The sequence below is a fragment of the Echinicola arenosa genome (genome assembly GCF_014841125.1).
GTDB classification, from domain to species: Bacteria; Bacteroidota; Bacteroidia; order Cytophagales; family Cyclobacteriaceae; genus Echinicola; species Echinicola arenosa.
In genome coordinates this window covers 1-57,671 of record NZ_JACYTQ010000010.1, presented here as the reverse complement: position 1 = coordinate 57,671, position 57,671 = coordinate 1, and the positions used below count along the sequence as shown (strand labels likewise).

The 57,671-nt window shown below is 40.5% G+C and carries 54 protein-coding genes and 1 pseudogene (2 of these 55 only partly in view); 16 read left to right on the top strand and 39 right to left on the bottom strand.

Annotated elements, in window-relative coordinates; translation table 11 throughout:
* On the top strand, nucleotides 1–3 hold the 3' end of the coding sequence (locus IFO69_RS20015; protein ID WP_192011927.1) for a glycogen/starch synthase. Its footprint begins 813 nt before the window's first position; 3 of the gene's 816 nt are visible here — the last part of the coding sequence; the start codon falls outside the window, past its left edge; it ends in the stop codon at nucleotides 1–3.
* Nucleotides 1–1,351: the 3' portion of a DUF4270 family protein gene (locus IFO69_RS20010; protein ID WP_192011926.1), read on the top strand. The gene continues 38 nt to the left of window position 1, outside the view; 1,351 of the gene's 1,389 nt are visible here — the last part of the coding sequence; its start codon lies off the left edge, out of view; the stop codon is at nucleotides 1,349–1,351. The genes IFO69_RS20015 and IFO69_RS20010 overlap by 41 nt, the downstream gene beginning before the upstream one ends.
* 39 nt (nucleotides 1,352–1,390) lie before the next feature.
* The gene (glmS, locus tag IFO69_RS20005; protein WP_192011925.1) at nucleotides 1,391–3,232 is read left to right on the top strand and encodes a glutamine--fructose-6-phosphate transaminase (isomerizing); all 1,842 of its coding nucleotides are present in this window, start codon (nucleotides 1,391–1,393) and stop codon (nucleotides 3,230–3,232) included.
* A gap of 61 nt (nucleotides 3,233–3,293) precedes the next feature.
* On the opposite strand, the gene IFO69_RS20000 is transcribed toward glmS, so the two are convergent.
* On the bottom strand, nucleotides 3,294–5,534 hold the full coding sequence (locus tag IFO69_RS20000; protein ID WP_192011924.1) for a T9SS type A sorting domain-containing protein: 2,241 nt from the start codon (nucleotides 5,532–5,534) through the stop codon (nucleotides 3,294–3,296).
* Between the two features lie 126 nt (nucleotides 5,535–5,660).
* Between IFO69_RS20000 and IFO69_RS19995 the strand changes: the two genes are divergently transcribed.
* Genes IFO69_RS19995 through IFO69_RS19980 form a run of 4 tightly spaced genes read left to right on the top strand, consistent with a single transcriptional unit; the run spans nucleotide 5,661 to nucleotide 10,026 of the window.
* Nucleotides 5,661–6,848 (top strand): Lnb N-terminal periplasmic domain-containing protein, encoded by a 1,188-nt coding sequence (locus IFO69_RS19995; RefSeq protein WP_192011923.1) that lies wholly within the window; start codon nucleotides 5,661–5,663, stop codon nucleotides 6,846–6,848.
* A 50-nt stretch (nucleotides 6,849–6,898) separates the two neighbouring features.
* The gene (gene uvrB, locus IFO69_RS19990) at nucleotides 6,899–8,935 is read left to right on the top strand and encodes an excinuclease ABC subunit UvrB (RefSeq protein ID WP_192011922.1); all 2,037 of its coding nucleotides are present in this window, start codon (nucleotides 6,899–6,901) and stop codon (nucleotides 8,933–8,935) included.
* Nucleotides 8,935–9,372 (top strand): hypothetical protein, encoded by a 438-nt coding sequence (locus tag IFO69_RS19985; protein ID WP_192011921.1) that lies wholly within the window; start codon nucleotides 8,935–8,937, stop codon nucleotides 9,370–9,372. Before uvrB ends, IFO69_RS19985 begins: the two co-directional genes overlap by 1 nt.
* A 12-nt stretch (nucleotides 9,373–9,384) precedes the next feature.
* A complete protein-coding gene (locus tag IFO69_RS19980; protein WP_192011920.1) occupies nucleotides 9,385–10,026 on the top strand; it encodes an AlbA family DNA-binding domain-containing protein in 642 nt (213 codons plus the stop codon).
* Here IFO69_RS19980 and IFO69_RS19975 read toward each other — a convergent pair.
* Nucleotides 10,010–10,519, bottom strand: coding sequence for a regulatory protein RecX (locus tag IFO69_RS19975; RefSeq protein WP_192011919.1), 510 nt, complete (start codon nucleotides 10,517–10,519; stop codon nucleotides 10,010–10,012). The genes IFO69_RS19980 and IFO69_RS19975 overlap by 17 nt on opposite strands.
* A 97-nt stretch (nucleotides 10,520–10,616) precedes the next feature.
* Here IFO69_RS19975 and tpiA point away from each other — a divergent pair, with 97 nt between their 5' ends.
* Together tpiA and prmA are read left to right on the top strand one after the other, a co-directional pair.
* Nucleotides 10,617–11,375, top strand: a complete 759-nt coding sequence (gene tpiA / locus IFO69_RS19970) for a triose-phosphate isomerase (protein WP_192011918.1) — start codon at nucleotides 10,617–10,619, stop codon at nucleotides 11,373–11,375.
* Between the two features lie 79 nt (nucleotides 11,376–11,454).
* On the top strand, nucleotides 11,455–12,285 hold the full coding sequence (gene prmA, locus IFO69_RS19965) for a 50S ribosomal protein L11 methyltransferase (RefSeq protein ID WP_192011917.1): 831 nt from the start codon (nucleotides 11,455–11,457) through the stop codon (nucleotides 12,283–12,285).
* A gap of 52 nt (nucleotides 12,286–12,337) precedes the next feature.
* Here the strand turns inward: prmA and IFO69_RS19960 are convergent, their stop codons facing one another.
* Nucleotides 12,338–13,201 (bottom strand): hypothetical protein, encoded by an 864-nt coding sequence (locus tag IFO69_RS19960; RefSeq protein WP_192011916.1) that lies wholly within the window; start codon nucleotides 13,199–13,201, stop codon nucleotides 12,338–12,340.
* Nucleotides 13,202–13,340: 139 nt separating this feature from the next.
* Nucleotides 13,341–13,664, bottom strand: coding sequence for a Rieske (2Fe-2S) protein (locus IFO69_RS19955; protein WP_192011915.1), 324 nt, complete (start codon nucleotides 13,662–13,664; stop codon nucleotides 13,341–13,343).
* Nucleotides 13,665–13,790: 126 nt separating this feature from the next.
* On the opposite strand from IFO69_RS19955, the gene IFO69_RS19950 reads away from it, so the two are divergent.
* Nucleotides 13,791–14,552 carry a hypothetical protein gene (locus tag IFO69_RS19950; protein ID WP_192011914.1) on the top strand — a complete coding sequence of 254 codons (762 nt, stop codon included), beginning with the start codon at nucleotides 13,791–13,793 and terminating at the stop codon, nucleotides 14,550–14,552.
* Between the two features lie 267 nt (nucleotides 14,553–14,819).
* On the opposite strand, the gene IFO69_RS19945 is transcribed toward IFO69_RS19950, so the two are convergent.
* Nucleotides 14,820–15,572, bottom strand: coding sequence for a TerC family protein (locus IFO69_RS19945; protein WP_192011913.1), 753 nt, complete (start codon nucleotides 15,570–15,572; stop codon nucleotides 14,820–14,822).
* Nucleotides 15,573–15,704: 132 nt separating this feature from the next.
* On the opposite strand from IFO69_RS19945, the gene IFO69_RS19940 reads away from it, so the two are divergent.
* Complete coding sequence (locus IFO69_RS19940; protein WP_192011912.1) at nucleotides 15,705–16,220, top strand: FKBP-type peptidyl-prolyl cis-trans isomerase; 516 nt, start codon at nucleotides 15,705–15,707, stop codon at nucleotides 16,218–16,220.
* A gap of 166 nt (nucleotides 16,221–16,386) precedes the next feature.
* Here IFO69_RS19940 and IFO69_RS19935 read toward each other — a convergent pair whose 3' ends face one another.
* The 21 genes from IFO69_RS19935 to IFO69_RS19835 all read right to left on the bottom strand — a co-directional run bounded on the left by IFO69_RS19935 (nucleotide 16,387) and on the right by IFO69_RS19835 (nucleotide 42,999).
* Nucleotides 16,387–16,680 (bottom strand): hypothetical protein, encoded by a 294-nt coding sequence (locus IFO69_RS19935; protein ID WP_192011911.1) that lies wholly within the window; start codon nucleotides 16,678–16,680, stop codon nucleotides 16,387–16,389.
* Between the two features lie 149 nt (nucleotides 16,681–16,829).
* The gene (locus IFO69_RS19930; RefSeq protein WP_192011910.1) at nucleotides 16,830–17,504 is read right to left on the bottom strand and encodes a carboxypeptidase-like regulatory domain-containing protein; all 675 of its coding nucleotides are present in this window, start codon (nucleotides 17,502–17,504) and stop codon (nucleotides 16,830–16,832) included.
* Nucleotides 17,505–17,726: 222 nt separating this feature from the next.
* The gene (locus tag IFO69_RS19925; protein ID WP_192011909.1) at nucleotides 17,727–19,427 is read right to left on the bottom strand and encodes a GMC oxidoreductase; all 1,701 of its coding nucleotides are present in this window, start codon (nucleotides 19,425–19,427) and stop codon (nucleotides 17,727–17,729) included.
* Nucleotides 19,420–19,986 (bottom strand): gluconate 2-dehydrogenase subunit 3 family protein, encoded by a 567-nt coding sequence (locus tag IFO69_RS19920; RefSeq protein WP_192011908.1) that lies wholly within the window; start codon nucleotides 19,984–19,986, stop codon nucleotides 19,420–19,422. The genes IFO69_RS19925 and IFO69_RS19920 overlap by 8 nt, the downstream gene beginning before the upstream one ends.
* 143 nt (nucleotides 19,987–20,129) lie before the next feature.
* Nucleotides 20,130–21,692, bottom strand: coding sequence for a calcineurin-like phosphoesterase C-terminal domain-containing protein (locus tag IFO69_RS19915; RefSeq protein ID WP_192011907.1), 1,563 nt, complete (start codon nucleotides 21,690–21,692; stop codon nucleotides 20,130–20,132).
* Between the two features lie 191 nt (nucleotides 21,693–21,883).
* Nucleotides 21,884–23,320 (bottom strand): SusD/RagB family nutrient-binding outer membrane lipoprotein, encoded by a 1,437-nt coding sequence (locus tag IFO69_RS19910; protein WP_192011906.1) that lies wholly within the window; start codon nucleotides 23,318–23,320, stop codon nucleotides 21,884–21,886.
* A 21-nt stretch (nucleotides 23,321–23,341) separates the two neighbouring features.
* The gene (locus tag IFO69_RS19905; protein WP_192011905.1) at nucleotides 23,342–26,824 is read right to left on the bottom strand and encodes a SusC/RagA family TonB-linked outer membrane protein; all 3,483 of its coding nucleotides are present in this window, start codon (nucleotides 26,822–26,824) and stop codon (nucleotides 23,342–23,344) included.
* An 86-nt stretch (nucleotides 26,825–26,910) separates the two neighbouring features.
* Nucleotides 26,911–27,891 carry a FecR family protein gene (locus tag IFO69_RS19900; protein WP_192011904.1) on the bottom strand — a complete coding sequence of 327 codons (981 nt, stop codon included), beginning with the start codon at nucleotides 27,889–27,891 and terminating at the stop codon, nucleotides 26,911–26,913.
* A gap of 166 nt (nucleotides 27,892–28,057) precedes the next feature.
* Nucleotides 28,058–28,615: an RNA polymerase sigma factor gene (locus IFO69_RS19895; protein ID WP_317173490.1), complete on the bottom strand. Its 558-nt coding sequence runs from the start codon at nucleotides 28,613–28,615 to the stop codon at nucleotides 28,058–28,060.
* Nucleotides 28,616–28,719: 104 nt separating this feature from the next.
* Nucleotides 28,720–29,655: a hypothetical protein gene (locus IFO69_RS19890; protein WP_192011903.1), complete on the bottom strand. Its 936-nt coding sequence runs from the start codon at nucleotides 29,653–29,655 to the stop codon at nucleotides 28,720–28,722.
* Between the two features lie 7 nt (nucleotides 29,656–29,662).
* Nucleotides 29,663–31,072 (bottom strand): vWA domain-containing protein, encoded by a 1,410-nt coding sequence (locus IFO69_RS19885; RefSeq protein WP_192011902.1) that lies wholly within the window; start codon nucleotides 31,070–31,072, stop codon nucleotides 29,663–29,665.
* A 163-nt stretch (nucleotides 31,073–31,235) separates the two neighbouring features.
* Entirely contained in the window at nucleotides 31,236–31,889 is a 654-nt protein-coding gene (locus tag IFO69_RS19880) for a YdeI/OmpD-associated family protein (protein WP_192011901.1), read from the bottom strand.
* 93 nt (nucleotides 31,890–31,982) lie between these two features.
* Nucleotides 31,983–32,510 (bottom strand): DinB family protein, encoded by a 528-nt coding sequence (locus tag IFO69_RS19875; protein WP_192011900.1) that lies wholly within the window; start codon nucleotides 32,508–32,510, stop codon nucleotides 31,983–31,985.
* 37 nt (nucleotides 32,511–32,547) lie between these two features.
* Nucleotides 32,548–33,063 (bottom strand): hypothetical protein, encoded by a 516-nt coding sequence (locus IFO69_RS19870; protein ID WP_192011899.1) that lies wholly within the window; start codon nucleotides 33,061–33,063, stop codon nucleotides 32,548–32,550.
* 1,035 nt (nucleotides 33,064–34,098) lie between these two features.
* Nucleotides 34,099–34,557, bottom strand: a complete 459-nt coding sequence (locus IFO69_RS19865) for a type II toxin-antitoxin system VapC family toxin (RefSeq protein ID WP_192011898.1) — start codon at nucleotides 34,555–34,557, stop codon at nucleotides 34,099–34,101.
* A complete protein-coding gene (locus IFO69_RS19860; RefSeq protein WP_192011897.1) occupies nucleotides 34,554–35,495 on the bottom strand; it encodes a hypothetical protein in 942 nt (313 codons plus the stop codon). The genes IFO69_RS19865 and IFO69_RS19860 overlap by 4 nt, the downstream gene beginning before the upstream one ends.
* 190 nt (nucleotides 35,496–35,685) lie before the next feature.
* The gene (locus IFO69_RS19855; protein WP_192011896.1) at nucleotides 35,686–36,219 is read right to left on the bottom strand and encodes a hypothetical protein; all 534 of its coding nucleotides are present in this window, start codon (nucleotides 36,217–36,219) and stop codon (nucleotides 35,686–35,688) included.
* Nucleotides 36,220–36,415: 196 nt separating this feature from the next.
* Entirely contained in the window at nucleotides 36,416–38,476 is a 2,061-nt protein-coding gene (metG, locus tag IFO69_RS19850) for a methionine--tRNA ligase (RefSeq protein WP_192011895.1), read from the bottom strand.
* A 96-nt stretch (nucleotides 38,477–38,572) separates the two neighbouring features.
* Nucleotides 38,573–39,754 (bottom strand): MFS transporter, encoded by a 1,182-nt coding sequence (locus IFO69_RS19845; protein ID WP_192011894.1) that lies wholly within the window; start codon nucleotides 39,752–39,754, stop codon nucleotides 38,573–38,575.
* Nucleotides 39,755–39,999: 245 nt separating this feature from the next.
* Nucleotides 40,000–41,589, bottom strand: coding sequence for an ATP-dependent DNA helicase (locus IFO69_RS19840; protein WP_192011893.1), 1,590 nt, complete (start codon nucleotides 41,587–41,589; stop codon nucleotides 40,000–40,002).
* A gap of 51 nt (nucleotides 41,590–41,640) precedes the next feature.
* Complete coding sequence (locus IFO69_RS19835; protein ID WP_192011892.1) at nucleotides 41,641–42,999, bottom strand: MATE family efflux transporter; 1,359 nt, start codon at nucleotides 42,997–42,999, stop codon at nucleotides 41,641–41,643.
* 314 nt (nucleotides 43,000–43,313) lie between these two features.
* On the opposite strand from IFO69_RS19835, the gene IFO69_RS19830 reads away from it, so the two are divergent.
* The 3 genes from IFO69_RS19830 to IFO69_RS19820 all read left to right on the top strand — a co-directional run bounded on the left by IFO69_RS19830 (nucleotide 43,314) and on the right by IFO69_RS19820 (nucleotide 44,901).
* Nucleotides 43,314–43,667: a DUF3127 domain-containing protein gene (locus IFO69_RS19830; RefSeq protein ID WP_192011891.1), complete on the top strand. Its 354-nt coding sequence runs from the start codon at nucleotides 43,314–43,316 to the stop codon at nucleotides 43,665–43,667.
* Nucleotides 43,668–43,747: 80 nt separating this feature from the next.
* Nucleotides 43,748–44,206, top strand: coding sequence for a hypothetical protein (locus IFO69_RS19825; RefSeq protein WP_192011890.1), 459 nt, complete (start codon nucleotides 43,748–43,750; stop codon nucleotides 44,204–44,206).
* A 74-nt stretch (nucleotides 44,207–44,280) separates the two neighbouring features.
* Nucleotides 44,281–44,901, top strand: a complete 621-nt coding sequence (locus tag IFO69_RS19820; RefSeq protein ID WP_192011889.1) for a class I SAM-dependent methyltransferase — start codon at nucleotides 44,281–44,283, stop codon at nucleotides 44,899–44,901.
* 7 nt (nucleotides 44,902–44,908) lie between these two features.
* Here IFO69_RS19820 and IFO69_RS19815 read toward each other — a convergent pair whose 3' ends face one another.
* The 4 genes from IFO69_RS19815 to IFO69_RS19800 form a co-directional block, all read right to left on the bottom strand.
* Nucleotides 44,909–45,061, bottom strand: coding sequence for a hypothetical protein (locus IFO69_RS19815; protein WP_192012020.1), 153 nt, complete (start codon nucleotides 45,059–45,061; stop codon nucleotides 44,909–44,911).
* A 118-nt stretch (nucleotides 45,062–45,179) separates the two neighbouring features.
* Nucleotides 45,180–46,274 (bottom strand): hypothetical protein, encoded by a 1,095-nt coding sequence (locus tag IFO69_RS19810; protein WP_192011888.1) that lies wholly within the window; start codon nucleotides 46,272–46,274, stop codon nucleotides 45,180–45,182.
* Nucleotides 46,275–46,626: 352 nt separating this feature from the next.
* A complete protein-coding gene (locus IFO69_RS19805; RefSeq protein ID WP_192011887.1) occupies nucleotides 46,627–46,941 on the bottom strand; it encodes a nuclear transport factor 2 family protein in 315 nt (104 codons plus the stop codon).
* 22 nt (nucleotides 46,942–46,963) lie between these two features.
* A complete protein-coding gene (locus IFO69_RS19800; protein ID WP_192011886.1) occupies nucleotides 46,964–47,758 on the bottom strand; it encodes an SDR family oxidoreductase in 795 nt (264 codons plus the stop codon).
* Between the two features lie 125 nt (nucleotides 47,759–47,883).
* Here IFO69_RS19800 and IFO69_RS19795 point away from each other — a divergent pair, with 125 nt between their 5' ends.
* Nucleotides 47,884–48,252, top strand: coding sequence for a winged helix-turn-helix transcriptional regulator (locus IFO69_RS19795; RefSeq protein WP_192011885.1), 369 nt, complete (start codon nucleotides 47,884–47,886; stop codon nucleotides 48,250–48,252).
* A gap of 487 nt (nucleotides 48,253–48,739) precedes the next feature.
* On the opposite strand, the gene IFO69_RS19790 is transcribed toward IFO69_RS19795, so the two are convergent.
* The 7 genes from IFO69_RS19790 to IFO69_RS19760 all read right to left on the bottom strand — a co-directional run bounded on the left by IFO69_RS19790 (nucleotide 48,740) and on the right by IFO69_RS19760 (nucleotide 55,951).
* Complete coding sequence (locus tag IFO69_RS19790) at nucleotides 48,740–51,541, bottom strand: bifunctional aconitate hydratase 2/2-methylisocitrate dehydratase (RefSeq protein WP_192011884.1); 2,802 nt, start codon at nucleotides 51,539–51,541, stop codon at nucleotides 48,740–48,742.
* Between the two features lie 183 nt (nucleotides 51,542–51,724).
* A complete protein-coding gene (locus IFO69_RS19785) occupies nucleotides 51,725–51,901 on the bottom strand; it encodes a hypothetical protein (RefSeq protein ID WP_192011883.1) in 177 nt (58 codons plus the stop codon).
* Nucleotides 51,902–52,004: 103 nt separating this feature from the next.
* Nucleotides 52,005–53,051, bottom strand: a complete 1,047-nt coding sequence (locus IFO69_RS19780) for a serine hydrolase domain-containing protein (RefSeq protein ID WP_192011882.1) — start codon at nucleotides 53,049–53,051, stop codon at nucleotides 52,005–52,007.
* Nucleotides 53,052–53,426: 375 nt separating this feature from the next.
* Nucleotides 53,427–53,918 (bottom strand): hypothetical protein, encoded by a 492-nt coding sequence (locus IFO69_RS19775; protein WP_192011881.1) that lies wholly within the window; start codon nucleotides 53,916–53,918, stop codon nucleotides 53,427–53,429.
* A 233-nt stretch (nucleotides 53,919–54,151) separates the two neighbouring features.
* On the bottom strand, nucleotides 54,152–54,601 hold the full coding sequence (locus IFO69_RS19770; RefSeq protein WP_192011880.1) for a hypothetical protein: 450 nt from the start codon (nucleotides 54,599–54,601) through the stop codon (nucleotides 54,152–54,154).
* 195 nt (nucleotides 54,602–54,796) lie between these two features.
* Entirely contained in the window at nucleotides 54,797–55,276 is a 480-nt protein-coding gene (locus IFO69_RS19765; protein ID WP_192011879.1) for a lysozyme inhibitor LprI family protein, read from the bottom strand.
* 114 nt (nucleotides 55,277–55,390) lie between these two features.
* Nucleotides 55,391–55,951 (bottom strand): hypothetical protein, encoded by a 561-nt coding sequence (locus tag IFO69_RS19760; protein ID WP_192011878.1) that lies wholly within the window; start codon nucleotides 55,949–55,951, stop codon nucleotides 55,391–55,393.
* A gap of 341 nt (nucleotides 55,952–56,292) precedes the next feature.
* Here IFO69_RS19760 and IFO69_RS21885 point away from each other — a divergent pair.
* Nucleotides 56,293–56,457 (top strand): annotated as a pseudogene (locus IFO69_RS21885) (IS91 family transposase); the annotation flags it as partial.
* A gap of 248 nt (nucleotides 56,458–56,705) precedes the next feature.
* Here IFO69_RS21885 and IFO69_RS19750 read toward each other — a convergent pair.
* Together IFO69_RS19750 and IFO69_RS19745 are read right to left on the bottom strand one after the other, a co-directional pair.
* Nucleotides 56,706–57,011, bottom strand: coding sequence for a hypothetical protein (locus tag IFO69_RS19750; protein ID WP_192011876.1), 306 nt, complete (start codon nucleotides 57,009–57,011; stop codon nucleotides 56,706–56,708).
* The gene (locus IFO69_RS19745; protein ID WP_192011875.1) at nucleotides 57,008–57,412 is read right to left on the bottom strand and encodes a hypothetical protein; all 405 of its coding nucleotides are present in this window, start codon (nucleotides 57,410–57,412) and stop codon (nucleotides 57,008–57,010) included. The genes IFO69_RS19750 and IFO69_RS19745 overlap by 4 nt, the downstream gene beginning before the upstream one ends.
* Between the last annotated feature and the right edge of the window lie 259 nt (nucleotides 57,413–57,671).

The following is a 57,671-nucleotide window of genomic DNA, read 5'->3' as shown; positions in this document are numbered from 1 at the left end:
TAAGCTTGCCGGCATCTTATTAATTACTACATCATTCAATAGTTCTTGTACCGATCCATCTGATATCGGTTTGGTACTTGATCCAAATGCTAATCAGATAGGGGTTTTCTATGCAGAAATACCCCTTTCTGCTTCTTTGGTATCTGTAGATTCTCTTAGAACCACCAACCCATTGGTGTTGGTAGTGGGAGGGGACAACAGCGATTATTTTGGAAGAACTGAAGCCATTGGCTACAGCAGAATGGCTTTTAGCTCCACTGCCACTAAGCCTACTACAGATGCTATTTTAGACTCTGCAAGGTTTAGTATCAGCATTTCCTCTCTAACAGCTGAGGGGCTTGATCAAGCTAAAAACTTCTCTGCCCACAAGCTTACTGAGCCTATTTTGGATACGGCCTATTATAGTTTTGACCACCTATCCTATGAAGAAGCTCCGTTTGCCAGTGGTTCATTTATGCTGACCGAAAATTCTGACACCATCGTTGCCATGAATTTGGATGAAACGCTCGCTGCGGATCTTTTCAGCAAGTTGCAAAACGAGGATGCAATCTTTGACAATATTTTCAATTTCAGGGACTACTTCCCAGGCTTTGCCCTGAAAGGAAATCCTGACGAAGAAACTACTATCAATGTGTTGGTAGGAAACGACACTGGGATCAAGCTTTACTTTAGAGAAAGTGAAGAAGATACGGTTTCCAGCACCTATACCATTTTTACTGCTCAGTCAAGGCACTTCAACGGCGTCTTAAACGACCCAACAGGAACACCAACTGAAGTTATTGTAGAAAATGACGAAGCTTATGATGTAGGTAACCTAGCAGGTAGCAAATCCCTTTTGGGACTTGTCTTGAGACTGGATATGGAGCCTTTGTCCAATTTCTTGGACACTTTGGAAAATGCCACTTTTAACCAAGCTACTTTGGTAATGGGGCCAACAGAGAATTTTGCAGACAGCAAACTTCCTCCACAAAGTTTAATTCCTTATTTTACAGACGAAAGTAATCAAATTTTGACTAGAGAATCAGATGGAGCACTTTATTCAATTCAATCTGATGTAGCCACTCAGGTCGTAATTGATGAAGACGGAAATGTGCTTCCGGCTGTTTCCACTTCAGGAACGAATCCTTTACTGTTTGATTCCGAAAAATTCATCTACCAACAATCCCTAACAAGCTATGTAGATGCGCTTTTCAGAACAGATGTACAAAGGTATGACTTGTTATTGTACCCTAGAACACCATCTAGCGGCGGCACTCCTCCTTATTCGAACGACTTCGTTCGTTCATTGAGAGAGTATGTTGTAAATCAAAATTCTATCAAACTTAAAATTTACTATTCAAAAATGCGATAGCTAATAATATATCTCCGACCCTAATAAACAAAAATTTTTATGTGTGGAATTGTAGCTTATGTTGGCAAGCAGGAAGCCCTGCCTGTCATCATTAAGGGCCTAAAACGCCTCGAATATCGAGGCTACGACAGTGCTGGTGTGGCCTTATTGAACGAAGCCGGCCTGAATGTTTACAAAAAAAAAGGAAAAGTTTCCGAGCTGGAAAACTCCCTGATCGACAACCCCGACCTTCATTCCCATATCGGAATAGGTCATACCAGATGGGCAACGCATGGCGAACCCAATGATGTCAATGCCCACCCTCATTACTCCTCATCGGAAAACTTCGCCATGATCCATAATGGGATCATCGAAAACTACGATGTCCTTAAAACAGACCTCATCAATAAAGGGTACACTTTTCATAGTGAAACCGATTCTGAGGTATTTATCAACTTTATTGAAGACATTTATCAAAACAACAACTGCAGCCTGGAAGAAGCCGTAAGGTTAGCACTTCACAAGATTGTAGGGGCTTATGCTATTGTTTTGATGAACAAAGACGAGCCTGATACGCTAATAGCAGCCAGAAAAGGATCTCCATTGGTCATTGGTGTGGGAGAGGGAGAATACTTTCTTGCCTCTGATGCAACGCCTATCGTAGAATACACCAATCAGGTAGTTTACTTGGATGATTATGAAATCGCTGTAATCCGAGATGCCAAACTTCAAATCAAGACAATTGAAAATGTAGAAACCCATCCTTATATCAATCAGCTTGAAATGGAATTGGAGGCTATTGAAAAAGGAGGTTTTGAGCATTTCATGCTGAAAGAGATCAGCGAGCAACCCAGGTCTATAGCGGATTGTATGCGTGGTAGGTTGGATGCCAAAGGAGGTCGATTGGTCCTTGGAGGATTGAGGGACTATATGAACAAATTTCAAAATGCTGACAGGATCATCATTACTGCTTGTGGCACCAGTTGGCATGCCGGTCTTGTGGCCGAGTACCTTTTTGAAGAATTTGCAAGAGTACCAGTAGAGGTAGAATATGCTTCTGAATTCCGATATAGAAATCCGGTAATCAACTCCAAAGACTTTGTGATTGCCATTTCACAATCGGGAGAAACAGCCGATACTTTAGCCGCTATTGAGTTGGCCAAAGAAAAAGGAGCTACTATTTTTGGCGTTTGCAATGTGGTGGGATCATCCATCGCCAGGGCCACTCACGCAGGCTCTTATACCCACGCTGGACCAGAAATTGGTGTCGCTTCCACCAAAGCTTTTACCGCTCAAATTTCTGTACTTTCCATGATGGCGCTTATGTTAGGCTATCAAAGAGGCACTTTGCCGGAAAGCACTTATATGCAGTTACTTAGCGAACTGGAATCCATCCCTGCAAAAGTGGAAAAGGCTCTTAAATTAAACAATCAAATAGAAAAGATCGCAGCCCAATATAAAGACGCTAGCAACTTCTTGTATTTGGGACGTGGGTATAACTTTCCAGTTGCTTTGGAAGGGGCTCTTAAATTAAAGGAAATCTCCTACATTCATGCAGAAGGGTATCCTGCTGCTGAAATGAAGCATGGCCCAATTGCCTTGATTGATGAAGAAATGCCCGTTGTATTTATTGCAACCCAAGACAGCTCTTATGAAAAAGTGGTCAGCAATATCCAAGAGGTAAAAGCCAGAAAAGGTAAAATCATCGCTGTCGTAACCGAAGGTGATCAAACTGTCAAAAAAATGGCTGATCACGTGATCGAAATTCCAATGGCTCATGAAGCTTTTGTCCCTTTGATTTCTGTTGTACCACTGCAACAACTATCTTACCATATCGCTGTGATGAGAGGTTGCAATGTAGATCAACCAAGAAACCTCGCCAAATCAGTGACGGTTGAATAAATGTGAATTATACTAATCAAATCAATAATTCCTTGGCCCTAAGCTTTGAGCTTAGGGTTTTTTATTGCTTAATCCATTTTTCTGTAAACACTTCGTTTTCTACTACACATGAAATAATGTAAAATCCTTTTCTCAGTGATTTCAACTTTTCCGCAAAAGAATTAGTTATCTGATCAATTTTGCCTGAATATTCAGCGATTTCAATTCCTTGAGCATCTTTGATGATCAAAGTCATTACTCTATTGGGCTCATAAATTGGAAGATCAAAATTGATATTTCCAGCCAAATAGGGATTGGGAAAAACATGAAACTCTCCTTTGAGAAGATCACTTCTCTGTAAGCCAAAAACGGGACTAAAAGTCTCCTCACCCCACTTATCCACAGCTCCAATTTGATAGTAGTAATGCTCAGCCTCATTAAGAAGCTGGTCAAAAAACTGATACACACCTTTACCTCCGACAAAATCATTAACAGATATACTTTCCAGTTTCCTAAAGTTATCCACATTATCCTCAGATCGATAAATATGGTATTTGCTTAATTCTTCACCACTACTAACCGCCCATTCTACTAGGTTATTCTTTCCATTAGCTTTCACTGTATAATTTACCCAGGTAATGGGAAGAATTGTCGCTACTATGTAACTCCCAATCGTAAAATCATTCCCATTTAACTCTGATAAGGAAACTTCTCTTCTTGCCCATAATTGGCCTCCGCTGGTTTCACCTGACATATGGTCTCCTTCCGCTGCTTGATGATCTGCAACAACCCTTAAATCATCTACATTATCCACTATCAAATCATCAGCAGAAATCCTTAAGATCAAGTCACTGTTATCAGCAGCTAATCCTGAAAAGGAAAAATAACTGTTAAGCTGATACAAAATCAAAGTCCCATCACTATCCAAAAAATTGGCGGAATGATCAACTCCGGGAAGTTGTTGATAAGTAATGTTAAGACCTGAAGTTAAGGCAGTATGCATGCCAGTTAATTCCAGAGCCCGGACACCTCCCTCATACTTATCCACAAAAGGAAAGGTGGCATTGGATGTTGTCAAAATACATGGAAGGTTATTATACTCTAGGAGATTGAGATTTGACCAAGAACCATCCAAATAAACCAATCCTCCCAAACCAGTAGTGTTGATAGAAAGATTGTTTCCATTAAAATCCAATTCTCCTGAGGTCATCATCAAGGTAGATTTAACATTTATATCCTGATCCACCTCTAAGACTCCCATACTCTTGTTCAAATCTAGATTGGTAACGTCAAGAGCAAAACCTGAAACACTCTGATCTGTCGTTCCCGTGAAAGATAAATCAGTATTGTTGTCCACAATGGCACCTCCACCGGAACGGGTTATATTTCCTGCGACCTCAAGATTATTGGGCAATTCTTTCGAAGCATTTCCATCAAAAACAATATGTTGATAACTTTCCGGGTTGGCCGAGCTGGCTATATTTGAGGTGACAAAGTGCTGGGTACCAGAATTGGAATTATAAATGACTGTTCCAGCAAAATTAATAGAGACAGCATCGATCTCTGGGTCATTGGCATTAAGTACCAAACTAGCTCCTTCCTCTAAATCCAAAAGCAAAGCGGGCACCAAACCTGCAACTGATCTCATGATGATTTCCTCTCCACAGTCAGTTTCCAAAGTCCCTCCAGATTCGATGATCAACTCTCCATAAGCTCCCGTTACTGCGGGGTCATTATTAAAAGAAAAGGTAGCACAATCCATTCCGGGAATTCCTTCTTGGATCACCGTTCCTGATTTGATCACAAACCTATTTGCTTTAATAGGTTCCTGAATAGTGAGCTCAGCACCTGGGTTTGGATCAAAAATCACCGCATACCTACTCCTGGTAGTAAACCCGCTCCAAGCCCCGGATGGGATAATTACTCTTGAATTTCCCTTAAATATCAGCTCACTCACTTCACTGCTCCCAATCCAATCGATGGTGTTCCAAGTCCCAACAGCTGTTCCAGGAGCTGATCCTGAAAAGGCATTGAGACTTCCATAAACCTCTAATTGAAAGTCATTGATATCCAACTTCTCACCGGTGCTCGTTTGGGCATTCAAAAATAAAGAATGCACGGATTCGTTTTGTTGAAGTGTCACCTTATGACCAAACTCAATGTACACATCATGGTTTTTATCTGGTTTGGTGCTGGCCGCATTCCATAAAGCACCATCATAAACCTCCCAAATACCAATTTGATCAAAATCACCACTTGCAATGCTTCTATAAGCTCCAACGGATTGCGCATAGCTGTTACATGATAATATCCAGATGACCATAAAAATTACGGATATTATCTTGTAAATTCGTTTTGGATATAAACCATCCCAAAAAAACAGGTACGATAAAAAAATCATGCTCAAAAAATTTACATGAGCGTATAATTTAATAATATCTCTAGTCACATGAAAAAAATTGCTTTATTTTTTCTACTTATCCTTCTGAATTTAAGCCAATTAAAGGCACAGCACTATCAAATAAGTTTATTGACCTGTGACCCAGGGGTAGAATTATATAGTGTTTTTGGTCATAATGCTATTCGTGTCGTTGATCTCCAAACAGGAAGAGATTCGGTTTTCAACTACGGCACCTTCGATTTTGACACTCCCAACTTTTATTTAAAGTTTGCCCGGGGAAAACTGGACTATATGCTTAGCAGAAATACTTATAATGAATTTATAGGTCATTACACCTACTTGGAAAGGGCTGTAAGAGAACAGGTATTGGATCTCAGCCCCGAACAAGCTGCAAAAGCAGTAGAATTCCTCCAAATCAACTACCAACCAGAAAACCGATTTTACCGATATGATTTCTTCTATGACAATTGTGCCACCCGAATTAGGGACATGATGGAGGTGGTTTTAGGGGATCAGTTAGAATGGAAAGCCCCTCAAACTACAGAAGAAAAGACCTTTCGAGATCTCATCGATGAATATGTTTACCCTCTTCCTTGGGGTGATTTGGGCATTGACCTCGCTTTGGGCAGTGTGATTGATGTGGATGCCACAGAGAGGGAAAAACAATTCCTCCCAGATTATATGGAAGCTGCTTTTGCGCAGGCTGAAATTGTAGGTGATGGTCCCACCAGACCTTTGGTGAAAAGCCAGTCAACTGTTTTAGATTTACCTCCGGTAAAGATTGAAAGCAGTATTTTCAATCCCTATTTTCTATTTTGGCTGATTGCCATTTTCTTTATCGTAATTACTTTCATAGGCTTCAAGAAAAAGCGCTTGTTTGTGGGCTTTGACCAAGCTTTGTTTACCATTCTTTCCCTTTTGGGTATTATGGTGGTCTTATTGTGGTTCTTCACTGAGCACAGCACCACCAAGTACAATTGGAACTTACTTTGGGCATTTCCGCTACATGGGATTTTGGCTTATGGTTTGAATCAAAAATCCCCAGCCGAGTGGGTTAAAAAGTATTTGCTGTTTGCCCTCATTCTAGCTGATGCAGCAGTTGTATTTTGGATTTTAGGTTGGCAATCATTTCACCCCAGCATTTTACCCCTGATTTTAGTTGTGATTTTAAGAACCAACTACCTATATTATAATTTGGACAGGATCAAGGCTTACCGGAGAAATCTTCAAGGCTAAAAACTTTTCTCCCCGCCTTTGACGTTTGTTAAGGACACCAAGGAAAAACTATGGATTTTAAAATAATATCTGACTACAGTCCCACAGGAGATCAGCCCACTGCCATCAAAAACCTCACGGAAGGAATCAATAGTGGAGAACCCTCTCAGGTACTGCTAGGGGTTACTGGTTCTGGAAAAACCTTCACCGTGGCCAATGTAATTCAGGAAGTCCAAAAACCGACTTTAGTGCTTTGCCATAACAAAACCTTGGCCGCCCAGCTGTATGGGGAATTCAAACAGTTTTTTCCGGAAAATGCTGTGGAGTACTTTATCTCCTACTATGATTACTATCAGCCAGAAGCATTCATCCCTACCAGTGGAGTCTATATCGAAAAAGACCTTTCCATCAATGAAGAAATAGAAAAGTTGCGATTGAGCGCAACTTCTTCTCTTTTAACCGGAAGAAGAGATGTCATAGTGGTTGCTTCTGTTTCATGTATCTATGGTATTGGTAATCCGGAGGAATTTGGAAAGAATGTGGTGAAGCTGCAGGAAGGAGATAGAATCCCAAGAAATCAATTGCTTTTCAAATTAGTAGATATCCTTTACAGTCGAGCCAGCGTCGAGTTCAAACATGGTACTTTCAGAGTCAAAGGGGACACTGTGGATATCTTTGTCGCTTATGCTGACTTTGCCTATCGCATCTATTTTTGGGGAGACGAAATAGAGGCTATTCAAACCATTGACCCAACCACAGGCAAAAAAATATCCTCAGAAAGGTTGATCACCATTTTCCCAGCCAACCTATTCGTGACAGGCAGGGATGTGATCGATGTAGCGGTCAAAGAAATTCAAGATGACCTGATGTCCCAAATATCCTTTTTTGAAAAGGACATGAGGTTAGAAGAAGCTACTAGGCTGCGCGAAAGAACTGAATTTGATTTGGAAATGATTCGCGAATTGGGTTATTGTTCGGGTGTGGAAAACTATTCACGCTACTTTGACCGGAGAAGTGCTGGTGCAAGGCCATTCTGTCTTTTGGATTACTTTCCCGATGATTTTCTTTTGGTTATCGATGAGAGCCACGTCACCATTCCCCAGGTTAGGGCAATGTGGGGAGGTGACCGTTCCCGAAAAGTAAACCTAGTGGACTTTGGTTTTAGGCTACCCTCTGCTTTGGATAACCGCCCACTTAAGTTCGATGAATTTGAATCCCTCACCAACCAAGTTATCTATGTCAGCGCCACTCCGGCAGATTATGAGTTGAATCAAACCGATGGAGTGGTTGTAGAACAGATCATTCGACCTACAGGCCTTTTGGATCCTTTGATAGAAGTTCGCCCAAGTGGCGACCAGATAGACGACCTCTTAGAAGAAATCGACCAAACCATAAAGCAAGGGGACCGTGTGCTAGTCACCACGCTTACCAAAAGAATGGCCGAAGAACTCAATAAATTCTTGGAAAGAGCCGGTATCAAATGTCGTTATATTCACTCTGAAGTGAAGTCCTTGGACCGGGTCGAGATTCTTCGGGAACTAAGACTCGGCATATTTGATGTATTGGTCGGAGTAAACCTTTTGAGAGAGGGACTTGACCTACCGGAAGTATCTTTGGTGGCCATCTTAGATGCTGATAAAGAAGGCTTCTTAAGAAATGAAAGAAGTTTGGTGCAGACCATCGGTAGGGCAGCGAGAAATGAAAATGGTCGAGTGATCATGTATGCAGATAGAATCACCGATTCCATGAAAAAGGCCATTGATGAAACCAAAAGAAGACGATCCATCCAAATGGCATATAACGAAGAACACGGCATCACGCCTAAAACGGTCATCAAATCCCGCGATAAGATCATGGGACAAACCAAGGTGGCAGATAGTAAGAAAAATGCCAAATTCTACGACGATCATTTTACCGAAGAACAAGCTTATGCCGCAGATCCTGTGGTACAATATTTGAGCAAGGACAAGCTCGAAAAATTAATCCCTCAAACGCAAAAGCAAATGGAAAAAGCAGCCAAGGACCTCAACTTTATGGAAGCTGCCAGGCTGCGCGATGAATGGCAGGGATTAAAGAAAAGATTGGAAGAGCTCAAAAGAATGGATTGATGCGAAAAATTTTATTATTACTGGCTGTCCCTATGCTATTGTGGGGCAGCGAGGATGCCCAAGCTCAACAAGCAGAGGGAAGTTATTTGGTCTCAGGTGCTTTTGACCTGGCCAGAACTGATGCTCCAGGAGTCATCAGGAGATACCAAATCGGACTTGAAGCCAATTATTTTCATTGGTACAATATATCCTTCTCAGGTGGATATGAGTTTAACTATAATAGGCCCAACCAAGTCACACTGGGAGGAAGGTATTATCCTCTGGAACCAGCTTTCATTAGAATGCGGGGCTTGATAGGAAAAGACAGTGACCTGGCCTTTGGAGCAGGTTATACCCTCAACCTTTCTTACCGTGTAAGGTTAGAGGGAATGGTGGATTATTATGCAGTAAGCAATGTAGCAGGTTTAAGAGCTGGCATCAGCTTTTTGATCAACTAAATGACTTAGAAAATGACACTTCAGGAGGTGAGCAGACTGGCCCAAAAAGGGGAAGGTTTACATATTGAATTCAAAAAGAAGGCAGCACATCCTGAAAAGATTGTTAGAGAAATCATCGCTTTGGCCAATACGGAAGGCGGTTACCTACTTATAGGGGTAGATGATGACAAAACGGTCAGTGGACAGCGGTACATCGATGAAGATGTATATGTGCTGGACAAAGCCATAAAAGAATTGATCCGCCCGATGGTGGACTTTGAGAAATGGGTGATCCCTATCAATGAGAAAAAAGGTGTAGCCGTATATCACTTTGAAAAAAGTCCCAAAAGACCCCATTATCTTTATGACCAAGGCAAAAAAAGGTCATTCGTGAGGGTAGAAGACCGCACTGTTCAGGCCAGCAGGGAAGTTTGGGAAATTCTTCGTCGAAGCAAAAAGGAAAAGGACATTATCTTTAGCTATGGCGATAAAGAAACCAAACTGATGCAGGCCCTCAATGAAAAAACTTCGATTACGCTAAAGGAATATTCTAAAATCGCCAGATTACCGAAGTTCATTGCTTCCAAAACCTTGGTAAGATTGGTTTTAGCCAATGTACTCAGGGTGATTCCGCAGGAGCAGGAAGACTTATTTACACTCAAACATCTTTCTTGATTTGATCCAAGGCCACTTGGATCAAATCATTTTCGAAACCACGGCCAAGCAAATACCGATGGACCTTGACTTTCTTTTTAAATGCGTCATTTTCCTTTACGGCTTGCCATTTCTTTTCCGCCAGATCTAACAAGCTCTCCCAATATTTGTCCCCATCAATTTCCCGCATCCCAAGCCGGATACAGTTTGGCGAAAGCTTATGTTGCTTTAGCCCTTGCTCAATTTTGATCTTTCCCCATTTTTTGAGGTTGAATTTTCCTCGAACGTAGGATTGGGCAAAGCGCTCTTCATTGATAAAATTTTCAGTAATCATGGCCGAAATCAGTTCCTCCACTTCATCGCTGTATAATCCATAATCATACAGTTTGTCCCTGACTTCCTGCTGGCTCCTTTCTTGATATGCGCAAAAAGCAGCAATCTTCACCTTGGCTTGTCCAGGTGTCAGTGTTTTTTTCTGCTGCTCATTGGAATAATCTTTTCTTAGGAAGGACATTTTATGTAATTTTAGCATCTAAATTTCTTCTCCTGTCCATCAAAAATCAGGAAAAGACTTTTTCTCATCAAATATATTAAACCTAACCTAAATTATCATGCGCAAAAAAATCGTCGCCGGTAACTGGAAAATGAATGGAACGCAGGAAGAGGGCCAAAAGCTTACTTCTGAAATTGTCAATATGGTACAAGACGAAAGAATCAGTGACGTAACGGTCGTTTTGAACCCTCCTTTTATCCATGCTTCCAATGTGAAAAAATTGATCGGTGGAGTGGATAATATTTTCCTTGGCGGACAAAACTGCTCGGATAAGGAATCTGGCGCCTATACAGGCGAAACCTCTGCTAAAATCCTTGCTTCATTCGGTGCCAAGTATGTGATTCTTGGACATAGCGAACGCAGAGAATATTTCAAGGAAAGCAACGAGGAACTTACTGCAAAGGTAAAGCAAGCCTTGGCCAATGACCTGACGCCTATCTTTTGCTGCGGTGAACCATTGGAAATCAGAGAAGCTGGAACCCATGAAGACTATGTCAAAGAGCAATTGACAGCTAGCCTTTTTGGTCTAAGTGAAGAAGATTTCTCCAAGTTGGTGATCGCTTATGAACCTATCTGGGCCATCGGAACTGGTAAAACAGCCTCCTCCGACCAAGCTCAGGAAATGCACGCAGCCATCAGAGCGCACTTGGCCTCAAAATATGGAAAAGCCGCTGAAGAGACTTCTATCCTTTATGGTGGCAGCTGTAAGCCGGACAATGCTCAGGAGATCTTCTCCAAAGCTGATGTAGATGGTGGACTGATCGGCGGCGCTTCGCTCAAATCAAGAGACTTCGTAGACATTATCAAATCATTCTAATAATTCAGCACTCCCGCCTTTTCAGCGGGAGTGCTTTCTTGCTATTGCTAAAACAAGCCTTTTACTTTTCAATTAAATCATGGAATACCTGGAGTTCAAAATAACCTGCAATCAAGATTTTACAGAAATCCTCATCGCTGAATTGGCAGAAGTTGGTTTTGATTCATTTTTGGAAACTGATGATGGGGTAGAAGCTTATATTCAGGAAGATATTTTTGACCGGGAAGCCTATGATCAAGTCATTCTCCAATACCATGAAGCCGCAGAAATCTCAGTGGTTGAAGGTAAAATGCCCAAGGTAAACTGGAATGAAGAATGGGAAAAGCATTATGATCCGATTTCCATTGGCAAAGAAGTTTATGTCCGTGCGTCATTCCATGCCACTAAAGAGGATGTCAAATATGACATCCTGATCAATCCCAAAATGTCTTTTGGTACAGGGCACCATGCCACCACCTATCTAATGCTTTCCCATCAACTGGAAGTATCCCATGAAGGCAAAAGCATGATCGATATAGGCTCAGGCACGGGAATATTGGCGATTATGGCCTATAAGCTGGGAGCAAACCATATCGAAGCCTTTGATATCGACAATTGGTGCGTGGAAAATGGCAACGAGAACTTTGAGCTAAACGGCATGAATAAGGTCAAAATGGGACATGGCACCATCCGCGAGGTCAACCCAAAAGGTCCATTTGACATTGTCATGGCCAATATCAATAAAAACGTATTGCTGGACGAAATGGAGATTTATGTTTCCCTAATGAAACCAGATGCAAATCTCTTTCTAAGCGGCTTTTATGAGCATGACATCCCTGACTTACAATACCGCGCTGAATCACTAGGCTTAAGGCTAAAAGGACAAAAAGTAAAAGACAACTGGGCCGCTATTGTGTTTGAAAGGGGTTAAAAACTTTACTTCCTTCACTACCTAAGTGTTGGTGGTAAAATAAATAGGAGCCTCAACTATATCTCCTATGATAGGTCTCCAAGATATGTCCAAGTTGCTTCCTGTTATAATTCTTATAGTGTAAATCATGATGAATTTCGATAGGATTATCACAATCTAAAGGCATTATATGTAGCGTAAGGCATCTCTTCTTTCCTCCATATATTTCAAAATAAACATATTTGATATTTGACCATCTATATAGCTTTGCATCTATTAAAATTCCTAACTGACTAATTTTCATAATCACTTTTTTTGATAATGCTTTCCTAAAAAAATAGATAGCGAAACCAGCAAATATAAATACAGGACTAAGCCTTAATATATTACTCATTGATAATATATTTATTGATTCAATAAAATTCATTAGTTGTAATAATAGATAAATAAGGAAAATAAAGCCAAGTATAGAATATCCTAGTTTACTGTTCTTAACTTCAATAATTTCGGGAAACTTTTCTTCAACGTCTTTTTTTCTTTCATGCAAAACAGCTGGATAATACCAAGATCCTGATAACAAGCTTAAATTTTTTTCCATAATATAAATCCCAGCTTCTTTATTGATTCTCCCTTCCTCTATTAAGGCAGGGATATCATTGGAAATGGGATCGTCATAAGCATTATAAAAGTTGTAGAAAAGGTTCATAATATTCTCTCTCTTTTTATATAGATACCTTAGCATTAATAGCCCAGATAAATTCCGTATAAAAACAAGGATGGCTAATGGAATGTTGGGAGATTCTAGTTCAATTGGTGGATAGTGATAACCTACATAGGTATCAATAACTCTGATATCGATTAAAAAAAGGATAATAATTATTATCATTAGAAAAATGAAAACAAGATTTTCTCTATAGAATCTGAGAATTTTTTCCATTCAAAAAGCTTTTACCTAAATTTTAATTTCAAATCTTTTAATTACACAAAAAGACAATGATCCAACCTGTGTTGACCAACCTTGATGGTAAGCAGCTCTTTATTTATCTGTGGACTTACTTTTATATTAAAGCTCTCACTCAAACCATAATCTCCAGTCCGCTATCCGTCAAATGGGTCTGGTAAACCTCTAGATCCCCGCAACTCCCTCCGGATTTGAGTTGGCCGGTTTTCATATCAAAACGATAGGAATGGAGCGCACAGATTACTTCACCATAACCATTGATATGGCCGTCCTTTAGCGGTGCTCCCCGATGAGGACAAAGTTGCTCAAAAGCATAAACCTCCTCACCTTTACGCACCACACAAAGCTTCTTGGCACCCAGCTGGGTTACTTTTATATTTCCCTCTGGCAGCATTTCAAATACTTCCTCCTTGGTACTACCTAATGTGAATTTCCCCATAAACCTAATTGTATGATTTTGGCATTTCGATTACACCATTGATGTAAAAAGTACCAAAGTTCTTCAAATATAAAAATGGTACGTGTTGATTTTTGTAAATTAGGAGAAGAATAAAGAAAAAATGCCATGAAAAAGATAATCTTATTGCCCCTGTTGATTTTTAGCATCGGTGTTTTCGCCCAAGAATTAGAAGGAGCCTGGAAACTTACCCACCTCAATGGTATTCCCGTAAAGGATCAAGAATGCATCAAAATTTATCAAGATGGCTATTTTGCTTTCGGGAATAAGAAAATGGATACCAACCACTTTTTGGGTGCAGGAGGAGGACTATATACTTTGGAAGACTCTACCAGCTATACCGAAACTTTTGATTTCTATACCAGCAATCCCAATAAAATTGGTGCCTCTACACAGTACAACTTAGACTTCTTAGATGAAAAGCTCATACTTTCCTATATGAAAAAAGGTGAAAATGTCATTGAAATTTGGGAAAAGGTCTCTGACCGCGACGATGATCTCAATGGCACTTGGGTAATTACTGGTAGAAAAAGAGGAGACGAAATCAGCACCATGACACCCGGGGCCAGAAGAACCGTAAAAATCCTAGGCGGTGGAAGATTCCAATGGATTGCCTTCAACTCCAAAACCAAGGAGTTCAGTGGTACCGGAGGAGGCAATTATACTGCCCAAAATGGCAAGTACACCGAATACATCACCTTTTTCAGTAGGGACGATAGTAGAGTAGGGGCTTCCCTCGGCTTTGACTATGAAGTAAAAGACGGTGCATGGCATCATAGTGGTTTGAGCTCTAAGGGAGATCCCATCTACGAAATCTGGTCTAGTTACCGAAAAGCATACCTTGAAAAAATAAAAGAGACAGAGGATTAAAGCTACACACATTCAAACACATGGATGTAAAGGCCCTTTCTAATTCTTTTAAAGATGAAATATTAAACCGAACTCTTTTGCCAGGCTTTGAAGAAGGCTCCATGGCTTAGTTCGCGTTATCGGAATTCAGTACATTTCATCAATGGAAATACGAAGCATCCATAAAGTCCCATTATCGCAAATACTTCTGAATAAAAGTTCAATAAACCTCTAAAAACACACATTGTTTGGTTACTTGTAACATTATGGACTTTTATTCAGTCTTCCTTACTCCTTTGACTCTTTCATCCTGGGCTTGAGCTCCACTGGTTTCTTGGCCGTCTTCTTCCGCATCCGCATGTTGACCAGCTCCACAGCCAAAGAGAAGAACACTGCAAAATAAATATAGCCTTTGGGCACCTCTACGTGGAAACCTTCCACCAAAAGCATTACCCCAATAAGAATCAAAAAGCTCAATGCCAAAACCTGCAAGGTGGGGTGTTCATTGATAAATCGGCTGATCTTTCCAGCAAAAGCCATCATGATCATTAAAGAAATAACCACCGCAATGATCATGATGATCACATGGTCCACCAAACCCACAGCCGTCAAAATACTGTCAAAGGAGAATATCATGTCCAAAAGAATAATCTGAACCAACACACTTCCAAAAGAAGCTCCAGATTTGGCTTTTACTTCTTCTACTTCCCCTTCCATCTTATGGTGGATTTCCATGGTGGACTTGAACAGCAAAAACAGTCCTCCACCAGCCAATATCAGGTCTCGGCCGCTAAAACCATGATTAAAAACAGTAAACAATGGCTCCGTAAACTGGATAATATAGGAAATCCCCAAAAGCAGTCCTACCCTAAAAAACATGGCCAAGAGTAAGCCTAAATTTCTGGCTTTTGGCTGTTGATTTTCAGGAAGCTTATTGGAGACAATCGAAATAAAAATGATATTATCCACACCCAGGACAATTTCCAAAAATGTCAATGTCAATAGGGCAATCCAGGTTTCACTCTGCAAAAATATTTCCATGCTGTAACAGGTTGATTTTTACCTGAATTTAACAAAGCTTTTCTGTACTCAACCTTCACTGGAAATAATTTTTTACTTTTGGGAACCTGAAAGGGCATTTCACCCTTTTTGGGCTATATACCTTTAAAAATCATGATAGCAGAAAAAAATAAAGTAGTCAGTGTAGCTTATGAGCTGCACATTGATGATGGAGAAAATGGCAAAGAATTCAAGGAAAAAGTAAGCAAAGAACAAGCTTTTCCTTTTCTATTTGGAGCTGGAAACACATTGCCCGCTTTGGAGGAAGCCATAGCAGGCAAGAGCGTAGGAGACACCTTTGAAGTATTTATTGATTATGAAAATGCCTATGGAGACTATGACGAAAGTAAGGTAACCATTATCCCTAAATCCAATTTCAAGGAAGATGGCAAGAAGAACAAAGACATGCTAAAAGTAGGTCGGGTGATCCCTATGCAGGACGAAGAGGGCAACCAACTTAGGGGGGAAATCCTTAAAGTGGACTACAAAGGTGTCCATATGGATTTCAATTCTCCTTTAGCTGGATACGACCTCTACTTTAAAGGTGAAATTGTCGATATCCGAGAGGCTGAACAAGAAGAAATAGACCATGGTCATGTTCATGGACCAGGTGGACATCACCATCATTAAGAAACTATAGGCTGTCTCAAAAGTCCTCGTCATTACTTCTCCGCCTTGCTTCGTTTGTCATACAGACATGAAGGAGAAGAATCTTATCATACGTTCAGTGAGAGCGCATAGAGATCACTTAATTTGTGATGACCGATTTAATATTTTGAGACAGCTTATTTTTTGTCTATTGCAAGCCCAGTTGATTGGCCTCTTTCTTCACTACTCTTTTCAGATACCGCAAAATAAAGAAGGAAGCAATACAAATGATAAACATCCCCAGTAATACCAAACCAGCTACAAAGGCTTCTTCAGCACTGACGTAATGGGGATCATCAGCCATTTTCAAGAAAGAATTCATCATTTCCTGACCATTGAACGCCATGATGCTCAACCAAAGAAACAGACCGCCAAACATCGCTGACGCAACCTGTAAAATGGTTACAATGATACTGGAAAGTTCATAGGCGGGATCTTTCATAATTCAAATAATTTGTGGATGTTAAAACTTAAAGATCTTTCTTTACATTCCATTAAATACTGACAAACAGCAATTTACCTGTTAAACACGACTTATTAACGAAGAGCAAATACTAAAATTTTGCTTAAAATGAAATTTTAGCGTATATACTACTCTATTTTTAACGAATCGACCTCAAGAGGGTTCTTCCACAAGGGTCGGGTTGTTGCATCACCTGCAGACTCTTCTCCCAAATACTTCACACGCGGCTTACCGTTAATGACCTTCCTTAACGCCCCTATCAACCCCAGGGAGGGATTGGTTGAAAAGAAAGTGACGCCTCCATTTGTATTGACATTCTTCAACATAGTATTGTAACTGCTAAAGTCATGGAAATAGCTTAAATCCTTCATTATCATAATGGTATTAAGGTTATTCTTCATGGCATTCCTTTCATATGCATGAGCCGGATTCGCATTCATGATCGCTTCCTTGAAGACTTGCTCACTGGGCATCTCACTTACTTCAAACTCCTGAAGTTCCAACATTCTTTCCTCCATCTGGACCAACAAATTCTCTGTGTTATTCTCATCAATTTGGATGGTTTTAGGTAAATAAGTCAAATGCACAAAAATCAACTGGTCTCCCTCCTTTGTCTTGATCTCAAACTCACCCATATCATTGGTAGAGACCCTTTCAATAGAACTGCTGATCCTCACCACTGGGATAGGCTTGCCCGTTTGGGCATCCACGACCTTACCCTTGACCAAAAGCTCATCATCTTGGGCATAAATTGAAGATGTAAGGGAAACAAAAAATAGTATTAAAGTAAATATTTTGATCATGTTGATGAATTAAAAACCTAAGCGCAAGCTAGGGCATAATCACCAGTAAAATCTTGATTTAAATTTCTTTAACACACTGATTAACAATATTTAATAAACCCACAACCTTACACTAAGCCCCAAGAAAACCTTTCAGGTTGCGCTTATTTCCAAATCATTACAAACGAAAAATGCTACCTCCATCAGGAAATAGCATTGCTTTATTCACATTTCTCTCTTTTCTCAACCTTGGTTTTTCATCGCATGGTCTACCGCCCTTGCAGCAAAAACCATATAAGTCAATGAAGGGTTTTGCGTACTGGTTGAGGTCATACAGGCTCCATCGGTCACATACACATTTGGACATGCGTGTAACTGATTGTGTTTGTTCACCAGAGAGGTTTTGGGGTCATGGCCCATGCGCACCCCACCCATTTCATGGATGTCAAGTCCTGGTCTTCTTCCATCATCCCAAGTGCGGATATTGGTAAAGCCAGCCGCATCAAACATCTCTGCCATCTGCTCTTGGTAATCTTTAAGCATATCCTCATCATTTTGATCGTAATCCACGTTGATCTTGATCAGGGGCATTCCCCACTCGTCTTTTTGATCCGAATCCAAAGCCACATAATTGCTTTCCTTGGGAATCGTTTCACCCATCATGTGCGAACCTACTTTCCAGGGACCATAAGATGGATTCATCATATTATTTACCAAATCACTGCCTATGCCATCATAATTAACTTCTTTGCTTCTGCTTCCATACAAGCCGGCCGCATACCCTCTTAGGAAGTTGGTTTCCTGCTTGTACACGTTTCTGAATCGAGGCATATAACCACTTGTTGGGCGCTTTCCTTCTGTGGTAAACTCCCTTAGTCCATCATATTCTGCCGAAATTCCTCCCCGGTAATTATGAAAGGCCACGTATTTACCCATTAAGCCATTGTCATTGCCCAATCCATTGGGAAACCTTTTGGAAGTAGAATTGAGCAAGATCATATTGGTATTCAAAGCACTGGCGTTTACAAAAATGATCGGCGCATAGTATTCCGTCATTTCTTTGGTATTGGCATCTATGACCCTAACGCCCGTTGCTTTTTCCTTCTCATCATCATAGATAATGGAATGAACCACCGCATCATTCTGCATGGTCAAATTCCCTGTCCTGGCTGCCCAAGGCAAAGTAGCAGAGTTACTGCTAAAATAGCTCCCAAAAGGACATCCTCTCTGGCACAATGTCCGATGCTGGCAAATCCCTCTGCCTTGCTTGGCATAATACTCCGCATTACCCGTAATGTGGGCACAACGCCCACTGATCACATGCCTGCCTGGATATTTTTCATTCATTTGTTGCTTAAAATATTCTTCGGCCGCTGTAAGCTCAATTCCGGGCAGAAACTCCCCGTCGGGTAAATTATCAATCCCGTCATAAAATCCTGATACCCCTACAAACTTCTCCACATAGCTGTACCATGGTTCCAGCTCTTTGTACCTGATCGGCCAGTCCACCGCAAAACCATCCCTGGCAGGCCCTTCAAAGTCAAAATCACTCCATCGCTGCACCTGTCTGGCCCAAAGCAATGATTTCCCTCCTGTTTGATACCCTCGAATCCAATCAAACGGTTTCTCTTGGATATAGGGATGGTCTGTGTCTTTCACAAAAAAGTGGGCTGCATCTTCCCGATAGGCATAACACCTACTTATGGCCGGATTCTCTCTGACAACATCCTCAGGAATCTGACCGCGATGCTTAAATTCCCAAGGCATCATATTGGTAGTGGGGTAATCCTTGTTGTGCTCTACCTTTCTACCTCTTTCCAGTACCAAGGTTTTTACTCCTTTGTCACATAATTCTTTCGCCGCAAATCCACCACTCATCCCAGAGCCGATCACAATGGCTCCATATGTATTTTCTTTTACGCTATTGATATTCAGATTAGCCATTGATATTCACTTTTTCTCCTGCTACTATTTTTTTGCTACCCTTAAAATTTGGGCCCGGCACAAGATGATAAGGCATCAACTCGGTCATTACATATTCAGAGGCCATATAACCTTGCAGGGTATACCGTTTGGTGGTATTCAGAAAGTACTGGTACTGCTCCAAGTCTTCATCCCCTCCAGCTTCCTTGCCCACAATGGCCAACAGGGTTTCTTCAGCTTTTGGCTTATCCATCTTGGCAAACCTTTTACCAAAACTAGCTTTAACATACTCGTCAAAACCTTTCAGTCCATTGACAAATCTGGTCTGGTCTTCTTCACCAAGGCAGTCATTGGCCATCACCAACACGAAATCATGTACCCCCAGCTCTGCTGCTCCCTTCAAGTCCGTTTTAGGAATGAAGGTATCCACCAAAAGTTTCAGCATCTCTTGCTGGCCTTCTGTAATCTGGAGCTCATCATAGGCGGCCAGGATTTTTTCCTCGCTGAAATCACATCCTGGAATCAGCGCCAATCCTCCCGTCAAAAGAGCCATTTGTTTCAAGGCTAATCTTCTATCCATAAATTTATAGGTTTTCACTGGGGGCTAGATGTTTTTTTCTGAAAAGATAAAACGGTTTAGCGAAATTTTCAATCAATAAGCATATTAAATAAAAAAAGCCGGAAAGCCAATTGGCTTCCCGGCAGCGAACTAAATCAAAAAAATTATTTTATATGGTAGGTCTTTTTACCATAATGTTTCTTACCAAACATGTCCGTAGCTTCGACTTCAATGGTATGAACTCCCTTTTCCTCTTTGGCATTGATTCCTGCCCTCCAAAGGTGGGTGCTTTTTACTGGATTGGAGGGTCTCCTACCATCCAAAAGCTGTTCTGTGGTGTCCCATTGATAAACATCCAACATATAGCTTGGATCATACTCTTCCAGGTATGTCATTTCTTTCCAAGGGCCATTGTCAATTCTGTACCTTACTTGATCTTCAGAAGTGCCCATGAAAAAGTTCACAAAAATCCCTGCGGAAGTTCTTTTGTCTTTTTCCAACACCTTCGGTGCAAAAATCTCCATTTGGTAATCCTCAGCTTGATCTACCACTTTGTAACGGATTTCATATTGATTTCCTGTAAAATCTATAAAGGCATAACCTTTGGGTGTTCCATCTCTCATGGTTGACTTAGGAATCCCTTTCTCATTTAATGTGCCGGAGTACCAATCGCCAGAGGTGGTTCCCACATTATAGTGGTGATGGGGATGATTCTGGTTCCAACCATCTTTCTCAAAGAAAAAGTCCTGCTTCTGCAAATGGGTGTGCGCAGATAAGGATAATGTGTAAGGAAAGTCACTTAACAACTCAAACAGCTGTTCCCGATCTTCATCTACAAATGGGTCTCCATCTGGTTCACTCAGTGGAATGTGAAAAGCCAGTACAATCAGGTGATCATTGGGCACATGCTTCAAATCATTTTTAACAAATGTCAACTGATCATCTCTAAATCCACCCCAATAGCTCTTGCCATCCCTAGGATCTGGGTAGAGAATATCATCCAATACGATAAAGTGAACCTTTCCATGGTTAAAAGCATAATTGGCAGGGCCAAAATGTGCCTCAAAGGTTTCATCAGCCAAATGGTCTTCTTTCACATCAAAGTTAAGGTCATGGTTTCCCAATACATTGTACCAAGGCACCCCCACTTTGGCGGTGGCATCAATATATGGCTTGAAAAGGCTGAGATCATTTCCCACCAAATCTCCCAAGGAAAGGCCAAAATCAATTCCTTCAATTCCGGTCACTTCTGACACCACTCCATTGTCAAAGTGATTGACTTCCTCAATGGTGTAGGGCTGAGGGTCCCCAAAGATCAAAGCCGTAAAGTTGGACTTGTCGGCTAATGGGATCAATCCAAAATCAACCTTTTTGGGCAGCTTGCCAGTCGGGGCTACACCAGCAAATTCTGTCTCTGGAGAACCTGCGGGTTTATGGATGTAAAAATACTGGGGCAAGTTTTTGTCATTCACAGGCACCTGATAACCAGAAGGCTTGATCACAAAAATGATCTGATCATCTGTCACAGGTAATTCATAACGACCCTTTTCATCCGTTAAGGTGACTTCTACTCCATTGGAGACCGCCACTTGGGCAATGCCCTTTTCGCGGCCTTCTTTTTTCCCATTACCGTTCAGGTCTTCATAAACCGTTCCCTTGGCAGTTTCCTGAGCCATGGCAGTCCATGCTGTAGCCAAAAGCAAACCTGATAAAAGCAGTTTTTTCATTTTACTTGGTTGGTTTTATATGTAAAATACACTTCTCAATTAAGTTTGATAAATATGTCCAAAAATCCATCCAGCAGTTCTTTAAGTTCTGCTGGATGGATCTATTGGTTATTTCATGCGCTACCCTTTGATCATTCTAAAGTTGGAGATAAGAGTCGAAATCTCCAGATAAGTCAACCAAAAGGACTCTATTAATTCTCCCACCACACTTTGGTGTTGATATTGTCAGATCCCATTCGGGCTACAGCAGCATCATAATTTTCTTTGTTGTTGATTTGTACATCCACTGGATACATAAAGCGAACAGGCACTTGCTGGTTATTGAGCATTCCCTCGTTTTTAGGTAGAATAGGCAAACCAGTTCTTCTGTATTCAAACCATTGCTGATAGTCATTGAAGTACAGTGCATAATACTTCTGGAGCATGATACGCTCCAAGCTTCCATCATAAGCGGCAGCTGGATTATCAAAGTAGTCCGAAGGAGTCTCTACCCCCCACTGTTCCATAGCTGCGGTTACACCGTTTTTATAATGTGCGGCTGCATCAGAAGTAATATAACCTTTTTGCGCCAACTCTGCCTTGATCAGTTCCACCTCTGCATAGGTCAGTATCAATGAAATCATCGGCGCCTCCACCAAAGCTCGGTTATGATTGGAAGGAATAAAATCAAATTGATTTTCACTTCCCGCATAACCACTTGGGATACCTTTGTATCCAATGGTCGTCACACCATCGGTTTCCCTGGCTTGCGTGGCAAATTTTGACCTTCTTGGATCATCCATTTCATTGAGGTTTTCCAAGAAAAACTCACCCATAGCCCTAAAGGTGGTAAAGTCAATGGACCTGCCCCAAGGGGATAAGTTCGGCGTTACCCCTGTGATCTGCAGGATAGCAGACTCCGCAGTATTTTCAAAAACTGGATAAAGCTCAGGATTGGCCACCATTTCTGCCATTTTGGTATAAGCATTCATTTCAGACCTCTTGGATACTCTTAGCAATAATCTTAGTCGAAGGGAATTACAGAATTTTTGCCATTTGGCCACATCATTATGAAAAAGTATATCATCGCCATAAACCATATCCCTTTCCAAATCATAAAGGCCATTGGCCGTCTCCAAATCAGCCAGAATCTGCGTATAAACTTCTTCTTGGGTGTTAAAGGCTGGTCTTAAAATTCCTTCTTCAGCCCTGCTGGCCTCTTCCATGGGCACATCACCAAAGCTATCGGTCAATTGACTGTACACCCATGCATTCAAGGTCATCGCAATGGCCTCATAATTAGGATCCTCAGAAGCTATGGCTGCTTCCCGCATTTCTTTGATATTGATCAGCCAACGATAATAGGTGTTCCAAGTTCCATTACCGGCCGACTCGCTGATATCGTAGCGATGATAACCTCCAGATGCGCTTGGAAAAGGCAGGCCCACTTGCATGATATTGAATGTCCAGGCATCTGCGCGGTCAGTATTATAGCTAGCTACACTGTAGATGATAGGGTTCAACAGCGTGCCCGGGCTGATCTTGTCAATTCGGTTGGGATCTGTGTTGATCTCTTCAAAGTCTCCAGTACAGGCTTGAAAACCCTGCACCAAAACCATCATTAGTAGTATATAGAAAGACTTTTTCATGATTTATCGCTTAATTATTATTTACAATTTTAAAGTTAGGTTGACACCGAATGTTCTTGGGGTTGGCATTTGTCCCATTTCCACACCAGGCATTAAAGAGCCTCCATTGAGTGCTGCTGTTTCTGGATCAAAGATGGGAAAGTCAGAAATCAAGGCCAGGTTTCTGCCATACACCGCAAAGGAAGCCTGACGAATCAAAATTCTCTGTAACCAAGCTGAAGGAACATTCATCTCAAACCTTACCTCTCTCAACTTGATAAATGACGCATCAAATGAGTTGGACTCCACATTGGCCCTTCTATAGTAATCTTTGTAATATGCTGGAACAGAAACCTCGGTTGTGTTTGGAGAGAAAGATCCATCATTATTTCTCACCACTCCATCTCCTATGATGAAACCATCTTCCCTTCCCATTAGGGTATGCATCAATTTCCCTTGCTCTGACATTTTATGATGGGTTTGGGAATAAATCATTCCACCATATTGCCCATCTAACAAGACACTTAGTCGAAAGTTTTTATAGGTAAATTCATTTCTGAAACCGGCTTTCCAATCCGCATATGCATTGCCGATGTATTGGATCTCGCTAGGTCGCTCTGGCAAGCCATTCGCATTATAAATGATCTGGCCTTCTGGATTTCTGACAAAACCATATCCATAAATATCGCCTGTGGTTCCACCCACTTTGGCAATGATGGACGCTTGGCCACCTGTAGCAATGGTCTGGCTATCTTCAATTCCATCTGCCAACTCCAAAACTTTATTGTCATTTTTAGACCAAGTCACAAAAGTCTTCCACTTGAAATTGGTTTTCAAAATAGGAGAACCATTCAAAACCAATTCAATTCCTTGGTTCCTAACTTTTCCCGCATTCAACACTGCCCTGCTATAGCCTGTGGTTCTGTCCACAGGCACTTCCAAAATCTGATTTTTGGTAATGCTCTTGTAAAAATTGATGTCAGCGCCCAACCTTCTTTCCAAAAGGATAAATTCTAAACCTGTTTCATAACTGGTAGTGATTTCTGGCTTAAAGTCTACATTGTGCAGGGTAGTAGGCACAGAACCAGAACCTGGGAATTCACTTTGACCGTAGTACTTTTTGGTTTTGTAAGGATCAGTATCATTACCTACCTGAGCTGCAGAAAGTCTGAATTTAGCAAATGAAATGGCCTTTGGAAGGGTGAATAGGTCTGTCAATACAAAACTGGAACTGGCAGAAGGGTAGAAGAAGGAATTGTTTTGTACTGGCAGAGTACTTGACCAATCATTTCTCCCCGTCAAATCCAAAAAGATCTTCTCATCATAGGAAAATGAACCCAATGCATAAAGACTGTTGATCTGACGATTATTATCCCTAGTTGTCAATACTGGGTTGTTGATACCGTTAGACAACTTGTAAACTCCTGGAATCACCAAGCCATCAACGGAAGCATTTACATTTCTGTATTCCCTGCGCATGGTGTTTCCTCCAGCACTGATACTCATGTCAAATTTCTCTCCCAACTTATCCTTATAAGTCAATAAGAAATCCGTATTGATTTCATAATTGGTGATGTCTTGCTCTTTGTAATAGCCTCTTTGGAAATTGGCGGAGCTGTATGGTCTCTGCTGTGCTCTTTCCTCTTGGCTCATCGCAACACCAGAGCGAACCATCAAGTCCAGCTTATCAGTAAAGCTGTAGGTAGCAGAAAGATTTCCAAGTACCGCGTTGTTGTTCACGGAGTTGGTCATCTCATAAGCAATCAAGAACGGGTTATCGATATAGCTACTGAATGGATGGATCTGCTCCACATTTTCCATTCCTTCTTTCCAAATAGGACGGTACCAATCCAAGTCAATGCTTGGGTTTTGGAAGATCATAAAGTAAGCAATGGATTGGTTGTTATAACCTGTAGCAGGAAGGTTGTCACTTTGCTTATGGGTATAATTGACCTTGGCATTCAGCTTTAATCGATCGGTAATATTTTGGTGAACACTCAAAGCTGCCACATACCGCTCAAAACCTGTATTTGGCATGATCCATTCATTCTTGGTGTGGGTCAAAGAGGCTCTGACACCACCATTTTTAGTTCCTCCTTCAAGAGCAATATTATTGGAAACCGTGAAGCCTGTTCTCCAGAAGTCTTTTACGTTATTTTCATAAGGTCTCCATAGTTGTCGCTCCGCAGATTGTCCTTCTAGTTCCGGATCATATTGATAGTAATATTGACCTTCAAATTTAGGCCCGAATGCACTGCTGGTTCCTCCAGTGTTATTGCCATCTTCTGAAGCGCCATAGGAATAATATAACTCACCAGCCTCATTAAAAGCAGTACCTGTACCTTGACCGTAAACATATTGGGAGTCTGGCCATCTCAGCACATCGTTGACGCTCACATTGGTATTGATGGATACGCCGATGCCTTTGTCATTTTTATTTCCAGATTTGGTGGTGATCACCAAGGCACCATTGGCTGCCCGGCTACCATAAAGTGCGGTAGCACTAGCACCTTTCAAAACCGTAATATTTTCAATATCATCCGGGTTGATGTCTGCAATGCCATTACCAAAATCAATAGGCACATCGTTTCCAGAACCTGCGCCGTAAGCATTGCTGACCCCGGAACTGGTCAATCCACTGTTCATAGGAACACCGTCCAATACAATCAAAGCACTGTTGCCATTTGGATTAAGGGAATTGTCTCCCCTGAGGCTGATTTGGGTAGAGTTCATAGGGCCTGAACCGGATGAAAGCACATTTAAACCCGCAACCTTACCCACCAAGGCATCAGCCCAGTTGTTGGATTTGGCATCAAGTAATTGCTCACTTTCTACTTTTTGGGTAGCATAACCCAAGGCCTTTTCTTCTCGCTTGATTCCCAAAGCAGTCACCACTACTTCTTCCAAGGCCTTACTATCCAAGGCCAAACTCACCTTCAAAGTCGAGTTATTTTCCACTTTTACTTCCTGGTTGAGGTAACCTACGTAGGAAAAGACCAAAACATCACCTTTTTCTACCTGAATGGTAAAGTTTCCTTCCAAGTCAGTCACTGTTCCCCGGCCTTTGTCCTTGAGTAGAATGTTTACCCCGGGCAAACTTTCACCAGTCTCTGCATCTGTTACGATCCCTTGAACATTGATCTGCTCCGCAACAATAGATTCTGGCCTTTTCTCCTTCTCGCTTACAGCCAAGGTTGTATTGACCTGCTTGAATTTCAAGTTGGACTGGCTGGATATCTCCCTGAGCAAGGACTCCAAATCTTGTCTCGATTTTGAAATTTCCACTTTTTGGGAAACTTCCAAACCACTTTCATAGGAAAATTTGAAGCTGGTCTGCCGCTCCACCTCTGCAAAGACGCTATTGATCGCATAAGTAGTATGCCCCAAGCGGACATAGGTATCTTCCAATTTTTGGGCGTTAACCCTTTCTGCCATGACCAGCTGCATGCCTACATGACAGAGAAAAATCATAACGAATAGCCTCATCGTTAACCACTTTAAGGATTCAAGTAATTTTTTTTTCATAATTTTGATTGATTGGTGTGATTAGAACTAGGAATTGTAATCTGCCATCTAGTTAAGCGGGACTGCGGGAACAGTTCCGCTTTTTTTTAGCAGCCCTTAAATCGAATGTTTACATTTTTATCTTTGATATTATAGTTCATGGGAATAGAATATTTTACGGCCTCTAGCAGGTCTTCTAACTTCATATTTTGGTAAGTACCTGTAAGCTCGCAAGAAATGGATGTCTTGAAGTCTGCTTCTATTTGTACTCCATACCAATCCTCCAGCATCTTTACCACCTCAGGCATTTTGGTCTTTCGAAAAACTAGCTTTCCTTCCATCCACCCAAACTCCTTTTCCAGGTCGGGGATATTCTCCACCTTCACATTTTCATCGATCAGTTGCAGCTGCTGGTCTTTTTCTAAGAAGTGGGCTTGATCCTTGTCTCCCTGAAGGGCCACACGTACCTTTCCGGACCGTACTGCCACTTTTTCTGCCATTCCCTTTCGGGCTTGGATATTAAAGGAAGTGCCCAGCACTACAGTTTCCAGTTTTTCAGTTTGTATGGTAAAAGGCAAAGCTTCATTTCTGGCCACATCAAAAAAAGCTTCCCCCTCCAGTTTGGTAAGCCTCCTTTGGTTAAAATCCTTATAGACATATATTTTGCTATTGTGATTTAAATGGATGACCGTGCCATCAGGAAGCTTGATTTTCCTTTTTACTCCGGTAGGATTCTCAAAAAGTTCAAAGGAGTCCTCTGCCACCATGATTTCCTGTTCCGGGGACCAAACTCCTTTCATCAGCCACCCAAAAGCCATGACCAGAACCAATGAGGCTGCGACGGCCCATCTGACATGGGTAAAATGAGTTTGTGACTTAGGATAGAGCGCTTTACTCGGACTAGTCTGCCTTTCAATGCTGAAAAATAGTTCTTCCTCGACCTGCTGTTTGTTTCTTCCCTTATGGTCTCTGAGTTTTAATTCAGTCCTTTCTTGCTCAAGGTACCACTGATCCAATGCAGCTTTTTCTTCGGAACTGATTTTTCCCCGAAGTGCTTTTTGAATCAAATTGTTTACTTGTTTATTCACTGGTATGTATTGCTACTGTTCACTTATATAGTGATCAATCAACAGGGCCACTACCGAAAAAAATGATTAATGAATTGTTATGAATAAAAAAGCTACTTGATGTTTTGATAACATAAAAAACCACAACTGACCAGAGGTCTCTAAGCAGTAAAGAAGGGAAAGGGCATTAGTTAAGCAACATCAAGGCAATGACAGGTGCATATTCTTTTAATTCTGTCCTAATGAGTGACAAAGACTGACTCATTCGGTTGTGGATGGTCTGTGGGGAAAGGTTGAGCTTTTGGGCTATTTCGTCTGTAGAAAGCCCTTCAAACCTACTCATGGTAAAAATCAACCGTGACTTCTCCGGCAATTTTTCCAAGGCTACCTCAAGCTCTTGGTAAAGATCCTGAAAACCTAAAACATCCTCCTGATAATAAAGAACATCTTGATCTGCAATCTCAAGCTCCCTTTTGATCCTTTGGGCATCCAATTTTTTGAGCACCTGATATTTGACCGCCGTATGCAAATAGGCCTTTAGCGTGGAATGAAGCTCCAAAGACTCCCTTCGATTCCAAAGGTCAATAAAAATTTCCTGCACTAAATCCTCCACCATCACTTGATCCAAAAGCCTAGCATAAGCTGCTTGGTATAAGCTCTCCCAATGGGCCTCATAGATCTGCCTAAAAGCATTTCTACAGCCTTGATTGACCTTACTCAACAACTCTTTATCAGATGGATACACTTTAGACTAAGGATGATTTCCCCAAAATTAAGGGCTCAAAAATCTACTGTAAGGAATATTGAGTTAAAAAATCATTAAATGTTTACCAAAAGGGATACTGCCAATCAGCTCAACAAATTATAGTTAATGAGCATTTGGTCACCGGCCCTCCACTGAATCCACCCCTTTCCCACTTCTTTAAAATCAGTATCCAGCAAAGCCACCATCATCCATTCTTCCTTGATCTCCAACGCTCTCATACACTCAAAATCCTGAATTACCTCTCCTGCATGTGACAAAGGCTTAATGCGCACCGTAGTTTGTTCTCCTTGGTTAAACTCCACGGAATGCATCCCCAAAAGAAAATCTGGCCAAAAAAGGAGCATTCCAGATTGCCTTTGGATAAATGCAGTCTGATGGGTCTGGACATTGACTTCTATTTCAATGTATTCCCTGCCAGCACCAAGTACTCTAAAATAAAGTATTCCATAATCCAACTTGTTGATCTCAGGGAGCAACCAGGGAGGAGCATAACTGATCCCCGGATTTCCATTTCTATCATTCATAAAGACCAAACTGTCATAAATGGTTGTATTTAGGTTTTGGTAATTTTGAAAAGGGTTGTTGTAAAAGTAAAGCTTATTTCCATCATCAATCTGTGGAGCAAAAAAACCTAAGCCCATCATCTCGTCAGATTGAAGAAAATTTACAGGTTTGGTAGTAGGTGAGGGCTTTCTGATCACATCCTCTCCGGGTTCTTCCATCCTTTTTATTGTTAAGACCCGAATCGCCAAAACACCCAATAACAACAGAACAAAGCCCCCAAGAACTTTATTCATGACCACGATCTTTCTTTGGTCCAAACTATAAACCGCAATGATGGCCAGCACAAAAACACCAAAGCCTGTCATGACCCCGTAACCTAGGACTATGGCACCCCCGGCCAAGCCCTGACCGTCACCTGCCCCAGCAAGGCCTGCGGTAACGGTTCCCAATATGGTAAATACCACAAAACAAAGTAGGTAAAACAATAGGCTGGAAGCTTTGAACATCTTTTTCATTATGCTCCTATTTTATGCTTAATATTTTTTCCACTGTTTCGCCGGCCTTCACTTCCAAGCTAAATGTTTCCGAATACCCTGCATGCTTTCCAAGGCTCATTACCGAGATCTCATAGGTTCCGGGCGTAAGGATAAATGATCGGGGATTGTTGTTTGGGGCTGTATAGGTTCGGCTACTGGCCTCCACTTTTTTAGTGCCCGGATCGGTGACTTTTACCACTGCATCTACCAATTCTTCCCCAGAAACCACACCTATCTTGGCCTCGCCAGATTGAAAAGTATGGGCTATCTTTTTAGTTTCTCCAGCACCAATTTGTACACTGTCTATCCTGTGAAAAATCTGAGGCCCTTTGATCACTAATGCGGTCAATTCAATATCATACATTCCGGAATTTAACTCATAAGTATCTTCCCGCCCATAGGTTCTTCCTCCTGATGATGCTTTTTTGCTGCCTGTAGGAAAAATTTTTACCATGGTATCCCAACCTTCTTCATTATTCTTGGCCATCACTAAAAATTTGGCTCCATCAAAGCTAATGGTTTGATGAACTGTTTCATTGGCCTTGCTCTCCAGACCTGCTACCAACAAAGGCATTACATCACTGTCTTCCAAAGGGGTCACCTCCAAATCATAAATTCCCGGGACAAGGTACATTGACCCAGTGTCCCTGTAAGTCCTGGCCATGGAAACCAGCTCCTTAGTTCCTGCCTTATAGGCCCTAGCCAAGGCATCCACAGGAATGCCATTTTTATAGGCCGATACGGTGAAATTTCCGTCTGGTTTATCCACTGTCTCTTTGGTGACTTCTTGAAGTACCTCGCTCAAACCTTCAGCATTATCAGCATCATAATATTGCCCATCACCTGCTTTGGCTGCACATATCAAAGGTGCAGTTTCTTCTTCCTTAAGCCCAAAACCGACAATATGCATCTTAAAATCAATGCCTTCAGCTTTGGCGGATTGGACCACTTTGCATAAATCACCGTCACAGGATTCTATCCCATCTGTCACCAGGATTACAGTCGCCTTTTCTTTTGATTCCCTCAGTTTTCCGATAACCAATTCCGCTGAGTAGGCCAAGGGTGTTTTTCCTAATGGTTTAATGTTTCCCAAAGCTGTATTGACCTGAGACTTGGAACCTTGCTGAGTAGCCACTACAAATTCCACATCGCGGCAATCGGTCTTGTTTCGATGTCCATAGGCTACCAAACCAATGGCTTGCTGATCCGGAAGCTCTTCGATCGTTTCACTTAATACCTGCGATGCAATCTCCATTTTGGTTTTACCATCGATTTGGCCCCACATGGAACCGCTGGCATCATAAATAAAAATGATGGGAGAAGGTTGGTCTTGGGCTTTAACTCCAGAAAAAAATAGTGAAGTCAAAAATGTCAAAATCACTACTAAGGCTTTCATTTTTAGCAGGTTTGGTCTAATTAAATTTAACTAAAAATCAGCTCAAAATGATATAGAAAAGCACTTTCTAGAAATGAGGCACTAAATCATAAACAAACAGAACAAAAACATCGATCAACTAAAGCATAAGAGTACTGTAAAAAGAGAAATTAAGTCAAATCGCTTATTTGCCTTTCCATTCCTTCATATATTTCCAGTTTCTGGGCTTGCCTTCTTCCATGTACTCAATAGCTGTTTTTAACCTTTTCTGACGGGTTTTTTCTGTCTTGGCTTCCTCAAGCCATTCGATATAGTCTTTCTGATTACTGTAACTGAATTGCTCAAAAGTATTCAATGCATCGGGAGCAGCTTCAAGGGCAACTTTTAAGTCCTCAGGAATGCTCAGGTCCTTCTTCGTCTTAGAGGGCTTTTTGGGTAGTTTGACCCCTTCTTCATTTAAGGTGATGGCTTCATGCAAGTAATCCAGCATCTTTTCATCTGAGGGCAAGTCCTCCATACTCGTGATCTTTCCCAAATGTCCCATCGCTGTCTCTCCCACAGCATTCTCCTTCAAAACAGGATCTTTCATCAAGGTCCCTTTCCAAAACAGAAAGGCACAGTGTGCCTTGAAGCTGGCCATGCAGCATAGGATTTCATCTCGATACATAAAGTGGGGCATGCCCCATTTGATGGTTTCCTCTATTTCCGGGCAAGCTTGATGCACCAAGGCCCTTAAATGTCTTAAAATAGGTTCAGCAAAAGGCTGCGCCTTGGTGATATAACTATCAATCCTTGGATCATGTGAGGGATGAAAGTCCACTGTTTTCTTACTGGCCATTTTCAGGAGTATTTTTTCAGATGAAATTTATTAAAATTTCAGGTTTCATGCTCCATTGCAATTTAAAAGTCTTCTAAACCTATTGAAAAAAGCCTATTCAACATCCTTTGTTTTATTTTTCTGGTTTAAATCCATATCGGCATAAAAGCCCAAATCTCTTTGCCGAAGAATTTTGGTCCAAAAAGCAATCTGACCTGTATGGTATGAAAAATGCTCCACAGCATGAATGATATTTCCCACTCCGGTATAACTAAAACCTTGAACACTATACTTTGTTTCCATTCCTTCCTGGTCTAGCTTGTCAATTGTGGAGCAGGCATCATTGATGGTATTGGTCAGCTTCTCTATCAGTTCCTCCTTACTATAACCTCCAGAAGCGGAAAATTCCTGATCGCGGTCTCTGAGGTCTTCCTGCTGCCCTAAAGAGGAGATGATGTATTGTGTGACATTGCCACATAGATGCAAAACCAGATTACCCATGCTATTGGAAGCATCGTTCGGTCTGTGCCAGATCTCTTCCTCGGACAACCACTCCAAACAACTATTGATTTTTGCGCTGTTTTCCTTTAACCTAAATGTAGCGTGCTTTTTTATTTCTGTAACGATAGGATGCTCGTTCATGATTAGTGTATTTGCTTGATGAGAAATTAAAATATAGTTAAGATAAGTCTGGGATTGATTGAGCTTCATCCCGTGCCAATAAAAACTGAATGAGATCATTGGGCTTTTGGGTTCCTATCAAGAATTTCTTTCCACTCTTCAGCTGAATAGCCAGTCCCTTGCTTCCTTTGATATTATAAACGGTACCATACCGGGTAAATAGTCGGATTCCCCAGCCCACAAAACCATAGTCAACCACTTCCGCTTTATCCACTTCTGCCCATTGGACAATCTTCCTCTTGAAAGGGAAGAAGAACATTTCTATTTGATGCGCATTGATATGGGTGCGAAGACGGATAATCATAAAGAGCATATCCACAGCCAGTATCAATAAAAAGCTCATAAACAGCCCACCACTGGACATGGGTTCATCTCCAAAAGGCTGTTCCAAAACATACTGCTGATACATCCCATAAACAGGCACCAAGGTCACTGCAGCCAACATCACCCAAACCCACCACTGATCGAAGCGCTGGCTTTCTTTGAAAATTCGATATTGATACTTTAGGGCCATAATGATCCTTTTTCTTATACAAACGGCTAAGCCGAATAGGAGTTGTTAAAGCACGTTACTGGCCGTTCCTTTCTTGCCTTTCGTTCGGAAAAATTGAATCCGTAGTAATTCTTAAATAAGTCTAGAATGAAAAATACGGTGTTAAATTCATAGGTACATACTCAGATAGGGCAATAGTTTTAAACTCATAATGACTTACGCAGAACGCTACTGTATGAAATCTGGTTGATTAAAAACACAAAAGTTTCGATTTACCACCAAGTCAATACTTTGGATTGAAGTGCTATCAGCGAAAAACCAAGGCCTCGTAACCCATGATTTAGGCAAAATGTTATGCTCCTTTAATCAAAAGAATTCCTCGAGGTTCTACCTCGGAGTAATTTATTATGCTGACAAGCTCAATTCCTCAATTAGCATCCAGCGTTTGGTACCATAAATTCTTTCGAAAATTATTTCTGCTTCTTGTCCGCATAACGGCCTACAAAAATACTCAAGTCTTTATTAAGCCTTAATGAGTGTTTTATTGAAGATAGTCATCTCTATAGTATTGAATCAGTCTATTTTCTCTGCATCCAGATAGTGTTTGAATTGAATATTGGATTAAAAGTGATAATAGTATAACACAGATTGCTTTAGAGTTTAGTTGTAAAGTTGAATAACTCCTTCATTCCAAAAATTGGGCTTTTATAAATGCAGAATCTGATTCACTAAGAATGTAAATGATAAAGGGAGGTTCACTAGAAAATTCTCCCATCGATAGTTGAGTAGATTGCCCTTATCTACCAAAATGAATTCTTGGTTTATTAGGTTGTTGTTGATGTATAGAAGAATAAACTTAATTGGCTCTAATTTGATACTCAAGTTCAATTGTTCATTCTGCAAACCTTTCGAGTTACAACTAACAAAGCAGTCAGATTTTTCACCATAGTAGAGCTTCCTAAGAAGAACTGAACTTTAAATTCGCTACTTTCCTGCCCTACGAGACGCGTCCACTACTTGCGAATAGGTGTTGTTATGCCTTTGCCCTTCTTTCATTTATACAATTTTTATAACATCCACCAAGGTCTTATTTAAATGGTCAAAATCTCCGTCGGTAGTCATTAGTGGAATGTCAAGTGAATATGCAGTTGCTGCTATCCAAAGGTCATTTTTTCCCATCTTTTTAGCCGATCCTGTGAGAAGGTTTCCGCTTTTATCTTTTGTTTTTCCTTTGGAAAATGCGTCTATTTCGGTATATGAATCCATCAGTAATTGGTCAGCATTAGAAATGTCGATGTATGTTATTTCTTCAAGTAATATATTCAGCTTTTCAATTTTAGCCTTTCCCCAATTATTTTGACCTATGAAGGATTCCAATTCTGCCTTGGTAACGACAGAAACAATGATATTGGCTGCTTCATCATACTCTTCAAGTTCTTCAAGGCATTTTTTCCCTGTAATTGTATCTCTAACTATATGAATAAATACACAGGTGTCAATAACAATATTTTTCATCTGTGAATTTCTTTAAGCATTTCTTGAAATTGTTCATCAGTGATTTCGTCTTTCAACAAGCCCGAAATACTTCTTAGTGCTGAAAGTGAACTTGACTTTTTAGTTTGTTTGGCTTGAAATAGTATTTGTTGGTGAGCTGTCATTGCCGTTGGCTTTTTCGAGAAAAACTTGTCTTTTGTGCCTGGCTCACTGTATTCCTGAATTTCTACAAAACTCAACTGTCCATTTGGTTTGTAATGTGCCATTCCCGAAATGGTTACTTCCTTGCCCATAAAGCTAACGATGTTCTCAACGATGGTTTTATCTGTGGCAAACACGTTTACAAAACCTTGTTCTGTCTGTAAACCAAGCTTTCCTTTAGAAACCTTCATTTCATCCAATTGACCGTTTACAATTACCTTATTAGGCTCAGGTATCTTGTCTTCCAATAACCCAATTTTCTGAAAATCACCTTTTGTCAACCGAACTTCTGCAATCGTTCCACGATTTGCCATATAAAATATTTCGTTATCACTGATGAAGTTTTTCTTGAAACTCAACAATGATTTCAAGAGTGGTTTGTCCAAGTCAGCATCTTCACTTTCATCATTCAGAGCTGTTTGAAATGAATGTATCACCAATGCCATTGGGGTTAAGTGTAGGACTTCTTCGCTTGGTTTGAATATTTCTAATTGAAGCCCCTTAATTGTTTCTGAAAAATTGGTGCAATCAATGGTTAGATAAGTGCCGTCTTGTCCACTTCCAGTAATGCTCTGCAATCGCATAGCCAAAGCCCTTTTCAGATTTTTGTCAGGATTTATATCACTAAATCCCCTTAACTTATACATCAATGCCTTGGTAGCAATGTCTTTGGTAGATTTCGTCAGTAGGTTTAATCTGTCAAACTCCAATAACCCATTGTCTTCGTCTTCACCCAATATCCTTATATCGTAATTCATTATAATTGTCTGTTATTAATTGAAAAATCTCCCTTCGCAAAGTTATTATTTCTGCCCTTTTATTTTAGGTTGTGTCGTCTTTTAGAGTGAAGAATGGCACACCCACAACTTCTTTGGTCTACTTTATAATATTTAAGAAACTGTATCAATCGATAACTTAGCGGTCAAACAGGTAAATTCACTTTAGTTTTTAAAACTTTTTACAAAAGCCCAATGACAAAGACCAGGTATCATAGCCCTTTTTAAAATCAAACATCAAGGCAGGAACAAACTCCCAGTTGTTCTGCATTTCTATGGCATATTCTGTTCCCAACCTGAAAATCGCCAAGTTCTCGTGCTTTTCAAATTCTGCACCTCCACCAGCAAAAACCGCCCATTTTTCGGTCAGCTCATAATTGGCCACCAAAGCAAAAAGCATGGCCCGCTCTCTTTCCAATTCCTCACTTCTGACAATATAATGGTCCAACTCCCAGTCCCACATCATCCCAATTTCCCAACGTTCATGGATTTTTCTGAAATAATCGAAACCTACTGCTGGCACAAAAAAACCATCTCCCACTTCTATTTCCTCTAACTCAGCGCCTTGAGGAATCCAGGTATAACCCAAAGAAAATAAAACCCTGTTTTTGGTCTCACCTTCTTCTTCCATTTCCTCCTGAGCCATCAAAGGAGCTACAAAAAACAGGGAAAGAATAATCAGTAGGATAGAATTCTTGAATTTCATGAGCTAAAGTATTTTGTAAGTTTTTAAACCTAAGCAACTGACACAAAATACTCAATATCCCGCTAAAAATCAGCCCCTTTAACCCAATCTCCTGAAAGGATCGATAAATTTTGGCAAAAATATATTCTTTATTCGCATTTATGGAGAGGTAAAAAAAAGCTCCCTAATCAAATAACTTAGGGAGCTCTGTCCAGGCTTAACTTATTGGTGATCCCGGTGCTGTAGTTTCATGTGGCATCATTAATCGCAATGCCCCATCTTTATCTTCAGCCATCAATATCATACCTTCAGACTCAACGCCCATCATTTTCCTAGGAGCCAAATTAATCAACATGGTTACTTGTTTACCTATTAATTCTTCAGGATTAAAATGCTCTGCTATTCCACTCAGTACCGTCCTTTTTTCCAAGCCAGTGTCTACTGTCAGCTTTATCAACTTTTTTGACTTCTTCATTTTTTCAGCTTCCAAAACCGTCACAACTCGAAGATCTAGCTTGGTAAAGTCATCAAAAGAAATATTTTCCTTCACTGCAGGCACGGTAGCATTTGCGGCTTCATTTTGCTTCTTTGCTTCCATTAATTTTTGAACTTGAGCATCAACGACTTCATCCTCTACTTTTTCAAATAACAACTCTGCCTTTCCAATCTCTTCTCCCCCTTTCAATAAATTATCAGCTCCTGCATCAGTCCATTTCAAGCCTCTTGTATTTAGCATGCTTGATAATTTTTCCGCGGTATACGGTAAAAACGGCTCACAAACAACCCCTAAATTGGCAGCAATGTTGAGCGCTATATTTAAGATGGTTGCTGTTCTCTCCTTATCTTCTTTTATGGTCTTCCAAGGCTCGGTATCCGCTAAATATTTGTTACCAAGTCTGGCAAAATCCATTACCAAACTCAAGGCTTCTCTGAATCTGTATTTTTCAATGGAAGCGGCAATTTTGTCTGGATATGCTTTCAACTCATCAATCACTTCTTGGTCATAAGGTGACAGATCGCCTCTTTCCGGAATGGATCCATGGAAGTATTTGTGGGTAAGTACGACAGCCCTATTGACAAAATTCCCAAAAATGGCGACCAATTCAGAGTTGTTTCTTCCTTGGAAGTCTTTCCAAGTAAAGTCATTGTCCTTGGTTTCAGGCGCATTTGCTGTTAGGACATACCTTAACACATCTTGCTTGCCGGGGAAGTCTTTCAAATACTCATGCAACCATACCGCCCAATTCCTTGAAGTTGAAATTTTGTCTCCTTCCAAATTCAAAAATTCATTGGCCGGCACATTGTCTGGAAGCACATATTCCCCATGTGTCTTTAATATTGCCGGGAATATGATGCAATGAAAAACAATATTATCCTTTCCTATAAAATGTACCAATTTGGTATCTTGGTCTTTCCAATAGGGCTCCCAGTCCAAGCCTTTTTCCGCCGCCCATTCCTTAGTAGAAGAAATATAGCCAATAGGTGCGTCGAACCACACATATAAAACCTTCCCTTCAGCCCCTTCTACCGGAACAGGAACTCCCCAATCCATGTCACGGGTCATAGAACGTGCCTGAAGGCCATCTCCTGCCTCTAACCACGATCGGCATTGGCCCAATACGTTGTTTTTCCAATCCCCCTTATGGTCAACCAAAATCCACTTCTTCAGGAAATCCGTATACCTGGCCAAATCCAAAAACCAATGTTTGGTTTCTTTCAAAACAGGTGAGTTTCCACTTAACTTTGATTTAGGGTTGATTAGGTCAGTAGGACTCAATGATGTCCCACACTTCTCGCACTGATCTCCATAAGCTTGATCATAGCCACACTTAGGACAAGTTCCTTCTATATACCTATCTGCCAGAAACTGGCCCGCCTCCTCATCATAGTACTGCTCGGTGGATTGCTCCAAAAACTCTCCCTTCTCATAAAGGTCTGTAAAGAAAGATGAAGCTGTCTCATGATGCACTGGTGCACTGGTTCTGGAATAATGGTCAAAACTGATTCCAAACTCCTCAAAACTGGACTTCATGATACCGTGGTATCGATCCACTATTTCTTGTGGAGTCACCCCTTCTTTTTTGGCCTTGATGGTGATCGCTACTCCATGCTCATCAGAGCCACAGATGTAGGCCACATCCTTACCTAATGAACGCAAATAACGCACATAAATATCAGAAGGAATATAACATCCTGCTAAATGCCCAATATGTAAAGGTCCGTTTGCGTAAGGCAAAGCGGAAGTAACTGTATATCTTTTGAAATCTCTTTTGCTCATAGGCTGCAAAGATAGGGAAATTTGATTTTTTTAAGAGAATAAACCCACAACCGATTTTTGGCGAATTTACTTGCTTCGAAAAGTAATTATCCCAAATCAAGAACTAGTGCTTACCTTTTTAGTCGCTGGAGTTTTGTGGGCATCAAATATCTGTGTTTTTATACTTACCAATAAGGTGATGCAAGTCCCCATCAATGCTATCACCGTAAAGGAAACCTGAAGGTTAAAGATTTCGGCAATAAAGCCGATCAGAGGTGGTCCCAACAAAAAACCGAAAAACGAAATAGTGCTGACCAAGGCTAAAGCAATTCCAGGTGAATACATTTTTGAACGACCTGCTATACTGTATGACAAAGGAATCACTGATGCTGTACCAAAACCAACCAGTAAAAACCCGGTTACTGCTGCCCAAAAGGTAGGAACTGCCACTGCAAGGATTAAGCCCAAGCCGATTAACCCACCAGAAATTCTAAGCATCACAATTTTACTCCACCTATTGGCCAGTGTATCCGAAAAAAAACGTCCTGAAGCCATTGCTGCCATAAAAGTCACATACCCCAAAGGCACTAAATCAGCCCCTGCCATAACCACCTTTTTGAGATAAACTCCGCTCCAATCAAACATACATCCCTCGCACATCATCCCAAAAAATCCTACCAAACCCACTCTTAACAGAATCGCATCAGGCTTTTTCAGCACCAGCCCTCCACCGCTACCTTTTTTTTCTTCTTTGAAAAGTAATCGGTAAGCTGATAGAAGAATCAAGATCATGATCCCAGCCACTACCCAATAGTGCAACTTAGGTTCCCATTTCAATTTAATCATCAATGCACCAATGCCTGCACCGGCAAAACCTGCCAAACTCCATAATCCATGAAAGGAAGCCAGGATGCTTCTTTGATAGCCATCCTCCACCAACAAAGCCTGGGTATTCAAGGAAATATTCATGATGTTTCCCATCATTCCGAAAATAATTACTGCAGCTCCAAGTTGAAAAACACTCATCGTATAGCCTAAGCTCAAAAGCGACACAGCATAAAACATACTCCCCACTATGATAACTGTACGGCTTCCATATTTGTCCACGGCCCAACCTGCCAAAGGCAGCGCGATCAACGATCCCAAGGGCATCCCCAACAACAATGTTCCTAATTGTCCTTCGCTTAAATCAAATAATTGCTGAAAATCAGGGATTCTGGAAGCCCACGATGCAAAGCTCAATCCCGCAAGAAAAAAAAGTCCGCTTAGTGCTATACGCCTCTTTCTTAATAAGTTCATAGGTCTTTACCGATAGGTTTGTCTTACAAAGAAAAGGACTTTTTCAGCAATAAGGCCTATGCTTTTTCAATTAAAAACACAATAAACGATTGCATCAAAGTAGTTTATCTCAACTCTTCAGTATTTTGATTTCAATTTATCTACCGTATCATTAACAAGCATAAAACCCAGCATTATAAGAAAAGTGACTATAGGAGCTATATCACTTCTTAGGGCTATCCAAAAATAGGGTTACTTAACTCAATTTAATTCCTACAATAATACCGATCCTCCAACTGACCTTTTAGCTTTAAAAACTGCTGCCATTTGGGATAACTGGTCACATCATGAACGGCCTGCACTTCATCAAACATCTGCTGGGCCAAATCATATTCTCCCTGCCTAAAGGCCCGGAAGGCATGCTTCAACAATTGCATGGCCCTTGCCATTTTCAATTCTTTTTCTATCTGTTCTGCGGCCAGCCGCTGGCGGCTAAAGTCCAAACTATCCGGGCTCACTTTGACACTTTGAACTCCTATGGGGGACTTCAGTACCAAACCTTCCAAGTTGGTGCACCGACTTAAGGCCACATAGGCCTGTCCAGCTTCAAATGACCTGCTGATGTCCAAAATGGCCCTTTCAAAAGTAAGCCCCTGGCTTTTGTGAACGGTAATGGCCCAAGCCAATTTAAGTGGAAACTGGGTAAACGTTCCAATAATTTTAGCCTCCAAATGTTCTTCTGCCTCGTTATAGACAAACTCCACATTTTCCCAAGTTTCCCTGCGAACCTCATAGATAAAACCCCGACGGTCCTCCACTTCAATCAGGTCATTTTCCATTTTGGAAACTTTTCCGATCATTCCATTATAATATCTCCCTTCGGCATTGTTCCGCATAAAGATCACTTGCGCCCCCAACTTCAAAGTCAGGTCGATCGGATCAAAAGGAGCCAAATTCAGTGGAAAATCATCCTTGATTTCGGCAGGGTAAGTGCGTGGCTCCTTTTTCAGCTCTGCCAGTTTCTGCTTATTGATTTCGGATATAGTGGCATTGTGTGTGCCAATAAGGATATACTCCTGATCCAATAACTCAAACTGGTATTTACTGGCTGTGGCATTTAGAATCCTTAAATCTTCCTCTGAGTGGTCACTTTCTCGGATCCTGTTGAGTATATCCTTAAACTGCTCATCCTTTTGCCTGTAGATTTTTTGCAATTCAATATGAATCGGCTGAAGGGCTTTAAAAGCATGCGAAGAAAAGAAAAACCTCGACTGATAATGGGGCGCCAAATGTTCCCAATCCGTGCTTCTCACTACTGGAGGCAATTGGAAAGGATCACCGATAAAGATCATCTGCACCCCTCCAAAGGGTAAATGCATCTTCTTTCTGTACACCCTCAATAATTGATCGATCACGTCCAAAATCTCCACCCGCACCATAGAAACCTCGTCAATCACCAAAATATCCATGCGGTTCAAAAGGTCTCGGTGTTTTTTGCGGTACTGAAACTGCTCAAAGATGGACATGCCTTTTTCCTTGGCCTTCGGCTGCAAACGAGGGTCGCCAGGCAAAAATATTTGCCGCGGATCGATCTTAAAAAACGAATGGATGGTTTTTCCCTTGGCATTGATGGCCGCCACTCCAGTAGGTGCGACCACTGCCATATTTTTGTCCCGGTTAAGCTTCCTTAGGGTATGAAGAAAGGTAGTTTTGCCTGTTCCTGCTTTTCCTGTAAGAAACAAAGACCTCTCAGAAAACAAAGCCACCTCCAAAGCATGGATAAATGCCTCGTTGCTGGTGTCGAGTCCTTGGGATGAAAATTCTTGGTATAAATAGTCCTTGATGGAAAAAGCCATAGGCAAATGTACTATTTTTTATCAGCTGAAGGCACCTGCCTACTAGCCAAACTAAATTAAGCGCTTTTTCCAATAGCCCATTTTGAAATAGACAAAGGCAACTGTGGCAGAAATCCAGTTGGAGATAGGGAAGGCCCAATAAATTCCTTCATGCGCTAAACTCGTATGATAGGCCAAGTAATATCCCAAGGGAAACCTGATGATCCAAAGGTTCAAAAAAGAGATAAACATGGACGCTTTCGTAAAACCAGCTCCATTAAAGGTGCCATTGATCACTTGCTGTACCCCCAAAAAACCAAAACTAGGCCCCATAATTTTGATAAACAAAGCCCCATCATGAATTACCTGTGGTTCATTGGGCACAAAAAAACGAACCAGGTTTTCGGCAAAAACAAAGAGCAAAGCTCCTATTCCCGTCAAACCAAAAAAAGCAATCTTAGTACTTAAGAACCCAGTCTTCTCAGCTCTTTTGGTCTTGCGGGCACCGATATTCTGCCCCACCAAAGTGGTGGTCGCAATGGCCAAACCCAAAGCAGGAATAATCACAAAACTCAAAATCCTCGCCCCAATACCATAGGCTGCCACTACTTCACTGCCAAAACTGGTTACCAAAACCACCATCATGGTCATGCCTAAAGCCCGGGCAGACTGTTCCATACTGGAGGGCAAACCTAACTGAAAGAGCTTCTTGGTCCATGGCCAATCAAATTTCATTTCTGAAAAATGAATTCTAATCCCATGTTTTCCCTTCCAAAGAATATACATTCCGGCCACCGCGGACAAACCCTGTGTGATTACACTGGCCACAGCAGCTCCTGACACCCCAAATCCAGGAACAGGTCCAAAACCATAAATAAATAGGGGATCCAAAATCAAATTCAAAAAGACCGTCACCAGAATCACATAGACAGGCAACAGGACATTACCAATGCCACGCATCAAAGACTGGAAGACAAAAAACATAAAGAGAAAGACAAAGCCCAATGCGGACACTTTAAAGTAGGATACCGAATCTGACAGCACCTCTGGCCCAGCACCAATCAATCTCATCAATGGACCTGCAGAGAAATAACCAATCAACGCCAAAAATACAGACACCACAAATACCACAATCACTGTCTGTGAGGAAGCATAATTTACTTTAGATTGGTCATTGGCTCCCTTATGCTGGGACACAAAGACAGTCCCGGCCAAAGTCAACCCAGCCCCTAATGAAAGGATCAAAAATAGGATGGGAAAACTGATACTCACCGCTGCCACAGCATTGGCACCAAGACGCCCCAGCCAGAAGGTATCAATCAACTGATAGGCGGTCTGCAATACATTGGCCAAAATAATCGGAATAGCCAATTGTGTCAATGCGGTAATGATCTTTCCCTCGGTGTATGTTTTCTCTTTTGATGCCCCCATAAAAATCAATTGATTCAAAGATAAACATTCACATAGAAATAAAAGTCCGAGCCTGATCAATACTTTACTATTTCCTTTTCACCGATAAAAGAATTCTAGAAAACAACTACCATCCTCCTGTAAAAAAAACACTGTTCATTTATAATTTACAACACTTCATAACTATTTTATATCAACTTAACATCAATTAACCTTATCATCGCTCGCAATAGGTGGAGTCAAAAAACTTTGATAAATTAGGAAGAGTATTTTTTAATAGAGAGCGTGATTGAGTACCTTCGTGGTTCGGAAAAAAATAAAAATTATATAGCTATATGGAAATTACTGGTAAAATCATTCAAGTCCTTCCAGAACAATCTGGAAACGGAAGAAACGGAACTTGGAGAAAAAGAGACTATGTCCTAGAAACAGAAGGACAGTATCCTAAAAAAGTTTGCATGACAGTTTGGGGAGATAAGATCGATCAATTCAACATGCAGCAGGGTGATGCGGTAAAGGCCGGAATCGAGATTGAAAGTCGCGAATTTAACAGTCGATGGTACACAGATGTGAAAGTTTGGAGAGTGGACAAGCAAGGAGACAGCCCAGCTGGTGGACAGGCAAGTGCAGGCTCACCGGAAGTCACTACTTTCAATGATGACAGTGGAGAAGATATTTTGCCTTTCTAATAGGTAGAGATTTCTCAAAAAGACTATATTTAAGCGATCATATGATCGCTTTTTTTTTGAGTATAAAACAGAAATAACCTATGTGGGACGATTTTGAAGACGATGACAACTGGGACAGCGGAGATGAAGAAGATTTTAGAAAAGAACAGGATCGGATCAGGAAACATCCTTTGATGCAAAAGGCCGATGACATCATGCACCTCACCGAAGCTTTGGTAGGCGCACTTGATGAAACCGCCAAAGAGATGTATGGAACTTTTATGTTGGAAGATGCCACCGTTATCTGTGGGAAGTTTGCTGGTGCAGAAGGAGTAGATGATTTTATCCTGAAAATGGAAAATGCCGTCTTTATGAAAGTACATGCCAGACACCTTAACTCCATGACCTACTCTGTGGCCATGGTGGACACTCATGCCGAGGAACACCTGCAATTGCTTCGGGATGCCATCAGTGATTTTCAAGGACTATTTGTGCAGTGGGTCAAAGGTTTTGATCCTTCCAATAAATATGATGATGGCTGGGGACTGTTTTTAGACTAGTGGCTCAATCCTTAAGCGCTGTTGCTTTCACCGCTCATGATACCTTCCATTGTATAAAACCCCGAGAACAAAAAATGGCTCCCTTTAACCCCAAAGATCACTGGGAAAATATCTATCAGACCAAAAAGCTTCAGGAAGTCAGCTGGTACCAGAAAAAGCCCGAAACTTCCTTGGAATTTATCCAGCAAACAGGCTTGCCCCTTACCGCGAAAATTATCGATGTCGGGGGAGGGGATAGCTTTTTGGTCGACCACTTGCTGAAAATGGGCTATCAGGACATCACGGTTCTCGATATCGCTCATCAGGCCATTGAACGTGCCAAACAAAGATTGGGAGATCAGGCCAAAAAAGTTAAATGGATCGTCAAAGACATAACCAATTTTCAGGTTATTGAAGCCTATGACATTTGGCACGACCGAGCGGCCTTTCACTTCTTAACTGAAGAAATAGATATCCAAGCCTATGTCTACAATGCCAGCAAAAGTCTCAAACGAAATGCTTATATGATGATCGGTACATTCTCAGAAATTGGACCGAAAAAATGTAGCGGCATAGCCATCAAACAATATTCCGCTCAAACACTTACCAAAAGGTTTAAAAACGATTTTGTACCACTGGAAAGTCAGGAAATACAGCATATCACTCCCACGGGGACCATACAACATTTTGTGTTTGGAAGTTTTAGAAAAAAGTAGGGTAAAGTCAGCTCACGGATTTCCCAAATTCAAAACCAAAATAAGCCCCAGCAATCATTAAGCCCAATGCAATAGCTATCAAAAGCAGCAATACTCCCAAAGGCATTTCCCAGTCTTCAGATCCCAACCGAAATTTGATATTCTTTTTAAAATCAATCATAAGGGTAAAAATACAGCACCAATTGGATTATGTTGGAAATGCCAGCATAAAATTTAAATCACCAAGATCAACTTTGAACTTTGGAAAATTATCTTGGCTAAATTCAAGCCCACTTTCTCTAATTTCCGGTAATTTCTTTCAACTTTTCAAAAAACTGTATTTTACGCTTGGAATTTATTTCCCAGTCCACCGGAACACTTTGAAAACCTGACTCATAGCCTTCACCATCCCTTCTAAAATCAAAATAACCCCAAGATGCATAACTGGCTATAGATGAAAATAAATTATTGGTTTCTAGGTCATAATCATAATGATCATCTTCATTGAATAGGATAGGTTTGGGGGAGTAGGCTGCTGAAGCCCTTACTCGATCTACTAAATCCGTGATATCCTCTGGGCTTGCTCCATTGCCATGAAGCAACACAAAATCCGAATGCCTGATGATCGTATCTGAGGGTACTTTTTTGCCGCTGTAACTTGTACTTACCAATAGTTGGTTTCTGCTGATCTTTTTCACCCTTTTGATCAGTTCAGTGACGCGATCTGGTTTTAGAATATCATGATCGTAGTGAATGTCACACTCATTGTTTATTTCAATTAACACGTTGCCATACCCTTTTCTTATAATCCAGCGGGTGATATTGTCCACGGCGTTGATCACCGCAGGCTCATCTTTCAAAACTTGATCTTGCCCAAAATAAAAATAGCCGAGAATAACCACCATATTCAATTCATCTGCCCTTTCTAAAATTTTCTCTAGCCTATTTATATATGCTGACCTAAGGTTTCCGAGACTATCGAAAGTAGAGTTTATCCAATCCTTATTGCCATAACCTGTAGGACTTCCCCCTTGTAAATTCAAGGTAAAGGCGAGCAAGCCATGTGATTTCCAGCTGGCCATGGCCTTTACAAATTCACGGGTGTTTCTTTCAGGACTCCACTTTTTGGTATCAGGATAGATAAAATTCCCTCTTGTTTTTGGATTTAAGTCGTCAAAGATCCCTTGCACCATTCTCGCGTTGAACAACAGCCCTTCGATCTTTTGAGAATTCCAATATCTTTCTTTATAGGTAACCTCATTATTGATGTAAAACTGTGCTCCTTTTATGGCAATCATGGTTTTTGGCTTTGGATGATGGTCAAGTAAAAGAAATCCCATCGTAACCATCAATAATCCGATGCAAACGGCCAACCATACAATCTTCTGGTTCATATCCTATTGTTTTAGATCTTTGCCAATAAGCTTAAAAAAACTTTTAATACTTTAGAAGCCCTCTGTTTGCTGATTAAGTTACTGAATTATAAGCACAAACCTTCAAGTAAAATGAAAGAGACACTTCTATACCAGTTGTCATGTCAGTTTTAGTGATGAAAAAAAATTCAGGGTGCACTCGATGGATAAAAACAGGCAACAAAGGTTTTGGTTGGACACTAGTCCCAAGTAAGGTATCAGTCTTTTGCACAAAAAATACTTTCAAGAGAAGAGATCACCAAGGTTAACACGTATGCTTCAATGGCCAAAACTGCCAGTGATGCATACGCGCTTTCCCCAATGGCTCCCTTCTTTATACAATTTTCAGTGATTTAATCAGCTTGTCCTCAAATTCATATTGATAGGTCAAAACAAGTGGACTTCCGGGAAAGGCTCCTGAAACTTCCGCTTTTAAGATCTGGGCTTTTTCCAAATATTCCAGCGGTTTCATCGTAACCTGATATTCTCGATTAGCCTTATCTATCCAGTTCTCTATTTCCTTTTTTCCGTGATATGTTTTTCCTTCATCAAAAACAATGGCTGTTTCAGCAAAACAATCTGCATAAGCTTTGCTATCAAAATTGTCTTGCGCTTTCACTAATTCGTTCACTACATTTGGTAAGTTCATGTTCTTTATTTTTAGATGATTATTAGATGGTCGGGATAGTTCCTCCATCGATTATAAATTCGGTACCTGTCAGATAATTGGCGCTGGGAGAAACCAAAAAGCCAACCAAATCAGCAACTTCCTTGGGTAGTGCAGGCTTGCCGTAAGGGATTCCTCCCAATGCTTCCATCACGTTTTTTGTTGCTTGATCTTTTGTTATGCGGGAGCTTTCTGAAAGTCGCTCAATCATTCTTTCTGCAGATGATGTCATTATCCAACCTGGTGATACGGTCAAAACCCTCACACCTTTTGGTGAAACTTCTTTGGACAAACCTTTGCTGTAGTTGATTAATCCTGCTTTCGCTGCAGCGTAAGGTAGCGTGGAGTCGTGCAAGGGTAACCTTCCTTGGATGGATGCTATATGCACAATCACACCACTTTGCTGTGCCACCATTGATGGTAAAAACCCTCTGTCCAAACGGACCGGTGCAAGTAGATTGGTCTGAAGAGATTGTTCCCAGTCTTCATCTGTCAGTACAGCAAATCCACCACCGGTGGTTTCAGAACCGCCCAGGTTATTTACTAAAATGTCCAGCCTTCCATATTTGGACAATACTTCTTCGACTACTTTTTTTGTACCTGTAGCTGTGCTTAAATCTGCAGATATAAAATGTGTCATTTGACCGCGTTGCTTAGGTGGATTTCTTGCCGTGATGATAACACTGGCTCCTGCTTCGGATAGCCTTGCCGCAATCGCTTCTCCTGTTCCTTTTGTACCTCCTGTTACCAGAGCTATCTTGCCTGTTAAATCCTTATTGAAATTAATTTCTTGTTCCATCCTTTAAATCATTTCATACAAATTTCAAACTTATGTACAGCCCACACAAGTACGGAAATACGATTCACGTAGGGATAAATTTTTCCCCTATTGACCTTTTTGGAACATAGTTTTATTTTTGGTCTATGTATGAAAGAAAAATTCTGCCCAATCTAAATTGTGGTTTGGACCTCATAGGTGAGGTACTGTATGGCAAGTGGAAAATCCGATTGCTGTGGTTTATCAATGAAGGGCATAAGCGCCCAAGTGAATTGCAACGCAAAATTCCGGATGCCACCAGACGTGTGCTGAATATCCAACTCAAAGAGTTGGAAGAACACGAATTGGTAATCAGAAAAATCTATCCTGTAGTCCCTCCAAAAGTGGAGTACAGCTTAACTGAATTTGGTAAAACATTGGTTCCCGTGATTACGGCGCTGGGAAATTGGGGAGATGAAAATGAGGAGCGTCTGCGAAAAGTCATTTTACAACGCCTAAATCCTGAAAATCATTAGTTGAAGGACAAAAAGCTACCTATATGCCAACACCAATAAAAAACTGATATTGACCGCTTCGGTCTTCAGACTATAGTTCTACCTGGCAATTAGACAGGCTTCTGACCACTTGAACAAAGGATGCATGGTTACTGGCATCATAGCGGATAATCAGAAAGGTATTAATCAAATGTTTTCCCATTAAATGTACACACCCCACCTTAAGCCGCTCCAAAAAATAAGTTTTCTTTTATGTATACCCGCAATGGCACCAGTATTGATCAACAGTATATCCAAATGTTCGTTTTGGTTAAGCTATTGATTACTCCGGTCTTCAAGCCCCTAACCGGTTTAACAAAGTTAAAGGTTACTGGAACCATTGCGGATAACCCGATTGATTTTAAATCAATCTTTTAAAATATAAGTTGTTTTATAGTCTTCAAGACCAGATTTTAGACAACCAAACTCAATTAGTATCTCTTGCAATTATCTCAATAATTAAACGGGCCTAAAAGGAAAGTAAATGCCCAGGCTTGGTCGTCATTTTACCAAGTGGTGGGGCAAACTGAGTCAGCTTAATATCTTTCACGGCATATTTATACTCTTCTATTGTTGGTATTCTTCCGAGAATAGCAGACAGTACTACAACTGGAGTTGAAGCCAATAAAGATTCTCCTTTCTTACGTTCAGAATCTGCTACAACCCGCCCTTGAAATAAGCGAGTGGAAGTAGCCATAACCGTATCTCCTTTTTCTGCTTTTTCTTGGTTACCCATGCAAAGGTTGCACCCAGGACGCTCCAAATACAATATATTTTCGTATTCTGTACGAGCAGTAGTTTTTGGATCGGTATCATTAAACTCAAAACCGGAGTATTTCTCCAATATTTCCCAATCACCTTCTTCTTTTAGCTCCTCAATGATATTATAGGTTGGAGCGGCTACTACAAGTGGTGCCTTGAATTCTACTTTACCGTATAATTCTTCCAAGTTTTTCAACATTTTGGCTACGATCTTAATATCCCCTTTGTGAACCATACAAGAGCCAACAAAACCAAGATCGACAATTTTATCACCACCATAGTAAGATAATTCCCGAATAGTGTCGTGAGTGTATCGCCTGGAAACATCTTCATTATTTACATCCGGGTCAGCAATCATCGGTTCATCAATGATATCTAAGTCAACCTCAAATTCTGCATAATATTTAGCATTTTCGTCGGGAGCCAACGGTGGTTTTTCGCCAGACTTAATCTCATCAATCCTTTTATTTGCTTTGTCTATAAGACTTTGAAGCACCTGCTTTTCATTGTCCATGCCTTTTTCAATCATTATTTTGATTCGGCTCTTGGCTATTTCTAAAGACTGAATAAGCGTATCAGGTTGTGAAATACAAATAGATGCTTTTGCTTTCATTTCGGCCGTCCAATCCGTAAAGGTAAATGCCTGGTCTGCAAGCAGGGTACCAATATGTACTTCTATAATTCTACCTTGAAATACATTTTCCCCCTTAAAATGCTTGAGCATCTGTGCCTGTGTGGCGTGAACTACATCACGGAAATCCATGGAGTCTGCCATTTTTCCCTTAAAAGTTACTTTTACAGATTCCGGAATGGACATGGATGCTTCACCAGTAGCTAAAGCAAGCGCTACCGTACCTGAATCTGCACCAAAAGCTACTCCTTTTGACATTCTTGTATGGGAATCACCTCCAATGATAATCGCCCAATCATCAATAGTAATATCGTTAAGTACTTTATGGATTACATCAGTTAATGGATGATAAACTTCTTTAGGATCACGACCGGTAATTAATCCAAAGTCGTTCATAAATTTCATTAATCTGGGGGTATTCGCTTGTGCTTTCAAATCCCAGACAGAGGCCGTATGGCAACCTGATTGATATCCGGCATCAACAATTGGTGAAATTACCGTAGCGGCCATCATCTCTAACTCCTGTGAAGTCATCAATCCTGTCGTATCTTGCGAACCTACAATATTTACATTGACCCGAACGTAGGATCCTGCGTGTAGAGTTGCTCCGGAAGTACCAACTGCATTTTTGTTAAATATTTTTTCTACAGCTGTAAGTCCCTGACCTTTATGCGTAACCTCTTTGGAAGGAGCATAAACAGGAGGCACATCGATTCCTAATGTATTGGCTGCAAAAGTTTGTAGCTTTTTACCGAAAACAACGGCATAAGATCCTTTGGCTCTTATGAACTCCATTTTCTGAGGAGTTAGGGCAGAAGCTATATCAATCAGCTCTTCGCCCTCACTATCGTATAGCTTTTTGGTTTTTGTATTAATTGTAAGAACGGTTCCCGTATCAACAGAATAGGTTTGTTTTAATATAGGGTCACCATTTTCATCCACGATCAGGTTACCCTCATCATCAACCTGTTTTACCCAGTTTTTCAAATCTAAACCAATACCACCTGTAACGCCAACAGTAGTTAAGAAAATAGGGGATATGCCATTTGTTCCTGCAACAATAGGAGCAATATTGATATATGGAACGTAAGGGCTTGCTTGTTTTCCAATCCACAGGGCAACATTGTTTACCCCAGACATTCTTGAAGAGCCTACACCCATTGTGCCTTTTTCGGCCAATAGCATTACTCTTTTATCAGGGTGGGCTTCTTTTAATTCCAGTAGTTCCTTTTGCCTTACTTCATCAAATTCAAACATACATTGACCATGCAGCTCTCTGTCTGCTCTTGAATGCGCTTCTTTACCTGGTGAGAGCAAATCGGTAGAAATATCGCCCACTCCGGCTACAAAGGTTACTACTTTTATTTCTTCCTCTACTTCGGGTAATTGGGTGAAAAATTCTGCTTTGGCGTAGCTTTCCAACAGCTCTTTCGCAATTGGGCTGCCCTTTTTGAATGCATTTTCTAAGCGCTCCATATCAGCCTCGTACAAGAAAACTTGCGTTTTCAAAACATTTGCGGCTTCTTCAGCTATAACCTGATCCGTGCCTAAGGCCAAATCCAATAACACATCTATGGAAGGCCCTCCTTTCATGTGCGATAATTGTTCGAAAGCAAAGGAAGGTGATATTTCTTTTACAACTGATTTACCGAGAATGATCTCTTTTAAAAACTGAGCCTTTACACTTGCAGCACTTGTAGTACCGGGCAACACATTATAAATAAAGAAATTAAGGGAATCCTTTCTATGCTCGTGATTTTCATCTTTGATTTGTTCAATGATTTCACTGAGCAATTCGGCTCCATCAATAGGTAAAGGGTGAAGCCCTTGGGCTTCTCTATCAACAATCTGTTTTAAATATTCGCTATATGTACTCATGTTTTTATCTTTTCTAGAAGAACTCATTTTAAAAAATAAAGCAGTGAAAATACGAACTTTACCCCAGTTTTAGAAAATCTTTAGCAGATCTTTTTTCAGAAGCAATAATCTTTGAAGTATGCGCTGAGCCAAAACGCCGTGTTCATTTTTAAATTTGTATATCCGCAATTCTACCAGTAAAGATTAAAAGCGAGTAGAAAATACCCTTTTGATTAAAGTATCAACTGCTTTGGTCTTCAGATCTATCTGGCAGTTAGACAGGCTTCCGACCACTTGAGCAATGGATGTATGGTTACTGGCATCAAAGCGGATAATCAGATTTTTAAACTGATCATTCATAAAAGCCATATGTAATTTCATGAGCTTCCATAAAATTGATATTCTACGAACTAAATCAACCATAAGGCGGTGCTGTTAAAAGCACTGAACTTTTGTAAACCATCTTGGCTATAAAGCGTACAGGTTAACTTTGTTTTTTGCTTTTGTGTCTTTTCAGAATTTTCACAATTCTGTTGTTGATGATTTCTGACAAGTTCCAATTGTACAGTTTAGGATCAGTGGTACTATAGAACTCGACAATAACCGCATCAAGGTCTTTGTGGTATGCTGCAAAACTTTGGTATCCCGGAACCCAACCTGCATGTTTATACTCATAAATGGAAGCATATATTTCCTGTTCTCCCTGTTCAAACAATGATCCATCATTCAATGCTCTCAGAAAAGTGCCTACATCTTCTGCTGTCGCCAACATGCCATAGTCGTCTCCTTTTAAATCAAAGGGATGGCCTACATGATAGCCACTCATCACACTGTCCATATTCACTTCACTGAGTGAACCATAAGTATGGTTTAGGTTTAGCGGGGCTAGAATTCTTTCCTGAACGAACTGAAAGTGACCATAACCCAGCACATCATCCATTATCTTACCAATGAGAAGATAATTGGTATTACAATATTCATAGTCTTCTCCGGGTTCAAAGTTGGCTGGCTTGTCCAGGATCAATGCAAGACTTCCCTCATAAGTCTCCGTTGGTGCAGCCCAAAAGTTGGGAACATCTGTAAAATTGGGAATGCCACTTCTATGCTGTATCATCAACCTCAAAGTGATTTTGTCAGCGTTTTCGATTCTTCCCTTAAGATTAGGCAAATAATCGGCGATGGTTTTATCTAGAGAAAGCCGCCCATCACTGACCAATTTGGTAACCGCCACGGCATCATATAGCTTGCTAATGCTGGCAATTTTAAATAATGCCTTTGGATTGGCAGGGATCTTGGATTCTCGATTATGCCAACCAGAAGCAAAGTACTGAGGGGGTTTACCCGTTTGGTCCACATAAACAATCATTCCTTCAAACCCATGGCCGATAGCTTCTTCTACCTGTTCCTGAACAGTATCAGGCAGTGGAAGTATCCACGCCTTGACCAAGAGCCATGGAACAAAGAATAAGGACGCTATGGACGCCATAATAAATATCATCCGCAGGAATAGCTTTGTTTTTTTCTTTGTCATGATACAGGAATGTGGTTTTCTCAATTGTAAAAGTGGTCTCGCATAACCGCTTGTTACAAGATTAAAGATAGTAATTTTGGGTTTAGGGCTAATCTTGGCAATAGCGAGTGGATATGGGGACAGCAGAGCTTAGGGGGACACTTCACTCCAAAACCAAAACAACCGTCCATAAAGCAGTATCAAAGTAAAAAAACAAAGCTCCGAAAAAACCATCAACAAACCACGAAAAATAAAAAAGAAAAAGCTTTTCCCAGAACTAACCCATTTCCAGCAACAATTCGTTCCGCACTGCATTCAGGTTTGCCTGACAAAGGTTAGGCCTGCCTGTCCACTTTGGCAGGGTTGGCAGTTCCAACCGTCAGAATAATTAGTAGTTTAGTTATTACCGTATTTATTTATTTTCTTTTTCTTAATCACTCCTTCATCAAAGTTAGTCGAGTAGGTTATTTCGATTTCGTTGTCGTTAGAACTAATCTCTACTGTTTCAAAGTCAATTGGACCTTCTCCTTCTAATTCCCATTTTCCGTAATTTTTCTCAAGTATCAGTAATTGTCGTTCCTTAATTTCGTATGGGCAGCAAGGTGCCATAAATCCTTGAAACGGAGTCGAGATGATAATTTCGTTTTCCTCAAATTCTTTTTCGTCAGGAATCAACGGAAATAAGACTACTGATAAAACTAATGCCCAAACTATTCCACGAAAAATTAGTCCGAGCATCGACAAAACTCCAATTAATGGGTAAATCGAGAAATAGAGGGTTATTTTCTTAAATGGTTTCAAATAGAAAAAGAAAAGTATCAGTCCACTGATAACCGCTAAAACCTTAATTCCAAACGCTATGTTTCCTCCAAGACTGTATGCTGTCAACGATTTAATAATTGCATTCAAAATCGCTATCGTTAAAGTAGTCAAGTGAAGTTCTATCAATATTTTCCGCAGTCGCATTTTATCTTCTGGTGGCATCTAACGGTATCCTATAACCGTCAGCTGGGTGGAAATTACTTTTCTTCGGTTAAGAACTTATGATAGCAATTCCGAGTGGATTCGGAAGTAGTCGAATCTACTGTAATTGCGGTTATAAATTGTTAAAACGTTTTTTATTAAAATTTTTGATATTCGTTTTTAATCTTGTCATTTAGTTTAATCCACTCCAGATTATCCTTAATTTCTATTATTTCCACGTTTATATCTGATTCAAATTTCGGTGGTGTTTTCGGTTTTTGAGTTGAATAAATTTTCAGAGTGTCATTTTCCATCTTGTAAATTATTCCACCAAATCCGTGAAAAATATATTCAGAGATTGAGTCAGGTTGAAATTCAAGGTCTGACTTTGTCGAAATCACAGAAATTTTGTGGTCAGCAGTCAATCCCCAATTTTTGCTTTTCAGATAAAGAGAGGTTTTTTTATTAGGGAAGTAAATCTGTTCCTTTTCAAATACAGGTTTTCCGATTTCGTCCCAACTTGCTAATTCACGCTCAACTTTCATTCCGAGCCAGAATGACAGTAAAATTAATACAGTCGAAATTATTATTAAAGTTTCTTTTTTCAATTCAGATTTCGGATTTTCCTAAATGTTCTACAACGTTGCTACTGAGCTTTTGGGCGGATTTTACAAACGCTAAACTGTCGGCTGTGACCAAAGATAGCAGAAGAGAAAAAACCACGCGGCAAGCCGTCAGCCCACCTGTCCACTTTGGCAGGCTTGATCGATCCAGCCACACGAATGTTCAGTTTCTATGTATAGTTATTTTTCCTCTAGTAAATTTATTAGAGCTAAGACTCTTTCTTTTACAAATGAAGATTTTTCTCCATATACCATTAATTTATAATCATTCGGTAAAAAGCCAATTTCACCTGATTCTTTCTGGTATTCATCTTGGATATTTCGGAAAAAAATGTCCCGTTCCTTAAGCCATTGTCTCTGTTGCTCCCTTAATTTTTCATAGTTGGTTTTGTTGTTCGATTTAATCAGGTCTTTGTAGACAACGTTCAGCATGCTATCCATTTGGAAATAATAAGCCTTTTCGGTTTCTAACATTCCATTTCCTGTATCAAGTTTTTCTTGATTTACTTTAGTCAAGTTGTCTAATACCATTTTGTAATCATTAGCCTCTTGCACTAAAGCTATTTCATGGTCAGAAATATTATTATTCTTGTCTTTTTTTTCAGTGCTGCAACAAGATGTAAATAGAATCAGGAAAGGTAAAAGTAGTTTTATTTTCATGATTTAGGGAATTATACACAACGGTTTGAATATGTTGCGTTTGGCAATTAAGCGCTATAAACTTCATATTTAGAACTATTTGCCTAATGCAATATATTTTTGTTAGCCAAAGTTTTAATATCTCACTAGGCGAGGCGCCTGTTCTTGAATTTGAGAAACATCTTCTGAAGATATTTTGTATTTTATTATATTACTTGTCTTTCCTGAACTGGACATAATTACAGTTCTAAATGTTCTTTCAAAATCTGGGTTGTAACAATAGTTTATTGCATAATTTCCACTTTTATCTTGATAAATTATATCTTGAGAATGTATCCCACCTTGACTTAAAATAACCTTTGTAAATTTTTCTCCTTCTGCATTTTTAATCTGATAAGTCTCTCTTATGTGTATTAAAGATTCCTCGCAAATATGTCCAGCATCATTTTTAAAAAACTCTACTTTAAGTAGCTTGACATCTAAGTCAGGTGATAATTGGTTGTCACCTAAATAATAGATTGGAATTCCAATAATTAGCAATGACAGTCCAGCCCAAAAAAGTCTTATGCTGTTTTTTCTATCAACTTCAATTTTAAAAGCCTTTGTAATTCCAGATAAACCTAAAAATATTATACCACCTATTGTAATAATGAATGCGAGTGGTTTGTCTAAAAGTGAGTTTATTATTTCTTCCATATTAGTTGATTTAAATTTTGCCTAACATCCAGCTATAAAGAGGTGGGGATTAGAAAGCACTAACCTCTCGTCTCGCACATAGCCACGCCTTGATTTAAAATTAAAACTTGTGGTGGACTTTCCAATCCCCACAACAGTATCCTTACCGATAAAACCCCATTCATTCATAGCATTTGTTGAACGAATCCAGCTAAAGCAGGAAGCCGGCATGATTGTCCGGATCTTCCTAAATTAGCCTTATCGTAAATTTTAAACATTTTAAGCTATGAAAAAAAGCCAGACCATCATTGAAAGGGCCATTGAAAATGTTCCGGGATTTGCCCTTCAGTTCAAAAGGCTAAGAAGTGCTCCTGAAAAAAAGCGAAAAGCCCCTTTCCCCCTTCAGGAAATGCCCATGCTGCAGGACCGGCACACTGCATACGGTGGCACGCTTCGACCAAAGGGGGCCACCAGTCTTTTGGGTGAACAAAATCAGAAAACAACAGTCGGTACACCAAACGGTGTAAGGGGAAACCTATGCCCAAAAACCAAAAAACAGCCCATAAGCTGTTCCAAAGCCCACAAAGCAGGCAAAGAAAAACCTAAACACCACCAAATAGCAGGCAAAAACGCCGCTCAGGTACCGGATTTTTCAAGCTCCAACCTCCAAAAATACAAAAGAGGAAATAGCTTTCCCCATAATTTAACCCATTCACAGCACCACTCGTTCAACACTGCATTCAGACTAGGCTGTTCCAGCCGTCAGAATGCTTAGTTATTGTAGCGCGTTTTTAATTTTTTCTTGTTCGTCAGTGGGTATGTTTTCCCAAGTAATGTTGTTATCCATTTCTAAACTCAAATTCAAACCGATTTTTACTATGTCCTTGATATGGAAGAACCATTTAGATACTGTCCATTCTCTTAAAGGTGTTGACTTAAAACCCTTTTCTTTTTCGTCCCAGTATACACCTGCGGCTTCTCGATAAACATACTGATAAGAAGGGTTTCCTTCTCCTGTTATTTTTAACATCAACTCATTGTTCTCATTAAGGACAATTGTATTTACAGTCTCTGTTTTCATTTTTCAATTCTAATTTCAATCACCTTTTTTGTTGTAGGGCCAAGCATATCCCAAGGACGTTTGTATTTCTGAATCACGTAGTCAATTTCAACAAGTTTATCGACTTGATATAGTTTGTCGTTCCCTTCTCTCGTCCAAGTCGATTTTCCACTTTCATTTTCCATTTCAAATTCTGGCCAGTCATTATGTCCAGACATATACACCTTAGAAATTGTCCCCCTTATTGTCTCTTTTGAAAGTCGACCGTCTTCAGTTGCCCGAAACCATTCTTTAGTGCCAATTAAAAGTCCATTTTCCGTTTTAAGTCCATAATCGGACTTTGGATCACTAGAAACTTCTTGCAATCTTTTAATTGCTTCTTTGTCTTCTTGAAACTTATATGCTGAAATTAATTCGGTCATTCTTCAAATGCGCTACAACGTTTTTGTGTATGGCTTGTTGCGGAAAAATCCGCAGGATTCTTTCCTGCCGTAGACCAAAGATAGTTAATTGCAATGAATTCCGATTAGGAATTCAGCCGCAATGAGCTATACACGGTGTTGAACGAATCCAGCTAAAGCAGGAAGCCGGCATGATTGTCCGGATCTTCCTAAATTAGCCTTATCGTAAATTTTAACATTTTAAGCTATGAAAAAAAAGCCAGACCATCATTGGAAAGGC

Excerpts from the sequence above, each read along its gene's own strand:
- glmS (WP_192011925.1), top strand. The coding sequence starts at position 1,391 with ATGTGTGGAATTGTAGCTTATGTTGGCAAGCAGGAAGCCCTGCCTGTC.
- IFO69_RS20000 (WP_192011924.1), bottom strand. The coding sequence starts at position 5,534 with ATGGTCATCTGGATATTATCATGTAACAGCTATGCGCAATCCGTTGGA.
- IFO69_RS19995 (WP_192011923.1), top strand. The coding sequence starts at position 5,661 with ATGAAAAAAATTGCTTTATTTTTTCTACTTATCCTTCTGAATTTAAGC.
- uvrB (WP_192011922.1), top strand. The coding sequence starts at position 6,899 with ATGGATTTTAAAATAATATCTGACTACAGTCCCACAGGAGATCAGCCC.
- IFO69_RS19985 (WP_192011921.1), top strand. The coding sequence starts at position 8,935 with ATGCGAAAAATTTTATTATTACTGGCTGTCCCTATGCTATTGTGGGGC.
- IFO69_RS19980 (WP_192011920.1), top strand. The coding sequence starts at position 9,385 with ATGACACTTCAGGAGGTGAGCAGACTGGCCCAAAAAGGGGAAGGTTTA.
- IFO69_RS19975 (WP_192011919.1), bottom strand. The coding sequence starts at position 10,519 with ATGTCCTTCCTAAGAAAAGATTATTCCAATGAGCAGCAGAAAAAAACA.
- tpiA (WP_192011918.1), top strand. The coding sequence starts at position 10,617 with ATGCGCAAAAAAATCGTCGCCGGTAACTGGAAAATGAATGGAACGCAG.
- prmA (WP_192011917.1), top strand. The coding sequence starts at position 11,455 with ATGGAATACCTGGAGTTCAAAATAACCTGCAATCAAGATTTTACAGAA.
- IFO69_RS19960 (WP_192011916.1), bottom strand. The coding sequence starts at position 13,201 with ATGGAAAAAATTCTCAGATTCTATAGAGAAAATCTTGTTTTCATTTTT.
- IFO69_RS19955 (WP_192011915.1), bottom strand. The coding sequence starts at position 13,664 with ATGGGGAAATTCACATTAGGTAGTACCAAGGAGGAAGTATTTGAAATG.
- IFO69_RS19950 (WP_192011914.1), top strand. The coding sequence starts at position 13,791 with ATGAAAAAGATAATCTTATTGCCCCTGTTGATTTTTAGCATCGGTGTT.
- IFO69_RS19945 (WP_192011913.1), bottom strand. The coding sequence starts at position 15,572 with ATGGAAATATTTTTGCAGAGTGAAACCTGGATTGCCCTATTGACATTG.
- IFO69_RS19940 (WP_192011912.1), top strand. The coding sequence starts at position 15,705 with ATGATAGCAGAAAAAAATAAAGTAGTCAGTGTAGCTTATGAGCTGCAC.
- IFO69_RS19935 (WP_192011911.1), bottom strand. The coding sequence starts at position 16,680 with ATGAAAGATCCCGCCTATGAACTTTCCAGTATCATTGTAACCATTTTA.
- IFO69_RS19930 (WP_192011910.1), bottom strand. The coding sequence starts at position 17,504 with ATGATCAAAATATTTACTTTAATACTATTTTTTGTTTCCCTTACATCT.
- IFO69_RS19925 (WP_192011909.1), bottom strand. The coding sequence starts at position 19,427 with ATGGCTAATCTGAATATCAATAGCGTAAAAGAAAATACATATGGAGCC.
- IFO69_RS19920 (WP_192011908.1), bottom strand. The coding sequence starts at position 19,986 with ATGGATAGAAGATTAGCCTTGAAACAAATGGCTCTTTTGACGGGAGGA.
- IFO69_RS19915 (WP_192011907.1), bottom strand. The coding sequence starts at position 21,692 with ATGAAAAAACTGCTTTTATCAGGTTTGCTTTTGGCTACAGCATGGACT.
- IFO69_RS19910 (WP_192011906.1), bottom strand. The coding sequence starts at position 23,320 with ATGAAAAAGTCTTTCTATATACTACTAATGATGGTTTTGGTGCAGGGT.
- IFO69_RS19905 (WP_192011905.1), bottom strand. The coding sequence starts at position 26,824 with ATGAAAAAAAAATTACTTGAATCCTTAAAGTGGTTAACGATGAGGCTA.
- IFO69_RS19890 (WP_192011903.1), bottom strand. The coding sequence starts at position 29,655 with ATGAAAAAGATGTTCAAAGCTTCCAGCCTATTGTTTTACCTACTTTGT.
- IFO69_RS19885 (WP_192011902.1), bottom strand. The coding sequence starts at position 31,072 with ATGAAAGCCTTAGTAGTGATTTTGACATTTTTGACTTCACTATTTTTT.
- IFO69_RS19880 (WP_192011901.1), bottom strand. The coding sequence starts at position 31,889 with ATGGCCAGTAAGAAAACAGTGGACTTTCATCCCTCACATGATCCAAGG.
- IFO69_RS19875 (WP_192011900.1), bottom strand. The coding sequence starts at position 32,510 with ATGAACGAGCATCCTATCGTTACAGAAATAAAAAAGCACGCTACATTT.
- IFO69_RS19870 (WP_192011899.1), bottom strand. The coding sequence starts at position 33,063 with ATGGCCCTAAAGTATCAATATCGAATTTTCAAAGAAAGCCAGCGCTTC.
- IFO69_RS19865 (WP_192011898.1), bottom strand. The coding sequence starts at position 34,557 with ATGAAAAATATTGTTATTGACACCTGTGTATTTATTCATATAGTTAGA.
- IFO69_RS19860 (WP_192011897.1), bottom strand. The coding sequence starts at position 35,495 with ATGAATTACGATATAAGGATATTGGGTGAAGACGAAGACAATGGGTTA.
- IFO69_RS19855 (WP_192011896.1), bottom strand. The coding sequence starts at position 36,219 with ATGAAATTCAAGAATTCTATCCTACTGATTATTCTTTCCCTGTTTTTT.
- metG (WP_192011895.1), bottom strand. The coding sequence starts at position 38,476 with ATGAGCAAAAGAGATTTCAAAAGATATACAGTTACTTCCGCTTTGCCT.
- IFO69_RS19845 (WP_192011894.1), bottom strand. The coding sequence starts at position 39,754 with ATGAACTTATTAAGAAAGAGGCGTATAGCACTAAGCGGACTTTTTTTT.
- IFO69_RS19840 (WP_192011893.1), bottom strand. The coding sequence starts at position 41,589 with ATGGCTTTTTCCATCAAGGACTATTTATACCAAGAATTTTCATCCCAA.
- IFO69_RS19835 (WP_192011892.1), bottom strand. The coding sequence starts at position 42,999 with ATGGGGGCATCAAAAGAGAAAACATACACCGAGGGAAAGATCATTACC.
- IFO69_RS19830 (WP_192011891.1), top strand. The coding sequence starts at position 43,314 with ATGGAAATTACTGGTAAAATCATTCAAGTCCTTCCAGAACAATCTGGA.
- IFO69_RS19825 (WP_192011890.1), top strand. The coding sequence starts at position 43,748 with ATGTGGGACGATTTTGAAGACGATGACAACTGGGACAGCGGAGATGAA.
- IFO69_RS19820 (WP_192011889.1), top strand. The coding sequence starts at position 44,281 with ATGGCTCCCTTTAACCCCAAAGATCACTGGGAAAATATCTATCAGACC.
- IFO69_RS19815 (WP_192012020.1), bottom strand. The coding sequence starts at position 45,061 with ATGATTGATTTTAAAAAGAATATCAAATTTCGGTTGGGATCTGAAGAC.
- IFO69_RS19810 (WP_192011888.1), bottom strand. The coding sequence starts at position 46,274 with ATGAACCAGAAGATTGTATGGTTGGCCGTTTGCATCGGATTATTGATG.
- IFO69_RS19805 (WP_192011887.1), bottom strand. The coding sequence starts at position 46,941 with ATGAACTTACCAAATGTAGTGAACGAATTAGTGAAAGCGCAAGACAAT.
- IFO69_RS19800 (WP_192011886.1), bottom strand. The coding sequence starts at position 47,758 with ATGGAACAAGAAATTAATTTCAATAAGGATTTAACAGGCAAGATAGCT.
- IFO69_RS19795 (WP_192011885.1), top strand. The coding sequence starts at position 47,884 with ATGTATGAAAGAAAAATTCTGCCCAATCTAAATTGTGGTTTGGACCTC.
- IFO69_RS19790 (WP_192011884.1), bottom strand. The coding sequence starts at position 51,541 with ATGAGTACATATAGCGAATATTTAAAACAGATTGTTGATAGAGAAGCC.
- IFO69_RS19785 (WP_192011883.1), bottom strand. The coding sequence starts at position 51,901 with ATGAAATTACATATGGCTTTTATGAATGATCAGTTTAAAAATCTGATT.
- IFO69_RS19780 (WP_192011882.1), bottom strand. The coding sequence starts at position 53,051 with ATGACAAAGAAAAAAACAAAGCTATTCCTGCGGATGATATTTATTATG.
- IFO69_RS19765 (WP_192011879.1), bottom strand. The coding sequence starts at position 55,276 with ATGAAAATAAAACTACTTTTACCTTTCCTGATTCTATTTACATCTTGT.
- IFO69_RS19760 (WP_192011878.1), bottom strand. The coding sequence starts at position 55,951 with ATGGAAGAAATAATAAACTCACTTTTAGACAAACCACTCGCATTCATT.
- IFO69_RS19750 (WP_192011876.1), bottom strand. The coding sequence starts at position 57,011 with ATGAAAACAGAGACTGTAAATACAATTGTCCTTAATGAGAACAATGAG.
- IFO69_RS19745 (WP_192011875.1), bottom strand. The coding sequence starts at position 57,412 with ATGACCGAATTAATTTCAGCATATAAGTTTCAAGAAGACAAAGAAGCA.